The organism is Streptomyces gamaensis (assembly GCF_042656465.1).
GTDB lineage: Bacteria > Actinomycetota > Actinomycetes > Streptomycetales > Streptomycetaceae > Streptomyces > Streptomyces gamaensis.
Genome location: NZ_JBHSPB010000021.1, coordinates 1 through 56,709 on the forward strand (window position 1 = coordinate 1; position 56,709 = coordinate 56,709).

A 56,709-nucleotide genomic window follows, 5' to 3' on the forward strand; every position below is an offset into this window, starting at 1 on the left:
TCTCCAACGGCGCCTCTCGGGCCCGGTGGCACCACCCCCCAGGTCATCGGTTCGACAGGGGGGAACAGCCATGCCGGGCCCGGAGGCCAGCGGCCCTCTTGCAGGACCGCGAAGAACATAACGGGGGGGGCTGGCGCATGGCCGGAAACCGTCTTATCCCGGGTCGCTGTCAGACCTACCTTTGACCGTGTGACCGGATTCGAAATCCAGTCACCGCACACGGGGGTGAGCAAGCGTGCAACAGGCGGAGCGCGGTGAGCGCATCCTGGAGGCGGCCGGGGAGCTGCTGGTCGCCTGGGGGTACCGGCGGGTGACGATCGACGAGATCGCCCGTCGGGCCGAGGTCGGCAAGGGCACCGTCTATCTGCACTGGAAGACCAAGGACTCCCTGCTCCTGGCGGTCGTGCTCAACGCCAAGTGGCACAGCCACCGACGGCAGTTGGAACGCATGCGTGCCGACCCCCTGAACATCCTGCCGAGCAGGATGATGCTCGGCTTCCATCAGGACTTCCTGAGAACTCCCGTACTGCGCGCCCTGCACACCAGCGACAGTGACATCCTCGGCCGGCTCAACGACGCCGCCAAGAAGGAATTCGCGGAGCTGATGGAGCTCGGCGACCAGGTCACGATCCGTACGCTGGAAGTGCTGCGCGAGCACGGGCTGGTGCGCACGGACGACGATGTGCGGCACCAGTACTACGCGTTGATGGCCATCGCCACAGGGTTCTTCATGACCGAGGCGCTGATGTTCGAGCGTGCGCCGGACACTCCGGAAGCGCGTGGCGGCATCCTGGCCGAGACGGTCCGCAGGGCGCTGGAGACATCCGCCGACCACCCGGCGGTGACGGCCGCCGCGCCCGAAGTCATCGCGCTCTTCGAGCAGATCGAGCAGCGCACCGAGCAGGAGTTGCGTCGGCAGCTGCGGGACTGACCACTCCCGTCGGCCAGCGGTTCGCGCCACCCGAACGCGGCCCGCCGCGACTTCTCCACCCTCATATCCGGAGGAGAACCATGACCGAAACAGCCACCTCGCCCCTGAGCGAGTACGTCGGCAAGCACCCCGGCGAGCCGAATGTGATGGACCCCGCCCTGCTCACCGACCCGTTCACCGGATACGGCGCGCTGCGCGAGCAGGGGCCCGTGGTGCGCGGCAGGTTCCTGGACGACACGCCCGTGTGGTTCGTGACCCGCTTCGAGGACGTGCGCCAGGTCCTGCGCGACCAGCGGTTCGCGAACAACCAGTCGTTCGCGCGGGGCAGTTCGGACGGGGAGTCGCCCACGGCCCGCACGATGAAAATGCTGGGGATGCCGGACCATTTGCAGAAGTATCTGGACGGCTCCATTCTCAACATGGACGCCCCCGACCACACCCGGATCCGCCGGCTGGTCTCCCGGGCCTTCACGGCCCGTAAGATCACCAATCTGCGGCCGCGGGTGGAGGAGATAGCCGACGATCTGCTGACCCGGCTCCCCGAGTACGCCGAGGACGGAGCCGTCGACCTCATCAGCCACTTCGCCTATCCGCTCCCCATCACGGTGATCTGTGAACTCGTGGGAATCGCCGAGGAGGACCGGCCGCGGTGGCGGGAATGGGGAGCCGAACTCATCAGGATGGAGCCGAACCGCTTCGGCACGATGTTCGCGGAGATGATCGACCACATTCATGAGCTCATCCGTGAACGGCGCGGTGCGCTCACCGACGATCTGCTCAGCGAACTCATCCGGGCGCAGGACGACGACGGCAGCCGCCTCAGTGATGTCGAGATGGTCACGCTGGTGCTCACCGTCGTCCTGGCCGGGCACGAGACCACCGCCCATCTCATCGCCAACGGCACGGCCGCGCTCCTCACGCACCCCGATCAGCTGCGGCTGCTGAAGTCCGACCCGGCGCTGCTGCCCCGCGCCGTGCACGAGCTGATGCGCTGGTGCGGGCCGGTGCAGATGACGCAACTGCGCTTCGCCACCGAGGACGTGGAGCTGGCCGGTACCCGGATCCGCGAGGGTGACACCGTCATGCTCATCCTGGTGTCGGCGAACCACGACCCCCGCCACTACACCGATCCCGCCCGGCTCGACCTCACCCGCCATCCGGCGGGCCACGCCGAGAACCACGTGGGATTCGGCCACGGCATGCACTACTGTCTGGGCGCCACTCTGGCCCGCCAGGAGGGCGAGGTCGCCTTCGGCAAGCTGCTCGCGCACTACCCCGATGTGTCGCTCGCGGTACGGCCGGAGGAACTGCGGCGGGTGCCGCGGCCGGGCAACTGGCGGCTGGCCTCGCTGCCGCTGCGGCTGCGGTGAGCGGCGGCCCGCGAACGGGGGCGGGCACAGGGGCGGTGGGGCCCGCCGGGGCCCCACCGCCACGGGTGGAGAGGAGTTACAGCCGCTCGATCACGTAGTCCACGCAGGCCGTCAGCGCCTCGACGTCCGACGGCTCGATCGCCGGGAACATCGCGACGCGCAGCTGGTTGCGGCCCAGCTTGCGGTACGGCTCGGTGTCGACGATCCCGTTGGCGCGCAGGGTCGCGGCGACGGCGGCCGCGTCGATCTCCTCGGCGAAGTCGATCGTGCCGATGACGGCGGACCGCTTGGCGGGGTCGGTCACGAACGGCGTCGCGTACTTGGAGGCCTCGGCCCAGCCGTAGAGCGTACGGGCGGAGGTGGCCGTGCGGCGCACCGCGAAGTCCAGGCCGCCCTGGGAGTTGAGCCACTCCAGCTGCTGGTGGAGCAGGAACAGCGTGGCGAGAGCGGGGGTGTTGTAGGTCTGGTTCTTGCGGGAGTTGTCGATCGCCGTCGGCAGGGAGAAGAACTCGGGGACGTGCCGGCCGGAGGCGTGGATCCGGTGGGCGCGCTCCAGGGCGGCGGGGGAGAAGATCCCGATCCACAGTCCGCCGTCGGAGGCGAAGGACTTCTGCGGCGCGAAGTAGTAGACGTCGGTCTCGGCGATGTCGACCGGCAGCCCGCCCGCGCCGGAGGTCGCGTCGACGAGGACGAGCGCGCCCTCGTCGGCCCCGGCGACACGGCGGACCGGCATGGCGACGCCGGTCGAGGTCTCGTTGTGGGTGAAGGCGTGGACGTCGACACCCGCCTCGGCGGCCGGCTCCGGGTGCGTCCCGGGCTCGGAGGAGATGACGCTGGGCTCGGCCAGCCAGGGCGCGAGCTTCGCGGCCTTGGCGAACTTGGAGGAGAACTCGCCGAAGCACAGGTGCTGCGACTTGTTCTCGATCAGACCGTGGGTCGCGACGTCCCAGAACGCGGTGGAGCCGCCGTTGCCGAGCACCACCTCGTACCCCTCGGGCAGGGAGAACAGCTCGTGGATGCCCTCACGCACCCGCCCGACCAGGTTCTTGACCGGGGGCTGGCGGTGGGACGTGCCCATCAGGGAGGTTCCGGTGGCGGCGAGCGCGCTGAGCGCCTCCGTACGCACCTTGGACGGGCCCGCGCCGAAGCGACCGTCGGCGGGCTTGATGTCAGCGGGAATCTGGATATCAGCCACGAGGGGCAGCCTAGACGGTCGGGGTTTCGGCCACCCGGGTCCGTCCACCCGATGAGACCACGCCCGCGCTATGGAACGGCCCGTTCCGGGCAGGGAACGGTCATGGACGATCCCGAAGAGGCCGACGCGCGCCAGGGGTTCGACGCCGACGGGCTTGAGCGCGCCCTGCGCGCCGCCGTCCGCGGCCCCGTCTCCTTCGACGCGCAGAGCCGGGCCCTGGTGACCATGGACGCCTCCAACTACCGGCGGGTACCGCTCGGCGTCGTCGCGCCGCGCGACGCCGACGACGTCGCCGCCGCGCTCGCCGTCTGCCGGGAGCGCGGCGTTCCCGTCGTGCCGCGCGGCGGCGGCACCTCGATCGCCGGGCAGGCGACCGGTACCGGTCTCGTCCTGGACTTCACCCGCCACATGAACGCGATCACCGCGCTGGACCCCGAGGCCCGTACGGCCGTGGTCCAGCCCGGAGTGGTCCTGGACGCGCTGCGGGCGGCGGCGGCCCCGTACGGGCTGACCTTCGGGCCCGACCCGTCGACGCACTCGCGCTGCACCCTCGGCGGGATGATCGGCAACAACGCGTGCGGGGCGCACTCGGTGGCCTGGGGCACCACCGCCGACAATGTCCGCGAGCTCGAAGTCCTCACCTACGGCGGCGAACGGGCCCGTCTCGCGCGCGGCTACGGCGGGCTGCCGCCCCGCCTCGCGGACGAGCTGCGCTCGCTCGTGGACGGTGAACTCGCCCTGCTGCGCACGGGTTTCCCCGAGCTGGCGCGCCGCGGCTCCGGGTACGCGCTGGACGCGCTGCTGCCGGAGCGGCGCGTGGATGTCGCGCGGGCCTTCACGGGGAGCGAGGGCACGATCGGGGTGCTCACCGCGGCGACCGTGCGCCTGGTCGAGGCGCCGGGGGCGCGGGCCCTGGCCGTACTGGGCTACCCCGACGAGAGCGCGGCGGCGGACGCGGCGCAACTCGTCCTGCCGCACGGGCCGTTGACGGTCGAGGGCATGGCCGCCGACGTGGCCGGGCGGGCGGCCGCCGATCTGCCGGACGGCGCGGCCTGGCTGTTCGTCGAGGCCGGCGGGGCCACGCCCGCGGAGGCGGGCGCGCGGGCGGCCGCGCTCGTACGGGCCGCGGGCTCCGGCACGAGCGGCCGTACGGTCGTCACCGACCCGGCAGGGCAGCGTGCCCTGTGGCGGGTGCGCGAGGACGCCGCCGGTACCGCGACCCGGCTGCCGGACGGCACCGAGGCGTGGCCCGGCTGGGAGGACTGCGCGGTGCCGCCCGCCCGGCTCGGCGCGTATCTGCGGGAGTTCCGGGAGCTGTTGGCGCGGTACGGGCTGCGGGGCGCCCCGTACGGGCACTACGGGGAGGGCTGCGTCCACGTCCGTATCGACTTCGACCTGCTGAGCGCGGAAGGGGTGCGCCGCTACCGCGCGTTCTCCGCCGACATGGCGGAACTCGTGCTCGCGCACGGCGGTTCGCTCTCCGGCGAGCACGGCGACGGGCAGGCCCGCGCCGAGCTCCTGCCGCGGATGTACGGGCCGCAGCTGGTGGGCCTCTTCGAGCGCGTCAAGGACCTGTGGGACCCGGACGGGGGCCTCAACCCCGGGATCCTCGTCCGCCCGCACCGCCTCGACGACAACCTGCGCTTCGCGGTGCTGCCGTCCCGCCCGGTCCCGGTGGAGTTCGGCTACCGGCAGGACGGCGGCGACTTCACGGCGGCCGTCCGGCGGTGCGTGGGCGTCGCCAAGTGCCGTGACACTGCTGCCGGTACGGGCGTGATGTGCCCGTCGTTCCGGGTCACCGGGGAGGAGAAGCACTCCACGCGCGGCCGGGCCCGGCTGCTGCACGAAATGCTGGCCGGGGAGCTCGTACGCGACGGCTGGCGCTCGCAGGAGGTACGGGACGCGCTCGATCTGTGCCTGGCGTGCAAGGGGTGCCGCAGCGACTGCCCCGTAGGGGTCGACATGGCCACGTACAAGGCGGAGTTCCTCCACCACTATTACGCGGGGCGCCGCCGCCCGCGCTCCCACGTCACGCTGGGACGGCTCCCGCAGTGGCTGCGGCTCGCCGCTCCGCTGGCTCCCGTACTGAACGCGGCGGCCCGGCTGCCGGCCGTGGCCTCCCTGGCGAAGCGGACGGCCGGGATCACTCCGGAACGGGACCTCCCGCCGCTGGCGGGGCGCACGTTCCGCACGTGGTGGCGGGAACGGGCACGCAAACGGGCGGGGACGGGCGGGCCCTTGCCGCTCGGCGGCACCGGTGCGTTCCCTGCCGTGGGGGCTCGCCCGGATGCCGGTGGGCAGGGTGCGCGATCGTGTGGCGGGGACGGTCCCCGGACCGGCCCCGGCGCGGCGGCGCCCACGGTCGTGACGGCTCGCCCGGACGCCGGTGGGCACGGTCCGCGATTGCGCGGTGGGGACGGTCCCCGGTCTGGCGCGGCGGCGCCTACGGTCGTGACGGCTCGCCCGGACGCCGGTGGGCAGGGTGCGCGATCGCGTGGCGGGGACGGTCCCCGGTCTGGCGCGGCGGCGCCTACGGTCGTGAGGGCTCGCCCGGACGTCGGCGGGCTCGGTGCGCGACCGCGTGGCGAGGACAGCCCCCGGCCCGGCCCGCGGCCCGGCGCGGCGGCGCCCACCGTCGTCCTGTGGCCCGACACGTTCACCGACCACCTCGCGCCGGACGTCGGAATCTCCGCCGTCACCGTCCTCGAAGCGGCCGGGCTGCGCGTGGCCGTGCCGCCCGCGAATGTCTGCTGCGGACTGACGTACATCTCCACCGGCCAACTCGACGCCGCCCGCGCCGTCCTGCGCCGTACGCTCGACGCGATCGCCCCGGCGCTGGCGGCGGGCCTGCCCGTCACCGTCCTCGAACCGGGCTGCGCCGCCACCCTCGTCACGGACCTGCCGGAACTCCTCCCGGACGACCCGAGGGCGGCCCGGCTCGCCGCCGCCGTCCGCACCTTCGCGCGCACGCTGCGGGAGTACGCCCCCTCCTGGCAGCCCCCGCGCCTGGACCGTCCGGTGGCCGGACAGACCCACTGCCACCAGCACGCGGTCCTCGGCGACGCCGCCGAACGCCACGTGCGGGAACAGGCCGGTCTCACGGGCGGACTGAGCGCGGGCTGCTGCGGCCTCGCGGGCGACTTCGGCTTCGAACCGGGGCATTACGGGATCTCGGTGGCCTGCGCGGAGGAACAACTCCTCCCCTCGGTCCGGGCCGCGACGGCCGACACGCTCCTGCTGGCCGACGGCTACTCCTGCCGCACGCAGCTGGAGCAGTTGACGGGGCGCCGGGCCCGGCATCTGGCGCAGGCGCTCGCGCGGGCGCTGCGGGACAGCCCTTCCGGGCAGCCACGGCCCCCTAGGGGGAACTCTTGACCGAATCTGCATGCAAGCACGCTTGCTTGTTTTCCTGGCCGGTGCCACGCTCTGCGGGACCGGGCGCCAGGCTGTGACGTACCGTCATGTCGCCGCGCCCGCAGTCCGTATGAACTCCCGGGAGAGGAGCGTGGCGTGGTCCACCGGTCGGAGCCGGCAGTGGCGGGCGGGGAGCGGGAAGGGGGGTTACGGCAGCCCCGGACGGCGACCTGCCCCAGGGCGCCCGAGAGGCCCGCACCACCCCGCCCCCTGCGGATCGGCAATGCCTCGGGGTTCTACGGGGACCGCTTCGACGCGCTGCGGGAGATGCTCACCGGAGGACCCCTGGACGTCCTGACCGGGGACTACCTCGCCGAGCTGACCATGCTCATCCTCGGGAGGGACCGCAAGGGCGACCCGTCGCTCGGCTACGCCAAGACGTTCCTGTGCCAGCTGGAGGAGGGACTCGGGCTGGCCCTCGACCGGGGGGTCAAGGTCGTCACCAACGCCGGCGGCCTGAACCCCGCGGCGCTCGCCGAGCGGATCGAGCGCCTCGCGGACCGGCTGGGACTGTCCGTCCGCGTCGCCCACGTCACCGGTGACGACCTGCTGCAACAGCACGACACCAAACGGGACTTCGACCCCGGCGTCCTCACCGCCAACGCCTACCTCGGCGGCGCCGGCATCGCCATGTGCCTGCGGGCCGGCGCCGACATCGTCGTCACCGGGCGCGTCACGGACGCGGCCCTGGTCACCGGGCCCGCCGCCGCGCACTTCGGCTGGCTCGCCGACGACCTCGACGCGCTCGCCGGAGCTGTCGTCGCGGGCCATGTACTGGAGTGCGGCACGCAGGCGACCGGCGGCAACTACGCCTTCTTCGACGACCTTTCGCGCACACGCGACCTGCGCCGCCCCGGATTCCCGCTCGCCGAGCTGCACGCCGACGGCTCCGCCGTGATCACCAAACACCCGGGTACCGGCGGCGCCGTGACGGTCGGCACGGTCACGGCACAGCTGCTGTACGAGACGGCGGGCCCCCGCTACGTCGGCCCCGACGTAACCGCGCGGCTCGACACCGTCCGTCTCACGGCGGACGGCCCCGACCGGGTACGGATCACGGGCGTACGCGGCGAGGCCCCGCCCGCGACCCTCAAGGCCGGGCTCACCCGCATCGGCGGCTGGCGCAACGAGGTCACCTTCGTGCTCACCGGCCTCGACATCGAGGCCAAGGCCCGCCTGGTCCGCCACCAGTTGGAGGACGCGCTCTCCCGCCGCCGGCCCGCCGAGGTGCAGTGGACCCTGGCCCGTACGGACCGCGAGGACGCGCCCGTGCAGGAGGAGGCGAGCGCGCTGCTGCGGCTGGTCGTACGGGACCCGGACGAGGCGGCCGTGGGCAGGACCCTCACCTCGGCGGCCGTCGAGCTGGCCCTGGCGAGCTATCCGGGATTCCATCTGACGGCACCCCCGGGCAAGGCCACCCCCTACGGGGTGTTCCAGGCCGTGCCCGTGGACGCGGCGACGGTGCCGCACACGGCCGTACTCCCGGACGGTACGCGCGTACGGGTCCCGCCCGCGAGCGGCGTCCGTCACGAGGAGGAGCCGGAAGCGTCCGCCGCTGCCCCGCTCCCGCCGCCGCTGCCCGAGGGCCCCGTCCGGCGGGTGCCGCTGGGCCGGATCGCGGGGGCCCGCAGCGGCGACAAGGGCGGCGCGGCCAACATAGGCGTGTGGGTGCGCGGCGACCCCGCCTGGCGCTGGCTCGCCCACACGCTGACCGTCGAGTGCTTCCGCGAACTCCTCCCGGAGACCCGCGGGTTCACCGTCCGCCGCCACGTCCTGCCGAACCTGCGCGCCCTGAACTTCACCGTCGACGGCATCCTCGGCGAGGGAGTCGCCTCACAGGCGCGCTTCGACCCGCAGGGCAAGGCCCTCGGCGAGTGGCTGCGCTCCCGCCGCCTGGAGATCCCCGCGGCACTCCTGGAGACCTCCGGGACGTTCCCGGACACCCCTGAGGGGCTCCCGGAGCATCCCGAGGTGCTGCGGTGACCCGGCTGACGCCCGCGCGTCCCGAGGTGCCGCTGTGACCCGGCTGACGTCCGCCCTGGACCCGCACGAGCCCGCGTACGCGGCCCGCCGCGCCACGACGCTCGCCCGCCTCGCGGAGATCGGCGCGGAGCACGCCAAGGCCCTCGCCGGCGGCGGCGAGCGGTACACGGCCCGGCACCGGGCCCGCGGCAAGCTCCTGCCGCGCGAGCGCATCGAGCTGCTCGTGGACCCCGACACCCCGTTCCTGGAGCTGTCCCCGCTGGCCGCGTGGGGCAGTGAGTACCCCGTGGGCGCGTCGATGGTCACCGGCATCGGCGTCGTCGAGGGCGTCGAGTGCGTGATCACCGCGAACGACCCCACCGTACGGGGCGGCGCCAGCAACCCCTGGACGCTGAAGAAGGCACTGCGCGCGAACGAGATCGCCCGCGTCAACCGGCTCCCGTGCATCGGGCTCGTGGAGTCCGGCGGCGCCGATCTGCCCAGCCAGAAAGAGGTGTTCGTGCCGGGCGGCGCCCTCTTCAAGGACCTCACCCGGCTCTCGGCCGCCGGCGTCCCCACGCTCGCCGTCGTCTTCGGCAACTCCACGGCCGGCGGCGCCTACGTCCCCGGCATGTCCGACCACGTCGTGATGGTCAAGGAACGCGCCAAGGTGTTCCTGGGCGGTCCGCCGCTGGTACGGATGGCGACGGGCGAGCAGGCCGACGACGAGTCGCTCGGCGGCGCCGACATGCACGCCCGTACCTCCGGCCTCGCCGACCATCTCGCGGTGGACGAGTACGACGCGCTGCGGCAGGCCCGCCGGATCGTCGCCCGCCTGAACCACCGCAAGGCCTACGCCGATCCGTCCGCCGGACTCCCTCCCGTGTATGACCCGGAGGAACTGCTGGGCCTAGTACCGGAAGACCTCCGGATCCCCTTCGACCCCCGCGAGGTGGTCGCCCGGATGGTGGATGCCTCCGACTTCGACGAGTTCAAGCCGCTCTACGGGGCCGGGCTCGTCACCGGCTGGGCAGAGCTGCACGGCTGGCCGGTGGGGATCCTCGCCAACGCGGCAGGAGTCCTCTTCTCGGAGGAGTCCCAGAAGGCCGCGCAGTTCATCCAGTTGGCGAACCAGCGGGACATCCCGCTGCTGTTCCTGCACAACACGACCGGCTACATGGTCGGCGCACGCTACGAGCAGGGCGGCATCATCAAGCACGGCGCCCAGATGATCAACGCGGTGGCGAACTCGCGGGTCCCGCACCTGTCCGTGCTCCTCGGAGCCTCCTACGGGGCCGGCCACTACGGGATGTGCGGACGCGCCTACGACCCGCGCTTCCTGTTCGCCTGGCCGAGCGCGAAGGCCGCCGTCATGGGGCCGCAGCAGCTCGCCGGAGTGCTGTCGATCGTCGCCCGCGCCTCGGCGGCGGCCAAAGGACAGCCCTACGACGAGGACGCGGACGCCGCGCTGCGGGCCGCCGTCGAGGGACAGATCGAGGCGGAGTCCCTGCCGCTGTTCCTCTCCGGGCGGCTGTACGACGACGGCGTCATCGACCCGCGCGACACCCGCACCGTCCTGGGGATCTGCCTGTCCGCGATCCACACCGCGCCCGTCGAAGGAGTACGGGGCGGCTTCGGCGTCTTCCGGATGTGAGGAACGGATGTGAGGAGTGTGCGGTGCCGCTGATCCGCAACGTGCTGGTCGCCAACCGGGGCGAGGTCGCCTGCCGGGTGTTCCGTACGTGCCGGGAACTGGGCATCGCCACGACGGCCGTGTACGCCGACCCCGACGCCGGAGCACTGCACACCCGCGACGCCGACACGGCCGTACGACTGCCGGGCGCCGCAGCCGCGGACACCTACCTGCGCGGCGACCGCCTCGTCAGAGCCGCCCTGGACGCCGGCGCCGACGCCGTGCACCCCGGCTACGGCTTCCTCGCCGAGAACGCGGACTTCGCACGGGCGGTGACACGGGCGGGCCTGGTGTGGATCGGGCCGCCGCCGGAGGCGATGGAGGCCATGGCCTCCAAGACGCGCGCCAAGCGGATCGCGGCCCAGGCGGGCGTACCGGTACTCCGGGAGATCGATCTCGGCGCGGTCGCCGCCGCCGATCTGCCGCTGCTCCTCAAGGCGGTGGCGGGCGGGGGCGGGCACGGCATGCGCGTAGTCCGCGAACCCGACGACTTGGAGGAGGAGTTGCGCGCCGCGCGGGAGGGGGCCCTGGCCGCGTTCGGCAGTGACGACGTCTTCGCCGAGCCCTGTGTCGACGGTGCCCGCCATGTCGAGGTGCAGCTGCTCGCCGACACGCACGGCACGGTGTGGACACTGGGCACCCGCGACTGCTCGGTGCAGCGCCGCCACCAGAAACTGATCGAGGAAGCGCCCGCCGTCGGCCTCCCCGAGGGACTGGAGGACCAACTCCTCGACGCGGCCGAGGCGGTGGCACGAGAAGTGGGATACGTGGGGGCCGGCACGGTCGAGTTCCTGGTGGCGCGGGACGGGCGCGCGTTCTTCCTGGAGATGAACACCCGTCTCCAGGTGGAGCACCCGGTCACCGAGCGCGTCCACGGCGTGGACCTCGTGGCCCACCAGATCCGCGTCGCCGAAGGACACCCCCTGCCGCCGAATCCGCCACCGCCCGCCGGACACGCGGTCGAGGCCCGGCTCTACGCGGAGGACCCGGCGCGCGACTGGGCCCCCGTGACAGGCACGGTGCACCGGCTGCACGTGGACACGCGCGGACCGGTGCGGCTGGACGCCGGGGTCGGGGACGGCGACACCGTCTCCGTGTACTACGACGCGCTGCTGGCGAAGGTGACCACCTGGGCGCCGACCCGCACGGAGGCCGTCCGCGCACTCGCGTACGCGCTGGAACGAGCGCGGATCCACGGCCCCGCGACCAACCGGGAGATGCTCGTACGGGCCCTGCGGCACCCGGAGTTCACGGCGGGCCCCGTCGACACGGGCTTCTGCGCACGAAACGTCGCCGACCTCACCGGGACCGCCGGCTCCCGGGACCGCCGGCTCGCGGCCCTGGCCGCCGCCCTCGCGGACGCGCACGGCCGCTCCCGCTTCGGCGGCTTCCGCAACCTCCGCTCACAGCCGCAAGTGAAGCGCTACCGCAGTGAGCCGGACGGGGAGGAGATCGAGGTGCGCTACGCGGTGGAACGTGACCGCTCGGTCGCGGACGGGGTGCGCCTGCTGGAGGCTCTGCCGGAGGGCGTAGTCCTCGAAGTGGACGGAATCCGCAAGCAGTTAGCGGTGGCGGCTTACGACGGGGGACGGACGTACGACGGGGGTCGGCTGTCCGAGGGAGGCCGGACGCCCGACAGCGGCCGGACGTACGTCGACGGACGCCCCGGAGCGTGGACGTTCACGGCCCTCCCGCGCCTCCCCGAGCCCGCCGCCCGCACCGAACCCGGCTCCCTGACCGCCCCCCTGCCCGGCACGGTCGCCCGCATCGCGGACGGCGTCGCCGTGGGGGAGCCGGTCACGGCCGGACAGCCGCTGCTGTGGCTGGAGGCCATGAAGATGGAACACCGAGTCGTCGCCCCCGCGAACGGCGTCCTGGCCGCACTGCACGCCGCCCCCGGGCAGCAGGTGGAGGTCGGCACGCTGCTCGCCGTCGTCGAGGAGCCACAGTGACGATCGCATCCGCACCCGTGCTGGAGACCCGCGAACACCGTGCCCTGCGGGCCGCCGTCGCCGCGCTCGGCAAGCGCTACGGACGCCCGTACCTCACCGAGGTCGTCCGCCGGGGCGAACACCCCGAAGAACTGTGGGCCGAGGCCGGACGGCTCGGCTACCTCGGGGCGAACATCCCCGAGGAGTACGGCGGCGGAGGCGGCGGCATCGCCGAACTCTCCATCGTCCTGGAGGAACTGGGCGCGGCGGGAAGCCCGCTGCTCATGCTCGTCGTCTCGCCCGCGATCTGCGCCACGGTCATCACACGCTTCGGTACGGACGCGCAGCGCCGCCACTGGCTGCCCGGGCTCGCCTCCGGCCGACTGCGCATGGCGTTCGCGATCACCGAGCCCGACGCCGGTTCGAACGCGCACCGCATCACGACGACCGCGCGGCGGGACGGCGGCGACTGGATCCTCAACGGCCGCAAGGTCTTCATCTCGGGGGCCGACATCGCCGACGCGGTGCTGGTCGTAGGCCGCACGGAGGACGCCCGTACCGGCAGACTCAAACCGTGCCTGTTCATCGTCGAGCGGGACACCCCGGGCTTCACCAGACAGCACATACCGATGGAACTCGCCGCACCGGAGAAGCAGTTCGAGCTGCTCCTGGAGGACGTACGGCTGCCCGCCGACGCCCTGGTGGGGGATGAGGACGCGGGCCTGCTGCAACTCTTCGCGGGCCTGAACCCGGAACGCATCATGACGGCCGCCTTCGCGATCGGCCTGGCGAGGTACGCCCTCCGTCGCGCGGTGGACTACGCCCGCACCCGCCAGGTCTGGCGCGAGCCCATCGGCGCCCACCAGGCCATCGCCCACCCCCTGGCCGCCTCCCACATCGAGGTCGAACTCGCCCGGCTGATGACGCAGAAGGCCGCCGCGCTCTACGACGCCGGCGACGACACGGCCGCCGGCGAAGCCGCCAACATGGCCAAGTACGCGGCCGCCGAGGCCGCCGTCCGCGCCGTGGACCGGTCCGTCCACACCCTGGGCGGCAACGGCCTCGCCAGCGAGTACGGACTCGCGCCGCTGATCGCCGCGGCGAGGGTCGCGCGCATCGCGCCGGTGAGCCGGGAGATGATTCTGAACTACGTCTCGCATCAGAGCTTGGGGCTCCCCAAGTCGTATTGAGGAGGTCGGTGGTGACGGTGTCGGTCAGGTCGTCATCGGAACGGGGGGTGACCACCCTGGTCCTGGACTCCCCGCACAACCGCAACGCGCTGTCGGGGCAGTTGATGACCGAGCTGGAGAAGGGGCTGGGCGCGGCGGCGGCCGACGCGGACACACGGGCGGTGCTGCTCAGCCATACAGGCAACACGTTCTGCGCGGGCGCGGACCTCAAGGAGGCGGGCGGGGCCGGTGGTGATCCGCGTGCGCTGATACGGCTGATGCGCACGATCGTCGAGCTGCCGAAGCCGGTCGTGGCACGCGTGACCGGGCACGTACGGGCGGGCGGGCTCGGCCTGTTGGGCGCCTGCGATGTGGCGGTGGCCGGGGAGGGGGCGTCGTTCGCCTTCACGGAGGCACGGCTGGGGCTGGCGCCGGCGGTCATCTCCCTGCCGCTGCTGCGCAGGCTGGACGCGCGTTCCGCCTCGCGCTACTTCCTGACCGGGGAACGGTTCGGGGCTGCGGAAGCGGTCCGTATCGGCCTGGTGACGGTCGCGGCAGGCGAAGTGGACTGGGCGCTCGCCCCGATACTCGACGGCTTTCGGAAGGCGTCCCCGCAGGGCCTGACCGAGTCCAAACGGCTCCTGACGGAGGCGGTGTTGCGGGACTTCGACACGGAGGGGAACCGGCTCGCGGAGCTCTCGGGCCGCTTGTTCGCCTCGGAGGAGGCCCGGGAGGGCGTCACGGCGTTCCTGGAGCGACGGGACGCGGCGTGGGTGCGATAGCCGTACCCGGCGTCGCCCCGGGCAGGCCCGTCCGCGCACCCAAACAGGACCGCAGCCGGGCCACGAGACAGCGCCTCCTGGAGGCCGCCGTCGCCTGCCTCGCGGAGTACGGCTGGGCGGGCTCGACAGTCACCGTCGTCGCGGAGCGCGCCGGCGTCTCCCGGGGTGCCGCGCAGCATCATTTCCGCACCCGGGAGGACTTGTTCACGGCTGCCGTGGAGTACGTGACGGAAGCCCGCTCACGAGAACTGCGGGAGGTACTGGAGCGGGAGTACGTACCGGGAACGTGCCGTACGCGCTTGGTGGTCGGAGCGCTGGTGGACTTGCATACGGGCCAGGTGTTCCGCGCGGCCCTCCACCTGTGGGTCGCAGCGGCGAGCGAAGCGACCCTGCGGCCACGGGTGACGGCCCTGGAGGCACGCATCGGGCGCGAGGTGCACCGGATGGCGGTCGAACTGCTGGGGGTCGACGAGTCGCGTCCGGGGGTGCGGGAGACGGTGCAGGGGCTGCTGGACATGGCGCGGGGGCTGGGACTGGCGAACCTGCTGACGGACGACCGGGTGCGCAGGGAAAGGGTGGTGGAGCATTGGGCGGGGGTGCTGGGGGAGGTGCTGGGCTCGGGGGGCTGAGACCGGTGGGGGCTGAGCGGCGTGCCCGCGTGCTCGCACCGGATGTACGCGGAGGCCGCGTGGCGGCTGTGGCCGTCTCCTGGATTCTGGGTGACGAAACGCCTACGTGTGGGCTGCGATTGTGTAGGTGAATCGTTTCCAGTTGGATGGCCGATCGGCCGATGACGTCGCGCCAGGGTCTTGGCCGACGTGGGGGGTGCTGCGCCGTTGTGGCGCGCAACGGTCACGGCAGGTCAGTTGGGCGCCAGGCGTGGCGCTTGCGAGCGGCGGAAGGAGCCGTGGCGCACGGCGGCGATGAAGGTGGCCCAGGCGGGGGCGGGGACGGCGAGGATGGGGCCGTGGGGGTGTTTGCTGTCGCGGATGGGGACGAGGGTGGGGATGTCGAGGAGGGTTTCTACGCAGTCGCCGCCGTCATGGTGGCTGTAGTTGGACTTGCGCCAAGTAAATGTTCGGGGTGGGGTGCTGTGTCCCATGGCATCCTCCATGGGGATCGGTAAGGCAGCGCTTCGGCGTCAGGCCGAAGTGAACGTCTCCCGCCGAATAGCGTCGACGAACGAAGACCAAGCAGAGCTCGGCACCGCGACGTTGGCGTGACATGGGCGCTTGCTGTCACGCACGGCGACGAAGTCTCGGATACCTAGGACGGTTTCTATGCAGTTGCCGCCGTGATCCTGGCTGTAGCTGCTTTTTCTCCATATCGCCGCATTGGAGCTGTGGGTGTTCATCGAGCCGGTACCCTTCCATCGCCTCACGGATCAGAGCGGCGGAGTCGCTGGCCGACAGGGCGTCAGCCCGAAGGACATCGTATCTGCGCGAGTGCCTGGACACGATGGCTGGGGCGTCGTTGAAGTGGCCACGGTCCAGGGATTCCGAGTACACCCACGCATGTCCGTCTGGGAGGGTGATGATGGACATGGACGTCGCCATGCGGATGAGATCGGCTGCATGTACAGGTGCTACCTGGATGCGGATGTTCGGCCGTTCTCCGACCGCGAGGAGATGCGCACATTGGCGGTGCATCACGCCAGGGCTCTTGACCACGTTGCGGATGCAGCTTTCATCCAGCACCGTGATGAGCAAGGGGCCGTCCGCTTGCAGGAAGCGGTGCTGCCTGCTCAGGCGGGCTTGGACTCGCTTGTCCACCAATTCGGGGTCGTGTGATGCAACCGATGAGAAGAGTGCGCGTGCGTATTCTTCGGTCTGCAAGAGCCCCGTCACAACCTGCTCTTGGTACTCCAGCACGGATGCCGCCTCCTTCTCCATGTCGACGCGCCGTTGGAACCAGTCCGGGTGCTCGACCTCCTGGCTCCAGTCGATGTGGCGCCAGAGGTGATGCAGTTCTCCTCCGGTGCCCAGAAGCTCATCGCACCGCTTCACGAACGGCTCTTGGGGCACCCGTGTGCCCGCCTCCACCCTGGCGACCAGGGACCGGTCGCACGGAAGCTTCGCCGCGAGGGCGTCCTGCGTGAACCCCGCAGCCTCGCGGTGGTACCGCAGCAGCTCCCCGAACACGGCGGCGTTGGAGCGGGCCGGACCCTTCTTGGACCTGCGTCGACTCAAGATCGTCCCCTTCGTGCCAGGTTCCTGGTGTCACGCCGAAGTCGTTGTGCCCGGCCGGGCGGCGCGACAACGCTGGTGACAGCAACGGAAGTTGCATCCGTACACCGCTGGCCCATCATGCGCGGGGAGTCATATGCCGCACCGCAGGATCACCCTACATATCCCACAAATCGGTGATGTGGTCAGAGACGCTGGAAAGGATCTCGTCGGCCAGGTAATGGCCCACGAAGACGGCCACTACTTCCTCCGCCCCCTCGGCGGCGGCCGGGAATGGGAGGCGCGCCCCGAAGACCTGGCCCCCCTCACCCCGCAAGAGGCGCTGCGCGCCAAGCTCACGGCGGTCAACGCCCGTAGCACGGGGGCGAATCGGTGACCCGGAACCGAGCGGCAGCGGTACCCGTACCGCACACGTCCGGCCCGTACGCCACCCCTGGCGGCACCCCGTGCCCCGAATGCACCCGGCACGCGGACGCCCGCGCACACGCGTGGGTGCACGGAAACCGCGAGGCGGAGGACAGGGCGCTGGCGGCGATGCGCGAACACGCCCGTACCGCACACCCGGAGGCGAAGCCGTGACCACCGAGACGGCGAGGGAACAGGCGGCCCCGCCCCCGCACTGCAAGGAGTGCCTGCGCCACCAGCTGGCGTACCTCACGGCATGGCGCCTGCGCGAGAACAAGAGGGCCATCAGCCTCTACGAGGAGCTGCGCAACCACCAGCGCCTGGCACACCCCTGGCTTGCGCCGTGGTGACGCGTAGCGAGTCGAAACCCGGGCCGCAGCCCGGCCGTTGCACGGCTTGACCGAGGAAAAGCAGATGGGGCCCGTTCACGCCGCGCGAGGGGCCCGGCGTCAAGAACTCCGGAGTTCGGCAACGAGCCGACGCTCTCCGCCTGATCGGAGAGCAGGCTCCGGTAGGTGACCGAGGTGCTTGGCGAGGCGTTCACGCAGGAGGAGGTATTCCTGTCGGCGACGGGGCAGGGGCCCCGGGGGACGTTTGACGGCACGACCCGCGGTGACTGTCTGTCCGTGCTGGAACTGCTCGCGCGTCAGATCGAGTTCGACTCCGCTGGGCAGCCGATTCCACCAGTGAAAGCCGTGCTGTTCCCCGTCGAGGTGGACCTCGCCGACCATGAGGTCGCCGCCGAAGATGTCGTTGACGATCAAGGCCGTGATGTCGCAGTGACCCCAGGCGGGGTTGCCGGGCTGCCAGTCGGCGCGGGCGAGGTCGTCCGGGGAGCAGGTGTCGGCGGCCCAACTGGCGTGCAGGGCCTTGTCGAGGGCGAGCAGGTTCCAAGGGGTCATGCGGGCAGCATCGCAGCCTGGTCGGACGTACGGTGGCGAGCTGTTCGAGGCGACGGCTTCTCAGGTGCGCCGGGACAGGAAAGCGACCAACGCGATGTAGGTGATGGCGGCGGTGGCCACGAACCAGAAATACGGATCGCCGCTTCTTCCGGATGCCAGTTCACCGATGAAGGCGCTGAGATTCCCCACGGTGAGCACGATGCCCGTGCCGGCCCAGGCCCAGCCTCCGATCCGGGCGAAGCGCTCGTCGGGAGCCTTCTCGGTGAGGCCCTGGTAGGTCTCGCTCCGGCGTCCCAGCAGCGCCAGGGCAAGACTGCAGACCGCCAGGATCCCGAACGCCACCAGGCCGGGAGCGAGATGGCCGCCGACGGTTGCGGCCAGGAGGCAGGCGCCTCCGACTGCGAGGAAGAAGCCGGGCACGGCCCGCCTGGCTGTGTTACTGGTCATCTGCTGGGCTCTCATTGGCATGAAACATCTCCTCAACGCTGACCTCGAAGAATTTGGCCATGGCCATGGCGAGCGGCAGGGAAGGTGTGTACCGCTCGGTCTCGATGGCGTTGATCGTTTGTCGTGAGACCCCGAGGGCTGTGCCCAACTGGCCCTGGGAGAGCCCTCGCGACGACCGCAGTTCCCTGACGCTGTTTCGCACATGTAAAGCGTACTTGTCACTCCTCAGCGCTTGTCAAGCTCGCTTTACAGGAGGGCGGGGCCCGGGCGGCGCCCCGGGCAGGCTCATACCTCCGCCGTGAGCCGTCCGGCTGCGGCAACGAGTGCGCGGGCACCGCGTCCCCCCTGGCGCCGTCGTCGCGCCGCTTGTAGCCGTGACGCAGGCATCGTGTCCTGAGAAAACGCTCCCTCCTCACTCGGAGGAGGGGCGCTAACGTCGTGGGCAGGACACGAGTCCGTGCTCCGACACACGATCCCCTCCATGGGAGCAGCCATGGCCGCAGAAGCAGCAGAGCACTGGGAGAAGGCCACCCCGGACAACTGGATGTACCCACCGCCCGGCGGCTGGACGTACGACCAGGTCAAGGAGCTGGTCCTGCCTTTCGACTGGGACCTGGTGGATGGAGCGATCGTGGCGCGGGGGATGACGAGTCAATGGCATGACGACGTCCGGGACGGTCTCCTCGTCGCGTTGCGCCAGGCCGTGCGGCCTCCCTACAGGGTCAACTCGGAGCGCTGCGTGCTGTTCGGTCCCAAGAATCCGACGAAGCCGGATGTCGTGGTGTTCAACTCCGAGGGATTCGACCGTCACAGCGTCGACTGTCTGCCTGTGCAGCGTGTTGTGCTGGCTGTTGAAGTCGTCTCCGAGGGCTCGCGCAGCGATGACCGTTTCCGTAAACCCGGCATGTACGCCGACGCCGGGATCGAGTGCTTCTGGCGGGTCGAGCTCGGGGAGGAGGACGTTCCCGAGCTGCACGAATACTGGCTGGATCACGAGAAGGGCCGCTACGAGCCCAGGCCCGACAGGCCGGTGCACATCGGCCGCCTCCGCACTCACGTCCCCTTCCCGATCGAGGTGGACCTGCGCGGCCTGGTCGAGTGAAGCGGCCTGGCCGGGCCGCCGGGCGACCACGGCAGGGGTCCTACCCCGTACCCCCCTTGCGCCCCGCCACCGTCTGCGCCATCCCCGGCAGGAAGTCCGTGAACAGCTCGTGCACCTCGTGCACCAGCGGCCGCAGTACCCGGAAGCGCGACAGGGACACTCCTCGCGCCGTCAGCCGGGCGCCCCGGTCCGCGAGGCGGCGGCTGCGTTCGCGGTCGGGGGAGCGGTCGAAGACCCAGTACAGGACGAGGCCCATCTGGGAGAGCCACATCAACTCGGGGAGGACGTCGGCGAGTTCGGCGGGGACCTTCGCCCTGGAGCCGGCCAGGACCTCGCGGTGGACGGCGATGGCGGCCTCGCGGGCGTGGGCGGACTCGGTGGAGAAGGGGCTGAGGGGGCTGTCGGGGTCGGCGGCGTTCTTGAAGAACTGGGCGGCGAACTCGTGGTACGGGGCCGCCACGTCCAGCCACGCGCGCAGGACGCCCGCCAGGCGGGCCTGGAGGTCGTTCTCCTGCTCCAGGACCGAGCGGACCGCCGCCTGGTGCTCGGCGGCGATCCGGTCGTAGAAGCCCTGGATGAGGTGTTCCTTGCTCGCGTAGTAGTAGTACGCGTTGCCGACGGAGACCCCGGCCTCCTTGGCGATGGCCCGCATCGTGGTCTTGTCGTAGCCGCGTTCCTGGAACAGCCGCATCGCGGTCTCCAGGATCAGGGCGCGGGTCAGCTCGCTCTTGGCGGCGGGCCGCGTCTCGTCCGGCAGGGGTTCGTTCTCTACGGGCACGGTCGCCAAGCCTAATCGGGGGTCCGGCAGCCGCTGTCGCAGGCCGGTGGGCCGTACCGGTCACGGGTGCGGTCCGCCTCCGGGCCGGCCGGGGCCGGGCGCCGGTGTGCCGCCCGGTACTTCGCCGCCGCCAGTACCGCCCCGCGTGCGAGCCGCAGCCCGGACGGGGTGCTCAGCCGGTGCGCGAGCGGCCGGTAGCCGTCCAGGGCCCACAGGCAGGCCACCCAGGCGGCGGCCCCCCGGTAGACCTGGCCGCCGTCGCCGACCACGGTGATCTCCTGCTCGGAGGCGGCGTGGTCGAGGTGCGGGAAGCGGCGCCGGGCCTCGGCCGAGCCGACCGGGACCGGGTCGAGCGGCACGAGCTGCCGCTGCCGGGCCAGCCAGTCGCGTACGTGCGCGCACAGCGGGCACCGCGGGTCGTGGAGCACGGTGAGCCGGCGGACCGGGGCGCCCTCCCCTCCTCGGGCGCCCCGGTCGTCACCGGCGGTCGTGGCCGTCATCGCCGGTCAGTGCCCGGCGGCCGGCGTGGTGTACGGGTTCTGCGGGCCCGCGTACCCCTGCGGTGCCACCGGCGGCTGCCCCTCGCGGTCCATCAGCCCGCGGCGGCGGAACTTGTTGAGGGCGTAGACGTTGCCCAGGTGCATCGCCCCGAGGACGAGCAGCACCACCCCGAGCCGCTGCGACAGCGCCTCGAAGACGCCCCTCGCGTCCGCGATCGATCCGTCGTCCTGGAGATACAGCGCGACGAAACCGAGATTGACCAGGTAGAAGCCGACGACCAGCAGGTGGTTGACGGCGTCGGCGAGCTTCTCGTTGCCGTGCAGCACGTCCGCGAGGAAGACCTTGCCGTTGCGGCTGAGCGTCCGTGCGACCCACACCGTGAGGGCCACGCTGACCAGCAGATAGATGACGTATGCGACGACTGTGAGGTCCATGGCCCCGCCCTTTCCGGACGCGTCCGCCCACTGGGCGGACGTGCTGCTGAACGCGGTTCTTGAACGCGTTCAAATCTCGTTGGCTGTGACTGTAGACCTGTTTTTGAACGCGTTCAAGCCGGGCTCGACCCGAGGTCGACGGGGCGTCACCACGGGCACGCAGCGAGGCAGTCGGCCACGAAGTCGGCGAACTGCTGCAGGGGCGCCGTGAGCGCTTCGTCCTCGCGACCAAGTACACGTGCGCCACGGATAGGACGGACGTCAACGCATCGGGACCGGTTCACGCCCGTGGAGGGGACCGTGCGGGCCCTGGACGACCTCGTACGGTCCGGGAAGGTGCTCTACGCCGGGGTGTCCGACTGGCCCGCCTGGGAGATCGCCCAGGCCAACACCCTGGCGGAGCTGCGCGGTTGGACCGCTTTCGCGGGCTCGCAGCTGCGCCACAGCCTGCTGGAGCGCACGCCCGAACGCGAACTGCTGGCGCAGGCCCGCGCGTTCGACATGGCCGTCCTCGCGTGGAGCCCGCTCGCGGCCGGCACCCGGCACAGGTGGCCCTGGCCTGGCTGCTCGGCCGCCCCGGCAACCTGCGGGAACCGGGCGTGATGGAGAACGTCTACGGGCCACTCTGGCCTGAGATCGACGACCGGCGCGAAACCGGAACGTCCTGCCGTGGGGCGGCCGGGACGCGCTGACGGCAGCGGCCGCCCCGAAAGGGCCGTCGGCGCGTCCCGGCGCGGATCCGGTCCCCGCGGCCGGCAGGCCGCCCCGTCAGGCGACCCCGGCCGCCACCGCCGCGAACCCCTCGACGTCACGCGGGTCGCGCGGCCCGGGGCCCACATAGCGCGCGGACGGGCGCACGAGCCGGCCCGTGCGCTTCTGCTCCAGGATGTGCGCGCTCCAGCCCGCCGTACGGGCACACGTGAACATCGACGTGAACATGTGCGCGGGGACCTCCGCGAAGTCCAGCACGATGGCCGCCCAGAACTCCACGTTGGTCGCGAGGACACGGTCCGGGCGGCGGTTGTGCAGCTCCTCCAGCGCGGCCTTCTCCAGGGCCTCGGCGACCTCGAAGCGCGGCGCGCCCAACTCCCGGGCCGTGCGCCGCAGGACGCGCGCCCGCGGGTCCTCCGCGCGGTAGACGCGGTGGCCGAAGCCCATCAGGCGCTCGCCCCGGTCGAGGGTCGACTTGACGTAGGCGGCGGCGTTCCCGGTGCGCTCGATCTCCTCGATCATGCCGAGGACGCGCGAGGGGGCGCCGCCGTGCAGCGGGCCGGACATCGCGCCGACCGCGCCGGACAGCGCGGCGGCGACGTCCGCGCCGGTGGAGGCGATCACGCGGGCGGTGAACGTCGAGGCGTTCATGCCGTGTTCGGCCGCGGAGGTCCAGTACGCGTCGACGGCCTTGACGTGGCGCGGGTCCGGCTCGCCGCGCCAGCGCTTCATGAAGCGCTCGACGACCGTCTCCGCCTTGTCGATCTCGCGCTGCGGCACCATCGGCAGGCCCTGGCCGCGCGCGGACTGCGCGACGTACGACAGGGCCATCACGGCCGCGCGGGCGAGATTGTCGCGGGCGGTGGCCTCGTCGATGTCCAGAAGCGGTTTCAGGCCCCATACGGGCGCCAGCATCGCCAGTGCCGACTGCACGTCGACGCGGATGTCCCCGGAGTGCACGGGAATCGGGAACGGCTCGGCCGGCGGCAGGCCCGGATTGAACGCGCCGTCGACGAGGAGTCCCCAGACATTCCCGAAGGACACATGGCCGACGAGATCCTCGATGTCGACCCCGCGATACCGCAGCGAGCCGCCTTCCTTGTCGGGTTCTGCGATCTCCGTCTCGAACGCGACGACTCCTTCGAGTCCAGGTACGAAGTCGGACATCAGGCGGCTCCTCGTGAAGTGTGCGACATGCGACAGTGCGGCGCCGAGCCGGTTCCGCGGCTGCCTGACGCGGCTCGCGTCCGGATTCGGTCACCCCGGTCATGCCCCGTGCGGCGGTCTTTCACCCGGCCGGAATCCCGGAGTTCACGGCCCTGCGGCCTGTCGGATTCCGGCCGATCACGATAGTCGCTGCGCGATCGCCGCCACAGGCCCCGCCCTGCGATTTACGACGGTTCGCCAGATGTGGGGAAGAGTGAGATCCGGCACATGTGCCGGCCCGGAGGTGATGCCAAGATGACCGGATGACCGACTCCCGCGAGTATCCGCCCGCCGATTCCTCCGCCCCCGCCGAGCATCCCGAATTCGACGACGGGGCACTCGATCTCGCCGCCATGCGCAAGCAGTACGGCAGTGTCGGACTGCTGGAGCGGGACGCGGCGGACGGCCCCGCCGAACAGTTCACGCGCTGGTTCGCGGACGCGTGCGCGAGCGGGCTGCACGAGCCCAACGCGATGGTCGTCTCCACGGCGGACGAGCGGGGCAGGCCCAGTTCCCGCACCGTCCTGCTCAAGAGCCACGACGAGCGCGGCTTCGTCTTCTTCACCAACTACGGCTCGCGCAAGGCCCGCGAACTCGCGCAGAACCCCCACGTCTCCCTGCTCTTCCCCTGGCATCCCATCGCCCGGCAGGTCATCGTCAGCGGCACGGCCGAGAAGGTCGACCCGCGGGAGACGGCGGCGTACTTCCACTCCCGGCCGCGTGGTTCGCAGCTCGGCGCGTGGGCGAGCGCCCAGTCCACCGTGGTCGCCTCCCGCGAGGCGCTCGACGCCGCCTACGAGGAGCTCGCGCGCCGCTACCCGGAGGGCGAGCCCGTGCCCGTACCGGAGGGCTGGGGCGGCTACCGAGTGACCCCGCAGAGCGTGGAGTTCTGGCAGGGACGGGAGAACCGGCTGCACGACCGGCTGCGTTACGTGCGCGAGGGCGGCAAGTGGCGCGTGGAACGGCTGTACCCGTAAGGGGCGTACCGGGGTCGTGCGCGTACGGATACGGGCCCGCGCGGACGTCCCGGGGCGCGGGGGTGCGTACGGGCGCTGATGCCCGCTCCCGTGCACTGTCCCCGAACGCAGGCGGTCCGTGGGCCTGTTGACCACCGCGCCTGGGGGAGCGGTGGTGCCGAGCGGACGACTCGGCGGCCCACGGACCGGGTGACTGCTGGGAATTGGGCCGGCACTCGCCGGCATCGCTGGGTGCGACGACGGGCGCTAGCCCGCGGTCACCTCACGCGTCCGGACTGAAATCATGTCTCGAACCACCTCCCTTCTCGTGTGGGCAGGAGCCTACGAACCGGCGTGCGGGAGTCACAACCGAATTTCCCGTGGGCACGGATTTCGCGGAACGCGGTGTGGTGCCCATCACGGTCGAGTTGAATGACCCACCGTGCAGGACATGCAGCCGCGGCCGGCAGGGGGTACTTCGTGACCGCACCACAACAGTTCGGGCCCGCCCGTCCGCAGACCCGCGACGACGGCGCGCGCGCCGCGCGCTCCGCTCCACTGCCCGCCGACGGCCACGGCTCCCGTGACGACTCCGATCTGCTCGCGGCCCTGCTCGACGGCATGGACGCCGCCCTGTGCGCGTTCGCCGCCGACGGCACGGTGACCCACTGGAACCGCGAGGCCGAGCGGATACTCGGCTGGAGCGCGCAGGAGGCCGTCGGCCGGCAGGGCCTCGCCGGCTGGGCGGCCCGCACGGCGGACGCCGAGGACGTCACCGAGCGGCTGCTGTCCGCGATGAGCGAACCGGGCCGCCAGGTCCACGAGTTCGCGCTGCTGACCAAGGAGGGCGGACGGGTGCTCGTGCGCACCCAGCTGTCGGCGGTGCCCGGTGCGGACGGCAGCCCGGCCGGCGCGTACTGCGCGTTCAGCGAGGTGCACACCCAGATCGACCTGGAGCGCTCGGTCGCGCTCAGCGAGGCCCTGTTCGGGGAGGCCCCCTGGGGCGTGGTCCTCATCGACGCCGACCTGCGCCCCGCGCTCGTCAACGCGCACGCGGCACGGGCCCTGCGCACGGGCCGTACGGCGCTGCTGGGCCGCCCGCTGGGCGAGTTGCTGGAACAGGGCGTCGAGGAGGTCGAGAGCGCCCTGCAGCACGTCCTGGCGGCCGGCGCGCCGCCCGCGCCCACCGAGCTGTGGGTGACCCTGCGGGACCAGGGCAACGCCCCGCCCGAGCGCCGCTGCTGGCGCAGCGGCTTCCTGCGGCTGGCCTCCCCGCTCGCCGAGGAACCGCTGCCGCTGGGCGTCGCCTGGCTCTTCCAGGACGTCACGGCCGCGCGGCGGGCGGAGCAGGAGAGCGCGCGGGCGCGCTTCCGCAGCAGCCAGCTGCACCGCGCGGGGCGGGCCGTCGCCGAGTGCGAGGACCCCATGGAAGCCGTGGCGCTCTACCTGGACTTCGCGCTCGCCGGCTTCGCCGACCACGCGCTCGTCGACCTGCTGCCCGAGCCGCGGCGGGCCGTCGACGGCCCCTTCGCGCTCGTGCGCGCGGCCGCGACCCCCGCCGGGACGTGCGCGGCACCGGCCGGCGGCGGCCTGCCGGTGCCGTACCGGGACGGCCATCCCGCCCTGCTGGCCGTCGAGCGCTGCGGCTCGGTCCGGGCGGCCTCCGACTGCACCGAGGAGTGGGCCGAGCACCGCAAGTGGCCGCGGGAGACGGTCCACGCGCTGGCCACGGCCCTGCGCAGCAGGGGCCGCACCGTGGGCGTGGTGACCTTCCTGCGCGGCCCGGCCCGGCGCCCCTTCGACCGCGCGGACACCGCCTACGCGGAGGACGTCGCCTCCCGGGTGGCGGCGTCGGTGGACCTGGCGGGCGCGACCGGGGGGTGAGCGGGGGGCGGTGCTGGAACAGCAGTGCCGGAAGATCAGTGCTGGAAGATCAGTGCCGGAAGAAGATCCGGTCCCCGTACTCGCTCAGCACCCGCCCGTTCCACTCGTGGCCCCCGTCGACGTTGCCGGAGCGCAGCAGTGGCGGGTCGATGCCGCGGGAGGCCAGTTCGCCCGCGGCGCTCGCGACGATCGCCTGTATGACGGAACTGGCGACGACCGTGGAGGCGGGCCCGAAGGGCGCGGCGATGCCGTCCGCGGTGAGCTCCGCGTCCCCGATGCCGATCTTGGTGTCGACGACCAGGTCGCAGTGGTCCTTCAGGAACGTCCCCGACACATGGCGGGACTTGGTGTGCTCCGCGTAGGCAAGAGAGGTCACACCGATGACCTTCACACCCAGGGCGCGCGCGTTCATGGCCATCTCGACGGGCAGCGAGTTCCGGCCGGACAGCGAGATGACGACCAGGACGTCGCCGCGCCGCACGGGGCTGGTGTCCAGGACCGCTCCGGCCAGTCCGTCGACGCGCTCCAGCGCGCTGCCGAGGGTGGCGGGCATGACGTCCAGGCCCACGACCCCGGGCACCGCCAGCAGATTGATCAGGGCGAGCCCGCCCGCCCGGTAGACGACGTCCTGCGCGGGCAGCGAGGAGTGCCCGGCGCCGAAGACGAACAGCCGTCGGCCGTCCGCCACCGCGTCGGCGAACATCGCGCCCGCCGTGGCGATGTGCCCGGCCTCCTCGTCGCGCACCCGCCGCAGCAGCCCGATCGCGGCGTCGAAGAACTGCCCGGCCAGCTCGTTCTCGCTCATCGCTGCGGGTCTCCTTGGCTTCGGATCCGGTGGCACGGACAGTCTGGCGTACGCTCGTGGCGCGGATCACGTTGCGGTCTGGACCTCAGCCCTGTCAATACGGTGCCGCACTCTCCGCGCCGCCGTCGCGGTCGGCGGCGCCGTTGTCGGGGGTATGCGTCAGAATTGAGGTCAGGGCCACCGCACGACTTATCGAGGGGCACGCATGTCCGGACTGATCGACACCACGGAGATGTATCTCCGCACCATTCTCGAACTCGAAGAGGAGGGTGTCGTCCCCATGCGTGCCCGCATCGCCGAGCGGCTCGACCAGAGCGGCCCGACGGTGAGCCAGACGGTGGCCCGCATGGAGCGCGACGGTCTGCTGTCCGTCGCCGGCGACCGGCACCTGGAGCTGACCGAGGAGGGCCGCCGGCTGGCCACGCGCGTGATGCGCAAGCACCGCCTCGCGGAGTGCCTCCTGGTCGATGTGATCGGCCTGGAGTGGGAGCAGGTCCACGCCGAGGCGTGCCGCTGGGAGCATGTGATGAGCGAGGCCGTCGAGCGGCGCGTGCTGGAGCTGCTGCGGCACCCCACCGAGTCGCCGTACGGCAATCCGATCCCGGGCCTGGAGGAGCTGGGCGAGAAGGCCGAGGCCGATCCGTTCCTGGACGAGAGCACGGTCAGCCTGGTGGAGCTGGAGCCGGGCGGCGACGGCAAGACCGTGGTGGTCCGCCGCATCGGCGAGCCCATCCAGACCGACCCGCAGCTGATGTACACGCTGCGCCGGGCCGGGGTGCAGCCGGGCGCGGTGGTCAGCGTGACGGAGTCGGCGGGCGGGGTGCTCGTCGGCAGCAGCGGCGAGGCCGCGGAGCTGTCCACGGACATTGCGGCGCACGTGTTCGTGGCCAAGCGCTGACGCCCGGCCGCGACGGCCGACGGCTCGATTGAGGGGCGCCCCGAAGGGGCGCCCCTTCGTTGTGCACGCGCCCCCTCGGGTCGGCTGTCCTGGGGCAACTCCCGGGAATCTGGCCGGAGTCGGCGTAATGGGAGCGTACGGCCCCGGGGCGTGCAAGGCTGGCGCTGACGCATATGCGCGCGGCGTGATGCCGCCGGAGGGGGAGGGGCATCGAGGATGCCGAGGGGGCTGTCCGGGGCTGGCCGCGCGGCGGGGCGAGGGCCCCGGCGCCCTTGCGAGCGGCCGGGGCCCTGCCTCCCCATATACCCCCGTGGCGACCCGGAGCCCCGAGCTCTCAGGGTCCGCCCCGCGGACCTTCTTCCCCGAGCGGTCCGCGCCCAGGTCGATTACTCCCCTGGGTGCCGCCGGTCAACCCTTCACAGAGGTCACTCGAACGAGGGGTGTTGCGCCTGAAGGCCAGCTGTTCGAATACGAGTTCTATATGGTGGAGTCGCTCGGGGGAGAACTGGGGGTGTGAGAAGTCATGGTGCGGCGTATCGACGTGATCGGGAGCGCCGGAGTGCGGCTCGCTGCCTGGGAGTTCGCCGACCCGCCGAAGGTCTGCGGCCGGGGCGGCGAGGGCGGCGGCCGGAGCTCCGTGCTGCTGCTCCACGGGCTGATGGGCCGCGCCGCCCACTGGGCGGGCACGTCCCGCTGGCTCGCCGGCCGGCACCGCGCGGTCGCCCTCGACCAGCGCGGCCACGGCCGCAGCGAGCGCCCCGCCGACGGGCCGTACACCCGCGAGGTGTACGTGGCCGATGTGGAGACGGTGATCGAGCGCCTGGGCCTCGCGCCGGTCACCCTCGTCGGGCACGCGATGGGCGCCCTGACCGCCTGGCAACTGGCCGCCCGCCGCCCCGATCTGGTGCGGGCCCTGGTCATCTGCGAGATGCGGGCCTCCGCGCTCGGCGCGGCCTCGCAGCGCGAGTGGGACGCGTGGTGCAAGTCCTGGCCGGTGCCCTTCGCGACGCTGGCGGACGTGCGCAAGTGGTTCGGCGAGGACGACCCGTCCCTGGAGCGGCCCAGGCCGGCCCGGGGCGACTTCTTCGCGGAGGTGATGGCCGAGCGGGCGGACGGCTGGCGCCCGGTCTTCTCGCGCCGCCAGATGCTGCACGCCCGCGAGACGTATGTGCACGAGGCGCACTGGGAGGAGCTCGCCCTCGTCGAGTGCCCCGCGCTCGTCGTGCGCGGCCTCGACGGCTCGCTGGGGCGGGCCGAGGCCCAGGAGATGGTCCGCGTCCTGCCGCAGGGCGTCTACGCCGAGGTGCCCGACGCCGGTCACTATGTGCACTACGACCAGCCCGAGGGCTGGCGCGGGGTCGTCGAGCCCTTCCTGGCCGCGGCCCTGCCCGCCTGAGCCCGGCGGGCGGGCGCCGCGAAAATTCAACGGTCGTTGACATTCTTCGGGGCGCGGGTGTGCACTGGCAGTACGGCAAGCAGCGATACGGCAAGCACCGAACGGCCCGAGGAGCGACCATGTCCTCTCTGTCGACGCCCGTCGCGGGCACCGCCGACGTCCTGATCGTCGGTGCCGGCCCCACCGGACTGCTCCTCGCCGGCGATCTCGCCGCCGCGGGGGTGCGCGTGACCGTGCTGGAGAAGCGCGCCCGGCAGTCGAATCTCACGCGGGCCTTCGCGGTGCACGCGCGCACCCTGGAGCTCCTCGACGCCCGTTCGCTCGCCGAGGAGCTGATCGCCACCGGCCCGTTCGTCTCCTCCCTGCGCGTCGCCGGGCGCGCCCGGCTGGATCTGGGAGCGCTGCCCAGCCGCTTCGCCGGAGTGCTGTTCACCCCGCAGTACGAGACCGAGCGGCTGCTGGAGAGGCGCGCCCGGGAGCACGGCGCCGAGATCCGCCGCGCGACGGAGGTCGTCGGCCTGCGGCAGGACGCGACCGGGGTCGAGGCCGAGGTCCGCACGTCCGGCGCCGCGCCGCGCGACGCCGACGCGGCCGTCTACGACGACCCCTACGGAGGTGCCCACGGCGCGCCCGACCCGGCCGGGGAGGAGACCGCCTCCACCGAACTCCTGCGCGCCGACTGGCTCGTGGGCGCGGACGGCGTGCACAGCACCGTCCGGCGGCTGATCGGCATGCCCTTCCCGGGACGGGCCGTCCTGCGCTCCGTCATGCTCGCCGACGTCCGTCTGAAGACGGAGCCCGAGGAACTCCCGTCGGTCAGGAGCGTGGCCGAGGGCATCGCGTTCATCGTGCCCTTCGGCGACGGCTGGTACCGGGTGATCGCCTGGCGGCGCGGCAGCGATCTGCCCTCCAGCGCGCCCGTCGACCTGGAGGAGCTGCGCGCGGTCGTCAAGGCCGCGTTCGGCACCGACTACGGCCTGCACGACCCGCGTTGGCTCTCCCGCTTCCACAGCGACGAGCGGCAGGTGCCCCGCTACCGCGACGGCCGGATCCTCCTCGCGGGCGACGCCGCGCACGTCCACTCGCCCGCCGGCGGCCTGGGCATGAACGCGGGCCTACAGGACGCCGTCAACCTCGGCTGGAAACTCGCCGCCGTCGTCCAGATGCGCGCGGACGAGACGCTGCTCGACAGCTACCACGCCGAACGGCACCCCGTCGGGCAGCTCGTGCTGCGGCTGAGCGGGGCCATCGTCCGTACCGCGCTGCTCGGTTCGTCCCTGAGCCGGGGCGTGGCGTCCGCGGCAGGCCTGGCCGCCCGCGTCGCCCCGCCGCTGGGACGGCGTGCCGCCCTGCTCGTCTCCGGCCTGTCGGTCGGCTATCCGGCGCCGCCGGGCGCCCACCCGCTCGTCGGCCGGCGCGCCCCCGATCTGCCGCTCGCGGAGACCGCCGGGGGCCCCACGCGTCTGTACGAGGCGCTGCGTGCCGGTACGTACGTCCGGGTCCTGCCGCGTGGCGGGCACGCACCGGAAGAAACGGGCGTCACCACGGTCACCCGCGCCGACGCCCGGACAACTGCCCTGCTCGTACGGCCCGATGGCTATGTCGCGGAGGCCACGGAAGCGCCGACGGCACCAGGAACAACGGGAACACCGGGAACGATGCCGTGATCCGGGCGCGTGGCGCGTGCGACCGGGGCGCGGCGGTGTGCGCGCTGCCGTGCCTCACCTGCGCCGGACCACCGCCGCCTCGCGCCCGCACGCGTAGGCGAGCGCGCTGACCAGCTCCTCCGCGTCGGGCAGCCAGCGGTTGGCGGCCGTCGGGTGGCGCGCCCACTGCACCGAGCCGCGCGAGCCCATCCGGGTCGGCGGCGCCACCACGTAGTCGCCCTCGCCGCGCGGGACGAGATCCAGGGACGAGGGGTGCCAGCCCAGCTTCCGCGCGGCCTCCCCGACCTTCAGGGCCCCGCCGGGCAGCACGAAGAACAGCATCCGCCCGTACGGGGTGCAGGTGATCGGCCCCAGCTGGATGTTCATCCGCTCCATGCGCGCGAGCGCCAGACAGCCCGCCAACTCCGGTACGTCCAGGGCGTCGAACGTACGGCCCGTCGGCAACAGGACCGAGGCCCAGGGCTGCTTGCCCCACAGCCGGCGCGCGGCCACGGCGCTGCCCGTGGCCTGGTGGGCCCAGTCCGGACGGGCCGGGTGCGCGCCCGGGGCCGGGCAGGCCGGCTCGCCGCACGAGCACACCTCGCGGCCGCCGTCCGCGACCAGCCACGTGCCGGGGAAAACATCCCAGTGCCGATCCTCCGCATACCGGACAGCCGCGTCGAGCGGTTGCTCGACGCGCTGTTGGGGAATGTGCGGGGCTCCTACTCCGATGGTCTCTTCCACGCCCCACTCAACTCCCCCTGTCACCAGGGGTTACGGCTCAGGCTCACGCTTGTCGGCGGCGGCCGGAAATGCACACGGGGCGCACGGATGCATGTACGGGGGCGCAGAGGCGGGTTCTCCGCCGAGGGTGGGTAGCCACCAGCCTGGCGGTACGGGCGAGACGGTCCCATGCATCACATGACCGTCAAGTCCGCATTCTCCGGACATCAGGGGGGCAAAGATCACAGGGGAAGGCGCAGCCGGCCGAAACGGCTTCTCCGCATCCCGCGGCGCCGGCCGCGAACGCTTATAGCAGTCCCAGGGGGTAGAGAACATGGCCGCACGGCCACTTGTGGCGCGACAGCCCAACGAACGGCTGCAGGCGCTCATCCAGGAAGCCGCCTGTTCCAACGCCGGTCTCGCCCGGCGCGTCAACATGTGCGGCGCCGAGCACGGTCTCGACCTGCGCTACGACAAGACCTCCGTGGCGCGCTGGCTGCGGGGCCAGCAGCCGCGCGGACGGGCCCCCGCCATCATCGCCGAGGCGCTCGGCCGCAAGCTCGGCCGCACCGTCACCATCGACGAGATCGGCATGGCCAACGGCAAGAACCTCGCCTCCGGCGTGGGCCTGCAGTTCTCCCCGACCGTCCTCGGCGCCATCGAGCAGGTCTGCGAACTGTGGCGCAGCGACGTCGGCCGCCGGGACTTCCTCAGCGGCACCTCCGTCGCCTCCTCCGCGCTCGTCGAACCCAGCCGCGACTGGCTGATCACCGCCGCGGACGCGCAGGTCGCCCGCAACGCCGGTGCCCGCGTCGGCGGCAGCGACGTCGAGGCCGTACGGGCCACCACCGACGCCCTCGTCGAACTCGACCACCGCTACGGCAGCGGACACGTGCGCCCCGTGGTGGTCCACTACCTCAACAGCGTCGTCTCCGGGCTGCTCGCCGGCTCCTACCGCGAGTCCGTGGGGCGCGAACTCTTCGCCGCCGTCGCCAGGTTGACGGAGCTGGCCGGCTACATGGCCGTCGACACCGGCCAGCCCGGGCTCGCCCAGCGCTACTACATCCAGGCGCTGCGGCTCGCCCAGGCCGCCGACGACCGCGGCTACGGCGGCTACGTCCTGGCCGCCGGCATGAGCCATCTCGCCGCTTCCCTGGGCAACCCCAGGGAGATCGCGCAGCTGGCCAAGGCCGCCCAGGAGGGCTCACGGGGCCAGGTCGGGCCCCGGGCCGAGGCCATGTTCTACGCGGCGGAGGCCCGCGGGCACGCCCTGATGGGCGACTCCCGGTCCTGCCACGCCGTCGCGGGCCGGGCCACCGCCGCCCTCGAACGGGCCGAGAACGGCCCGGACTCCGGCGACGACCCCGCCTGGATCCGCCACTTCGACCACGCGTACCTCGCCGACGAACTCGCCCACTGCCACCGCGATCTCGGCCAGGCCGACCAGGCCCGCCGGTGCGCCGAGGACGCCATCGCCGGGCACGCCGAGGGCCGGGTGCGCCGCCGCGCCATCGGGCTGCTGCTGCTGGCCACCGCGCAGGTCCAGCAGCGCGACGTCGACGAGGCGTGCGCCACGGGCACCCGCGCCCTGGAGCTGCTGGGGACCCTGCGCTCCAACCGGGGCGCCGAGTATCTCGACGACTTCCAGCAGCGGCTCGCCCCGTACCGGGAGGAGCCGGTGGTCAGGGAGTTCGGGGCGCGGATGGAGGTGCAGGCGGCGTAGCGGCGGCGGTTCCGGGTGCCCGGTGCGCGAGGGCGCGGCACCCGGAGCCGGGTACGGGCGGCCTGCCGCGGAACCGCGCGGGAGTCCGGGGCGAGCGGGTAGCGTGAGCCGGACGCTTCCGCAATTCCCGTACAGCCTGAGGAGTCCCGGTGACGCAGAGCGGACCCGCGCAGTCGGAGCCCACCGACGGGTGGGGTGCGCCCCCCGGACAGTCGTGGGCGCCCGGCGCGCACCGCGCTCCCCTGCCACCCGAGGCCCCGCCGGGCGCCCCGCGGCCGCCCGCGTACGCGCCGGGCGCGCAGCCGCCCCCGGGCGACTCCGAGGCCACCCAGTACATACCCCCGGTGCTCGGCGGCGGGCCCATACCCGGCGCCTCCGACCCCGCGTCGGAGGCGACCCGCTATCTCCCGCCGGTCGGCGCCGGCCCGGTACCGGGCGCACCGCCGCCCCCGGCTCCGTACGCGCAGGGAGCTCCCGCCGTGCCCGGACAGGCCGGTGAGGCCACGCAGTTGCTGCCGCCGCAGGGCGGCGCGGGCCCGTACGGGCAGGGCGCTCCGTACGGCCAGGGCGCGTCTTCCGCTCCGGGATCCGCCGGTGAGGCCACGCAGTTGCTGCCGCCGCAGGGCAGCGCGGGCCCGTACGGGCAGGGCGCTCCGTACGGCCAGGGCGCGTCTTCCGCTCCGGGACCCGCCGGTGAGGCCACGCAGTTGCTGCCGCCGCAGGGCAGCGCGGCTCCGTACGGGCAGGGCGCTCCGTATGCCCAGGGCACGTCCGCCGCTCCGGGATCCGCCGCGGAGGCCACGCAGTTGCTCCCTCCGCAGGCCTCGTCGGCCCCGTACGCCGCGCCCGCCCCTTCCGACGGCTCGGCGGCGGCCACGCAGTATCTGCCGCCCGTCGGCCCCGGTGCCGGGGCGCCGCAGTACTTCCCGCCCGCGCCGCAGGCCGGTGCGCCGGCGACGCAGTACCTGCCGCCGGTGGACGACGCGCAGCCGTACGGCCGGGAGGCGGAGGCGCGGGCCGGGGAGGCCACGCGGCTGCTGCCCCCGCAGGGGGCGTCCGGGGCGGCGTCCGCCGAGGCCACGCGTCATCTGCCGCCCGTCACCGGCGAGTTCGGGCCCGGTCGGCAGCAGGCGCCCGTACCGCCGCGGGCTCCGGCGGGCGGGCAGGCGCACACCCCGCCCCCGTCCGGCTTCGAAGGGCTGTTCCGCGCGGACAGCGGCACCACGCCGTCGGCCTCCGCGCCTCCGGCCGGCGCCGCACAGGTGCCGCCGCCCCGCGCCCCCGCCCCCGGCGGCGGAAGCACTCCTTCCGGTGAACCTCGCAAGGGGCGCCGCAAGATGCCGACGGCCGCGGTCGTCGGCATCGTCGTGGCGGGCTGCGCCACCGCCGGTCTCGCCGCGGGGGCCCTGCTCAGCGGCGGGGACGACGACTCGGACGGCAAGCAGAACGCCGCCGCGACCTCGTCGACGGCCGCCGGCAGCACCCCGGGCACCTCCGGCGGGGACGGCGACAAGGGGGCGCGGCCGCAGGAGTCCGCGTCGGCGGACCCGGTGGCCGCGCAGGCCAAGGCCCTGGACGCGCTGCTGAACGACAGCAGCGCGAGCCGGGACGCGGTCATCAGGGCGGTCGACGCCACCCGCAACTGCCGGGACCTCGGCAAGGCGGCGAGCGACCTGCGGTCCGCCGCGAAGGAGCGCGACGCCCTCGTCGCCCGGCTGCAGAAGACCCCCGTCGACAAGCTGCCCGGCAGCGGCGAGCTGTCCGCGCAGTTGACGAAGGCGTGGCAGTCCTCGTCCTCGGCGGACTCCCACTACGCCGCGTGGGCCGACCAGGCGGGCGGCGGCCAGGGCTGCGACAAGGGCCACGCGAAGCCCACCGGCGACAGCTCCGCCGCCGACCGGGCCAGCGGTGACGCGACCGCCGCCAAGAAGCAGGCCGCCGACCTGTGGAACCCGATCGCGAAGAAGTACGGGCTGACGCAGCGCTCGTGGGCCCAGCTGTAGGCGGCCGCCCCGGGTCCCGTGGTCCGTCCCTCCCAAGGGGGAACGTACGATCGACCGTTGTGCAAGGTTCGGAGAAGACTTCCCGTCGCGGCCGCCGCTCGACCACCATGGACGGCATGCCGCTCAATGACATGCCATGGTGGCGCTGGCGCGCACACGTGCGTTCCGCGCTGCACATGCTCTCGGACCCGGTCTTCCAGCAGGAGGCCTGGGCCGCGGGCAGCACGGGGTTCGGGGACGTGACCGACGCCGTCTACCGGCTCGTCGAGGACACCTGGCTGGACAACTGGTCGGCCGAGAAGTACATAGGGACGATCTTCCGGGACACCGCCGAGGCGGCCCTCGTCGACGCGGCCGTGCTGCGGGTCCTGCGGATCATGCACCAGGTGGGCGCGGACGCCCCGGTCTCGGCCTACATGGAGCACCCCGGCTGGCCGGAGGCGGTCCACGCGGCCCGTGAGGCCCACGTCAGGCTCGCGGCCGGCGACGGGGACGACCCGGATGCCCGGCCCCGGTCCCTGGAGGCGCTGGAGCGGCTGACCCGCGTGCGCTGAGGGGCGGGCGGGGGCCCGGGGGAAGCGACGGTTCCGCGGGGGGCGGCGGGGTGTGCGACGCTAGTGCGCTATGAACGCCTCGCAGTCCCCCGTCACCGAAGGGGCCTCCGCGCTGCCCGAGCAGTCCGACCGGCCCGAACAGTACGTCCTCACCCTCTCCTGCCCCGACCAGCGGGGCATCGTGCACGCGGTCTCCAGCTACCTGTTCATGACCGGGTGCAACATCGAGGACAGCCAGCAGTTCGGTGACCACGACACCGGCCTGTTCTTCATGCGCGTCCACTTCAGCGCCGACGCCCCGGTGACCGTGGAGAAGCTGCGGGCGTCCTTCGCGGCCGTCGGGGACTCCTTCCGGATGGACTGGCAGATCCACCGGGCCGACGAGAAGATGCGCGTCGTGCTCATGGTGTCCAGGTTCGGGCACTGCCTCAACGACCTGCTCTTCCGCGCCCGCATCGGCGCCCTGCCGATCGAGATCGCGGCCGTGGTCTCCAACCACACCGACTTCGCGGAGCTCGTCGGCTCGTACGGCATCCCCTTCCACCACATCCCGGTGACGAGGGAGACCAAGGCGCAGGCCGAGGCGCAGGTGCTGGAGCTGGTGCGCTCGCAGGGCGTGGAACTGGTCGTCCTCGCCCGCTACATGCAGGTGCTGTCCGACGACCTGTGCAAGCAGCTCGCGGGGCGCGTCATCAACATCCACCACTCCTTCCTGCCGAGCTTCAAGGGCGCCAAGCCGTACCACCAGGCGCACGCGCGCGGCGTGAAGCTGATCGGTGCCACGGCGCACTACGTGACCGCCGACCTCGACGAGGGCCCGATCATCGAGCAGGAGGTCGAGCGGGTCGGCCACGGGGTCACCCCTGAGCAACTCGTGGCGATCGGCCGCGACGTGGAGTGCCAGGCGCTCGCCCGCGCGGTGAAGTGGCACAGCGAGCACCGGGTGCTGCTCAACGGGCGCCGCACGGTGGTCTTCTCCTAGCGCACGCCCCCTGGGGCTCCCTGGCGCGCGGCGACCGGGGAGTCACCGGGGAGTCCGTGCGGGCCGGGCACCGCGCGCGGCTCACAGCTGGGACAGCGAGGCGGTCGCCAGCAGCACGTCGCGGATCGCCTCGCGGTCGCCCTCCTCTCCTGCCGCCGCTTCCTCCGGCAGCACGCGGCCCGCTGCCAGCCGGCAGAACTCCAGGGCGTCCAGCGCGAGATGGGCCACCTCGCCGTCGTCCGAGGCGGCCGCGGCGGGGGAGTCCAGCGGTATGTGCCAGCGACCGCCGCCGCTGCCCTCGATCTCCAGCCGCAGCGAACGCCCCGGGGCGCCCGCCGGGAGCAGGAAGCGCGGCGGCGGGGCCAGCCCCGCGCGCCGGCGGGCGGCGAGCGCGGCGGGCAGCAGCCGGGCCGCCAGGGCGATCATGCCGTGCAGATGGCGGGAGGACGGCGGCTGGTAGGGGTAGTCGACGGCTTCGGCGATGTCCCCGGCGTGCACCCAGCACTCGAAGGCGCGCTCCACGAACGCGTCGCGCAGCGGCAGCGAGAACGGGCCGTACTCCACGGTCAGTTCGGCGGCGTCGCCGTCGGCGAAGGAGGCCGCCCGGATCAGCGAGTGCCCCTGCCGGCGCCAGGCCGCGCGCACCGCGCCGGGCGGCGTCGAGCTGTCGGCGCTCCCGCTGTCCGGGCAGCGCGCGGCCCACAGCGCCTCGGTGCGCTCCGCTGCCGTGCGGGCGGCGGACGTGCGGCCTCCGGTGTCCGCGCGCAGCGGGTCGGGCAGCCCCATCGCGTCGGCCACCAGGCCGTCCACCGCCGTGAGATGGCTTATCACCGCGGCCACTGTGGCGTCGCGGCCCACGGTCCGGGTGCCGTCGAACCACTGCAGGTGCACCGGGGCGCGCCACTCCGCCTCGCCGATGTCCCGCAGCAGGGCGTCGAGGCGTGCGGTCTCCGCCTCGTACGCGGCGGCCCACGCCGGGACCGGGATGCGGGCGGGCCGCCGCTTCAGCGCGGTGGAGAGCGCCCGGGAGCGCAGCCGCGGATCGAGGTCGAGGCTGTCCTCGGGGTGCAGCAGCGCGACGGCTGCCCGCAGTCGGACGGCCTCCTCCGCGCAGTCGGCGCAGTCGGTCAGGTGCTCCTCCACGGCGGCCGTCTCCTCGGCGGAGCAGGCGGCCAGGGCCCACGCCCCGAGCAGGGACTTCAGCGTCCGGTGCGCGGCGTCCCCGGGGCCGCTCCCGGGGAGTGCGCCCTCCGGCCCGGGCGTCGCGCTCATCGGGCACCCCCGGTCACCGGCGGGGACGCCGCGCGCGGGCCCTGGTGGGCCGTGGCGAGCAGTTGCAGGCCGAGCCGCAGGCGTCTGCGTGCCTCGTCCTCGGTGACGCCGAGGACGGCGGCGCTGGCCCGGTAGTCCAGGCGCCGTAAGTAGGCGAGGTCGACGGCGGCGCGCAAGGGGGCCGGCATGGAGCTGACGATGTAGTCGGCGCGGGCCGCCGCGGAGGCCGCGCGCACCTTCTCCTCGATCTCCTGCGGGCTGCTGCCGTCGGCGGCGCCGGTGCGCCGCAGCCGCTCCACTGCCTGACGGTGCGTCAAATCAGCGAGCCAGGAGCGTAAGGGGCCCTCCTTTGGGTCGTACGCACCGGGGTTCTCCCAGACGTGGGCGAAGACCTCGCACGTGAGGCGGTCGGCGTCGGACTCGTCGCCGAGCACGCGCAGGGCGAGGGCGTGGACGAGGGAGGCGAAGCGGTCGTAGAGCTCGCCGAGGGCGGCCGCCTCGCCGTGCGCGAGCCGCTGCCGGATCCTGCGGTCCCACCGTGCCGGTGCCGTGTCGGTCGTCATGCCGCCCCTCCAGTCGCCGTCCTGCGTCCCCGCCGGGCCCGTCCCCGCCGGCCCCTTCCGCCCGCGCCCGCCGATCGCGCGCGCCGTGTGCCGCCCCTGTGCGCCGGGCCCGCTGTGCCCGGGGTCACATACTCCCCGAATGTAGAGGCAGGCTCTGACATCGCCCCCGCCTTGCCGCAAAGACCGGACCGAGGGTGGCTGCGGATGGTATTGCCGCCGTCACTTTGCGTGCAGCATATTGAGCGGTATAGATCGTACGTGCGCGAATGTGCCGATGTGTTATGCGGGTGTGACCGGATCTTGGGGGGTTCCCGCTTCGGGCTGGGCATACGCTCGTTGGAGGGCCGGTTGCCGCCGCCGATGTTCACCGCGGCACGAAGGACGCCCGGGCCGGGGGCCGGGGAGCCGCGACCGGAGAAAGGGCCTGAAACCGGACAACGACCGACCGAGCGAAGGGGCTTCGAGCGCGTGACGCTGAAGGTGAAGGACGCCGAGCGCGGGGACTGGGCGGTCCTCCGGGTCTCCGGCGAGATGGACCTGGTGACCTCGCCCGTGGTCCGGCAGCGCGTGCACGACGCGGTCGCCGACGGCCGGCGCAGTCTGGTGCTCGACCTCGCCGACGTGCGGTTCTGCGACTCCAGCGGGGTCGGCGTGCTGATCGCCGCCCGCCGGCTGATGCGCTCCTGCCAGGGGCGCCTGCGGCTCATCCTGCCCGCGCAGGGCGCGGTCGACGGCTCGCACGTCAACCGGGTCCTCGCGGCGCTCGGGGTGCGCCGGCTCTTCGACATCTACCCCGACCTGGCCGCCGCGACGCACGAGAACGCCGCCCCGGTCGCCGGCACCGACCCGATATCCGCCGCGTAGCGCGCACGGCATCGGCGCGCACGGCGCGCCGGGAGGGCGGGCGCACGGGCCGTACGCCGTGCGCCCGCCGCTACGCCTCGCGCGGGAAGACGGCCCGTACGACGAAGCCGCCCTCGTCCGTCGCGTGCGCCTCCAGCGTCCCGCCCAGACTCTGGGCCCGCTCCCGCAGGCCCACCAGGCCGTGGCCGCCGCCGGGCAGCCCGGGCGGCTGCGCGCCCGCGTCCGGCGGCCCGTTGCGGACCTCGACGACGAGCGCCCGCCCCGCGCGCCGGCGCGGCTCGCTCACCCGCACCCGGACCGAGGCCCCCGGCGCGTGCTTGCGCGCGTTCGTCAGCGCCTCCTGCACCGTACGGAACGCGGCGCGCTCCACGGCCTCCGAGCGCTGCGCCCCCGGCTCGCAGTCGTTCTCGTACGTCACGCCGAGCGCGCTGACCTCGATCAGCCGCGGCAGGTCCGCCAGGCTCGGCTGGGGCGTGAGCTCCTCGGTGTCCCCGCCGGCCGCCCGCAGGATGCCGACCATGTGCCGCAGCTCCTCCAGGGTGCGCACCGACAGGTCACGGATCCTCCCGGCGCCCTCGCGCGCCTGCTCGTCGGCCGTGCTGATCTGCACGGCCCCGGCCTGCAGGCTGATCAGGGAGACCTGGTGGGCGACGACGTCGTGCATCTCCCGGGCCAGCCGGGCGCGTTCGGTGGCCAGGACCTGGTCGGCGAGCAGCCGGTCCTCGCGGGCACGGCTGCGCGTCAGCTCGTCGAGCCGGGCGGCCAGTTCGCGGCGGGTGCGCGTGAGCAGACCGAGCGCCAGCGGCGCGGCGCCGGTGACGAGCGAGTCGACCACCGCGAGCGCCGTCTCGCGAGAGGTGGTGTACGGGTACTCGGCAGGGGGGAACGGCACGAAGTGCGCGGCCGCGAGCAGCAGCCCCGTCACGGCCAGCAGCCGCCGGTCGGCGCGCAGCGTGGCCACGGTGTACAGGGCGATCATCGGCGCGAACCAGATGTAGCCGATGTAGATGCCCGGCAGCGTGGCCAGGAACATCAGGACGGGCAGCCGCCGGCGCCACACCAGCGCGACCGCCGCGCCCAGGGAGACGGCCAGCGCCGTCCCCGGCCGCAGGCCGTTGACGAGCAGCGCCTCCGCGGTGGCGATCAGCGGGGGCAGGACGGCGGGCAGCGCGGCCCGCAGCCGGGGAGGCAGCGCGGCCGTCGCCCCCGGACCGGGGGCGCGCCGCGCCGCCCGCTCGTCCGCGGTGCTCACAGCTCGTCGCCCCCCGCCCCGGCCGGCCCGCCCGGCGCGGGCACGTCCGGGGTGACGAGGCCGGCCCGGTCGGCGACGATCGCGGCCTGGACGCGGTTGAGGCCGCCGAGCTTGCCGAGGACGGCCCGGACGTGGTCTTTGACCGTGCTCGGCGCGAGCCCCATGCGCGCGGCGATCTGCGGATTGGCCAGCCCGGCGCCGAGGTGGGCGAGGACCTCGCGCTCGCGCGGCGTGAGCCCGGCCACCGCCGTGGCCGCCGTCGTCTCCGCCTCGGCGGCCAGATAGCCGCCGATGACGGCGCGCGTCACGCCCGGGTCCAGGACGCTGCTGCCGGCCGCGAGGGTCCGTACGGCCTGCACGAGCTGCTCCGGGGCGGTGTCCTTGAGCAGGAAGCCGGTGGCGCCGGTGCGCAGCGCGGCCGCCAGGTACTCGTTGGCGTCGAAGGTGGTGAGCATCGCGACGGCGGGCGGCCGGGGGAACGCGCGCAGGGCCCGCAGCACGGTCAGCCCGTCGACGTCGGGCATGCGGATGTCGAGCAGGACGACGTCGGGGGCGCTCGCGCGCACGGTGTCCACGGCCTCGCCGCCGCCGCAGTCAGCCACCACCTCGATGTCCGGGGCCGTGCCCAGGATCATCCGCAGCCCGGACCGGACGAGCTGTTCGTCGTCCACCACCGCAACACGGATCACCGTCCGCTCCCGCCTTCCCTCTCGTGCCCGTCGGGTGCCGGCGCCGTCGTCCGGCGCCGCCCCGGCTCCTCCAGATTGCCGTACGGGTCCGACAAAAGCGGAACGCGGGGATCCGTCCGTAGGCGGGGGTGCGTCCCCGCCGCCCGGCGGGGGCGGGACCGTCATGATCCCCCGGGGAGGGGGCTCGTGCCGGACGCGGGGGCGCGGACGGCTACGGCGCGGGGGCGGTGGGCGCGGGCCCCAGGGTGGTCGTCCCCGGGGCGGCGCGGTGGCCCAGGCCCGTGCGGTAGGCGTCCAGGGCGGCCTCCACGCGGCCCGTACGGCGCAGCAGATCGCCCAGGAGGCGGCACAGGTCGGCGAGGTCGCCGGCGGCGCCCGTGCGCTCCAGGAGCGACAGGGCCGCGCAGTAGTGCTCCTCGGCGGACTCGGTGTCCGCGCGCTCCTCCGCGATCAGACCCAGCAGCCGGTGCGCGCCGCCCGCGTGGACCGCGCCGCGCTCGGCCCCGAGCGCCGAGGAGGACAGCAGCGGCCGCAACAGCGCCTCCGCCTCCCCCGTCCTGCCGCGCCGCCGCAGGACGTCCGCCAGTTCCACTTCGACCTGGACGGTGAACAGGGCGGCGCGTTTGGCCGTCAGGATGCCGCGCGCCGTGCGCAGTTCCCCCTCCGCGGGGTCCAGTTCGCCGTTCTGCGCGAGGACATAGCCGCGCATCCAGTGGCAGTGCGCGAGGTCGGTGCGCAAGTGCAGCTGCGCGCAGAGCTCCTGCGCCTTGGCGAGCGAGGCGTCGGCCTCGGCCGTGCGGCCCTCCGCGATGAGGGTGCGCGCGACGCCGCGGTACATCCCGGCGACGAGCGCCGGATCGTTCACCTGCGGAGCGAGCGCCAGCGCGAGCTGTGCGGCGTGCGCGGCGCGCACGTGCGCTCCCATGTCCATGTACGGGGCGATGGACGCGGTGTGCAGCAGCAGCAACGCGTCGGGAGCGTGCAGTCCGGAGGCGTTCAGTTCGCGGACGGTGCGCTCCAGCAGGTGGGCGCAGTAGCGCAGTTCGCCCGCCAGCAGGTGCGCGGTGGCCCGCCCGCGCAGCGCGGGAACGCGGCGCGGCAGCGGCTCGGCGGCGAGCAGGTGCTCGACGGCCGCGAAGAGGTCGCGGGCCCGGGCCGGCTCGCCGCTCTCCAGGGCGCAGTCGCCCAGCCCGAGGAGCGCGTCGGCCCGCTCGGCCGCGAGCCCGAGTGCCGCGGCCTCGTCGCGCACGGCGGCGAAGACGGCGGCGGCGTCCAGCGCGACCCCGGCGGCCAGGACATGCCGGGCCTCGGCCAGACGTGCCCGCAGCCGGGCCGCCTCCGGCCCGTGCCGGCTGCTCACCGCGTCACCCTGCCGCGCGCCACGGATCCGGTCACCGGCTGCCGCCCCCGGGCGGCCGGCGCGGCGGGCGCACGCCCGGGGGCCGTGAGCGCGGGAGGACGGCGGGTACGGGCACGCGCGCGTGCGTCTTCGCGCGGGGCCGGCCCGCCGCCCGTACCGCCGACGGGCCACGGCTGTCCGGCGTCTTCCGGGAACGGGCCGCGACGGTCCGCCCCCGTGCGCGATGCCCGCTGTGCACGATCCTCCACGAGACCAGTTATGCCCACGACGGGCGGGTGACGCACCGGGTCCTCGGTGTGTCCGGGCCGAATTCCCGCAGTTCGACCGGCACTTCGAACCAGATGCCCGCTTTCCGTCCACCGGTGCGGGGCCGTACGCGCGCGGACGCCGCCCGGCAGTGGGGCCTCAACGCACCAGTTCGCGCTCCAGCGGCGTGCGGAAGCGCGGTGTGACGCGCACGTCGCCCATCCATGAGGACAGCCGGGCGATCTCCGCGGCGATCGCGGCGCACGCCTCCTTGCCGGTGTCCGCGAGCGGCCGCCAGACGATCTCGCCGTTCGCGCGCTGCGCCCAGCCGCCCACGATCCGCCCGTTCCACCACACGGTGGGGCCGATGTTGCCCGCGCGGTCGAAGAGCGCGGGCACGTCGTCCGGGCCGAGGTACCACTCGCGCAGCCGCCAGCCCATGGCCGTCGGGTCGAGCCCCGGCAGCAGCGCGGCCCACGGCTCCGGCTCCTCGGTGTCCTCCAGGTCCTCCGGCAGTACGTGGCCGGTTCCGGCGCTCAACTCCACTTCCCGCGCCCCGACATCGGCGAGGGCCTTGCGGGTGTCGCCGAGCGTCCAGCCCGTCCACCACTTCAGGTCCGCCTCCGTGGCCGGCCCGAAGGAGGCCAGCCAGCGCCGGGCCACCTCCGCCTTGGCCTCGCGCACCGGGACCTCCGTGAGCGGGTGGACGAGCGCCCACGGGTACAGGCTGCTCGTCCACGAACCGCGCGGCCGGGCACGCCGTACGTGACCGTCGGAGGACAGCAGCCGCAGCAGCCGGCTGCCGACGCTCTGCCGTGCCTCGTACGGCTTGCCCGGCGCGATGGTGACCGTCTCGCGCAGCGCGGGCACGTCCTTGGCCAGTTCGGCCGTCGTCGCCTCGCCGCGTGCAGCCAGTGAGGACAGCACCTCCTTCTCGGTCACCGCGAGCCGGCGCTCGTCCCAGGCGCCCTCGCTCGCCCGCAGGAAGCGCAGGAACGCCGCCCGCTCGCGGGCCGCGATCGCGCGGGCGGTGGAGGAGTAGACGTACGGGGCGAGGCTGTCGGTCACGGCGAAGAGCGTGTGCCGCATCGACAGCAGCTTCACCAGCGTCACGTCCTCGTACAGCCCGCGCTCGACCTCCGCCGCCGAGGGCTCGGCGAGCCGCGCGCACGCGGAGAGGTAGACGGTGGCCGCGTCGGTGGCGTGCAGTCCGACCAGGGCGTCGGCGACGTCCTCGACGCGGTCCGCCCGGTGCGCGGGGGCCAGGAGGTGGCGCCGCGCGAGGCGGGCACGGCGCTGCTCGTCGGTGATCCGGGGGCGGGGGCTGCTGTGACCGCTGGTGCTGCGGCCGGTGGCGCGGCTGCTCATGCTGCGAAGAGTAGGCGCGATACAGGTCAGGACCGGTCCTTCATCGGCTGTCGACGGGCACGTGTCCGGGCGGACGCCGGACATGCCCGCGAAAACGCCGACACCCGGATGCGACAAGTCGGCATCCGGGTGCGGGGGTTGCTGTGCGCTCGGCAGGATTCGAACCTGCAACCTCTTGATCCGTAGTCAAGTGCTCTATCCGTTAAGCTACGAGCGCTCGGCGGTCCGGCGGTCATTTCTGCGCGCCGGTCTGCGTTGCGGGAACAACTCTACATGACGCGAGCAGGCGCTCCGACCGGTCACGTACTGTGATACGGAAGGTGCGATCCGTATCCGCATCCGCATCCGTATCCGCATCCGTATCCGCATCCGTATGCTCCATGGTCCGTCTGCCCGGACCTGGCTTGATCGCCGCACTTGACAAGCTTTGCCCGACGGTCAGCCGGTGGCGGGCGTTCCGCGGTTAGCGTCACGGCCATGGAGACCAAGCAGACCCCCGTCGTCGACGTCGCCGGCCTCGCCGGCAAGCTGCCCGCCGTCTGGCGCACCCACGTGCTCGGCGAGGTGGGCGGCGCCCGTATCAAGGTGCTGCGCATGGACGAGACGCCGCACGAGGGAGAGGCGCACGAGCGCACGGAAGCACTGTTCGTCCTCGAAGGACGGATGGAACTCACCTATGACGGAACCGACGTGACGGTGCGCGCCGGCGAGATCTGCGTGGTGCCGGCGGGTACGTACCACACCGTGCGGGCAGGCAGCAGCGGCGTGCTCGTCATCATCGACGCCATAGCGGGCGCGTAACGCCCCCGGCTCCCCGACTCCCCAACTCCCCGGCTTTTGTACGGGGCTTGCCGTGTGACCGGAACCCGCCGTCGCGGGCACGGTGGAGCAGGGGAGAGGAGGGGCAAGAATGGCGTATGGAGACCTTCGCCGCACACGATGGTCTGATCGCCGGCCGCTACCGCCTCGACCGGAGGATCGGCCGCGGCGGCATGGGCACCGTGTGGCGCGCCACGGACGAGCTGCTCTCGCGTGAAGTGGCCGTCAAGGAACTGCACATGGGCGAGGGCACGCTGCCCGGGCTCTGCGCCGCCGACACCCGCTCCGAACGGGCGCGGATGCTGCGCGAGGCGCGCGCCGCCGCGCTGATCAAGCATCCGAACGTGGTCGTCCTGCACGACATCGTGGAGCAGGACGGCCGGCCCTGGATCGTCATGGAGCTCGTCGACGGCCGCGCCCTGTCGGTGGTGCTGGCGGCCGACGGGCCGCTCGCGGCGCCGGAGGCCGCCCGGATCGCGCTGGCGCTGCTCAGCGCGCTGCGCGCGGCGCACGCGCGCGGTGTGCTGCACCGCGACATCAAGCCGCCCAACGTGCTGCTGGAGTCGGCCACCGGCCGGGTGGTCCTGACGGACTTCGGCATCGCCCAGGTCACGGGCGCCACGACGATCACGGAGACGGGCGCGTTCGTCGGCTCGCCGGAGTACACGGCGCCCGAGCGGATCTCCGGAGGACGCACCGGGCCCGCCTGCGACCTGTGGTCGCTCGGAGTGCTGCTGTGCGCGGCGCTCAGCGGGCACACGCCGTTCCGGCGGGACTCGCTGGGCGGCACGCTCAACGCCGTCGTCCAGGAGGAACTGCGGCTGCCCGCCGAAGCGCAGCCCCTGCTGCCGGTCGTCCGGGGGCTGCTGGAGCGCGACCCCGCCCACCGGATGGGGGCGGACGAGGCGGAGCGGCTGCTGCGTACATATCTGGCCACCGGGCGCGTGCCCGACCGCGCACGCGCCGGGCGCACGCGCCGATGGCCGGCGCTGCGCGGTGCCGGGCGCGGGCCGGGCCCCTCCGTGCTGCCCGGCGGCCCCGGCCGGCCCCGTACGGCCCTGACGGCGGCCGTCGCCGTCGTGACGCTGGCGGGCATGGGCGCGGGACTCGCCGCGCTGCTGTCGGGCGGGGGCGGCTGGACCGAGGGCAGATCCGGCGCGGCCTCCCGGCCGCTGGAACCGCCCGGGCCCGAACCGCCGGCCTCCGCCGCCGTCGACGCGCCCCCCGGCTACCACCCGGTCCAGGACCCGGTGGGATTCGCGCTCGCCGTGCCCGACGGCTACACCCGCTCCTTCGAGCCGCCCCGCGTCTACTACTCCTCCCCGGACCGCGGGATCCGGCTGGGCGTGCTCGTCCAGGACCCCGTCAAGGACGGCCCCTACGGCGCCCTGCGCGGTGCCGCCTCCCAGGCCCCCGGGACCTATCCCGGCTACCGCGCGGCCGGTCTCGCCCGTACCGCGCACCGGCAATTCCCGGCGGCCTCCTGGGAGTTCACCTGGAACGGCCCCGACGGGGCGGCGGTGCGCAGCTACGACGTCGCCTGGGACGAGGCGGGCAGGATGTACGACGTGTCGGTGTCGGGCCCGGCGGGCCGCGCCCAGGAGATCCGCCGCCACTTGGACACCGCGCTGGACGGCTTCGCGCGCATCAAGCCGGTGTCGAGTCCGTGAACGTTCACTTGAACGCGCCCATGGCCAGCCGGTGTTCACGGCCGACGCGTGGGAGCGCGGCGGACGGGGATCCCAACGCCCGGAGTGCAAGGGGGCGTTCGGGCTGCCGGGCGTCGTGCCGGCCGCGCGCCCGTGCGCGATTGTGCGCGGCCGGTGAAAAACGACTACCCGCCAGTACCCAAAGCGTCCCTCTCCGCCTACGCTCGCCCTCATGACGGACTCGCGGCACAGCGCACCCCTTCCGGCCCCGTCCACGACCGCGTCCGCGCCACCGCCCGGCGGCGGCAATCCGGTCGCCCCGCCCAGCGCCCGTTCCGCCGCCGACGTGGTCACGCCCGCCCTCGTCGCCCGCCTCACGCGCCCCGTCGTCGGCTCCGGCACGACCGTCTCCCACACGCCCTTCACCGGCGAAGTCCTCGCGGAACTGCCCGAGTCGACACCCGAGGACGTCGCCACCGCCTTCGCCGCTGCCCGCGAGGCACAGCGCCGCTGGGCGGCCGTACCGGCGCGACGGCGCTGTGCCGTGCTCCTGCGCTTCCATGACCTGCTGCTGCGCCGCCAGTCCGAGGTACTGGACCTGATCCAGCTGGAGACCGGCAAGGCCCGGCTGCACGCGCACGAGGAGGTGCAGGCCGTCGCCGTCGCCGCCCGCCACTACGGGCTCAAGGGCCCCGCGTATCTGCGCCCCAGGAGCCGCACGGGTGTCGTACCCGGTCTGACCAAGGTCGCCGAACTGCGTCAACCGCGCGGAGTCGTCGGGCAGATAGCCCCGTGGAACTACCCGCTGGAGCTGTCCGTCGGCGACGCCCTGCCGGCCTTCGCCGCGGGCAACGCGGTCGTGATGAAACCCGACACGGAGACCGCGCTGACCGCCCTGTGGGCACGCGAGCTGCTGATGGAGGCGGGGCTTCCGGAAGGCGTCTGGCAGGTCGTGGTCGGCGAGGGGCCCGTCGTCGGCCCGGCCGTCGTCGCCGGCGCCGACTACGTCTCGTTCACCGGCTCCACCCGCACCGGCCGCGAGGTCGCCCGGTCGGCGGCGGGCCGGCTCGTCGGCTGCTCCCTCGAACTCGGCGGCAAGAACGCCATGGTGGTCCTGCGCGACGCCGACGTGGAGAAGGCGGCGGCCGGAGCGGTGCGCGGCTGCTTCTCCTCCGCCGGACAGCTGTGCGTCTCCATCGAGCGGCTGTACGTGCACGCGTCGCTCGCCGACGACTTCGTCGCCCGCTTCGCCGCCCGGACCAGGGCCCTGCGCCTGGGCACGGGGCTCGCCTACGGCGCGGACATGGGATCACTGGCCGGACCACGGCAGTTGGAGACCGTCACCCGGCACGTCGAGGAGGCCGTCGCCAAGGGCGCCACCGTCCTGGCCGGCGGCAGGGCCCGGCCCGACATCGGACCGTACTTCTACGAGCCGACCGTCCTGGAGGGCGTCCAGGCACCCATGGCGGTGTGCGCGGAGGAGACCTTCGGCCCCGTGGTGTCCGTCTACCGCTTCCACGACGAGGACGAGGCCGTCTCCCTCGCCAACGCCACGCCCTACGGGCTCAACGCCAGCGTGTGGACCGGGGACGGCCGCCGGGGCCGGGCGTTCGCCGCCCGGCTGCGCACCGGCACGGTCAACGTCAACGAGTCCTACGCGGCCGCCTACGGCAGCGCCGCCTCGCCCATGGGCGGCATGCGCGACTCCGGCCTGGGCCGCCGGCACGGCTCCGAGGGCATCCTCAGGTACACCGAGGCACAGACCGTCGCACAGCAGCGGCTCGTACCGCTCGCCCCGGCCTTCGGCCTGGACGACGAGGCGTACGCGCGCCTGATGACGGGCGGCCTGCGCGCGCTGAAGGCACTGCGGCTGCGCTGACAGCACTTCCCTGTAAGGCCGTTCCAAAGAGGTTGTGACAAGTGCTGTGACAAATAAGGCCGTCGCGAGGAGGCATCGGTGGCACAGTCCGCGCAGGGACCGGCCGAGCAGAAGGCGTGCGGGGACCGGCCGTACGACTACGACGTCGTCGTGGTCGGCTCCGGATTCGGCGGCGCAGTCGCCGCCCTCCGGCTGACCGAGAAGGGCTACCGCGTCGGCGTGCTGGAGGCGGGCCGGCGCTTCACCCGCGACACCCTGCCCAGGAACTCCTGGGACCTGCGCAACTACCTGTGGGCCCCCGCCCTCGGCCTCTACGGCATCCAGCGCATCCACCTGCTGGGCCACGTCATGGTCCTCGCGGGCGCCGGCGTCGGCGGCGGATCGCTGAACTACGCCAACACCCTGTACGTACCGCCGAAGCAGTTCTTCGACGACCCGCAGTGGTGCCGGATCACCGACTGGCAGCAGGAGCTGGCGCCGTACTACGACCAGGCGCGCCGCATGCTCGGCGTGCGCCTCAATCCGACGACGACCCCCTCGGACGTGCATCTGAAGGCGGCGGCGGAACGGATGGGCTTCGCGGACACCTTCCACCCGGCGCCGGTCGGCGTCTTCTTCGGCGACGGCGAGGACGCCGACGGCAGCGTACGGGCGCGGCCCGGCCAGGAAGTGCCCGACCCCTACTTCGGTGGCGCGGGGCCCGCCCGCAGCGCCTGCACCGAGTGCGGCGAGTGCATGACCGGCTGCCGCCACGGCGCGAAGAACACTCTCAACGAGAACTATCTCCACCTCGCCGAACGCGCCGGTGCTGTCATCCACTCCATGACGACCGTCGTCGCCGTCACCGAGCACCGGGACGGCGGCCACCGCGTGCTCACCGTCCCCACCGACCGGCGGCACCGGGCGCGTCCGCGCGTCCTGCGCGCCGAACACGTCGTGCTCGCCGCGGGCACGTACGGCACCCAGACCCTGCTGCACACCATGAAGGACAAAGGGCTGCTGCCCCGCATACCCGAGGGCCTGGGCCGGCTGACCCGGACCAACTCCGAGGCCCTGGTCGGGGCCCAGACCGACGACCGCCGCTACCGCAAGGCCCACGGCGCGCCCCGCGTCGACTTCACGCGCGGCGTCGCCATCACCTCCTCGGTCCACCCCGACGCCGACACCCACATCGAGCCCGTGCGCTACGGCAGGGGCTCCAACGCGATGGGCGCACTGTCGATCCTTCAGGTGCCCCTCGCCGACCGCACGCCCCGCGCGCTCGCGTTCGCGGGCCACTGCGCGCGCCACCCGGTACAACTGCTGCGGTCGCTGTCGAACCGGCGCTGGTCCGAGCGCACGATCATCGGGCTCGTCATGCAGTCACTGGACAACTCCCTGACCACGTACCGCAAGAAGCGCGGCATAGGCAGGGGTCTGCTCACCGCCCGGCAGGGCCACGGCGCCCCCAATCCCACCCAGATCCCCGAGGCCACCGAGGCCGCCACCCACCTGGCACGCGAGATCAACGGTTTCCCCGGCAGCAACGTCGGCGAGCTCATGGGCACTCCGCTCACCGCGCACTTCCTGGGCGGCTGCCCCATCGGCGCCGACGCCGGACAGGGCGTCGTCGACCCCTACCACCGGCTGTACGGGCACCCGGGCATCTCGGTCGTCGATGGAGCGGCCGTCTCCGCGAACCTCGGGGTGAACCCGTCGCTGACGATCACGGCACAGGCGGAGCGGGCGATGGCCCTGTGGTCCAACAAGGGCGAGCCCGACCCGCGCCCCCCACAGGGCAGCCCGTACGTGCGTGTTCCCCCCGTGTCGCCCCGCCAACCCGCCGTGCCGGAGGGGGCGTTCGGGTCGCTGCGCCTCCCGCTGCTGCCGGTACCGCCGGTACCGCCGCGCGAGGCCGGCTAGGTAAGGGGCGTCCCACCAGGGTGTGCGCCCCTTACCGGGTGACGGCGTGGCGCTGCCTTACGCGGACGCGTCCCCCTTGCGCCGCCGCACGGCGAACACGGTGCCCGCACCGGCGACGACAGCAGCGGCACCGACGGCCCCGAGCGCGGGGAGCGCGGAGGACGAACCGGTGCTCGCGAGCTCACCGCTGACGGGCGTCGTGGACAGGGAGCCGTTCGCTGCGGGGGCGTTGGACGACCCGGACCCGGCTCCTGCGGGGGAGGGGGAGGCGGATGCGGATGCGGAGCCGGTGGGGGTGGACTTGCTGTCGGGGGTCTTGGCGTCCGCGGTGTTCGTGGGCGTGGGCGTCGCTGCCGGGGACTGGGTGGGCTCGGTCTTGGTGTCCGAGGGGCGGGCCGGGTTGACCTTGTTCGGGTCGGTGCCGACGGGCAGGATGTCGACGAACTGGCCCTCGCCGCCCTCCGTGGCGCCGCACGCCCCGTTCGCGGCCTCCCAAGTGGCGTACTGCATCAGGTGAGCGACTCCGGTGGGTATCTTGGCGTCGGCCCGGACCTGGAGCTCGATCTCGCGCTGTGCGTTCGGTGCGATGCCCACCACCTTGGTGAACTTCCCGAAGCCCGGGGAAACGTCCTTCCAGTCCTCCGTCTCGGCGCCGCGCCACTGCAGCGAGAGTTGCCTGTCCGTCCGGGCGGACGGGTTGCCGGCCACATGGGATTCGAGGTTCAGGTGCAGGGACACCGACAGGGGCTCACTGGACTTGTTCTCCACTCGGAAGGAGAACCTCTGCTCCGTACCGGCGATCACGTCGCGCAGGCCATGGACTCTGGCCACAGCCCGCTTGTCCGTGTCCGACCACTTCGGGCAACTGGTCGGCGCTGTCGAGGAGTCCGAGCTCCCGGAGGTGTTCGTCCCCTGCGAGGAGCCCGACTTGTCCGCCTCCTTGGCGTCCTTCTGCTCCTTCCCCTGCTCCTTCCCCTGACCATCCCCCTCGGACTTTCCGGATGAATGGGTCGTGGACCCCGAAGCCTCCTCCGTCCGGGAGCCCGGAGCATCCGGTGAGGACGACTGCGACTCCCCGCTCGCGGCGGGTTCGGAGGGGGTGAGGGAACCGGTGCCCACCGCCGGAACAGCCGCACTCGGCGGCTTCGGCTCCTCCGCCGAAGCGGAAGGAGCCGACAGCAGGGCAACAGGGCCGACGGCAGCCGTGACAGCGGCGGCGGCCAGGGCGCGGCGAAGCTTCATGAGACCTCTCGGATCGGTGCGGTCGAGCGGAAAGGTCCTGGCGGTGGGGCGCGCAGGCGGCGGTGGGGCGCACGGGGTGGACGTGTACACGTACAAGACCGGCGATCCGCCGGAAAGGTTGCCGGAACTGCCGTACGGGCGCCCGTGATTGATCTCACAGCCGTGCTGGCGCGCGGGTGCAGCACGAAGGGCCCCGAGCCGTACCCGCGGGGGCGTGCGGGCGGCCTCGGGGCCCTCGACCGCCGGCACCGGGACAGGGATCGGCCGGTGCCGTGGAGGCGGCGCCGGGGGGAGCGCCGCGGACATGAGGAGAGAGGGGGGGGCGGACAGGGGAGAGGAGCTCAGGGGAGGGAAATCCGGGGAAGCGTAGGGGAGATACGGGACTGGTGCGGGGAAGCAGTGCTGTGCAAAAGGGGCGTTGCGGGCGGAGCCGGGGTGGTGCGGGGCGCCGCGCGAGGCCCACTGGTCGAACCAATGGCGGCGCCGGAGCGGAGACTTGGCGTTCCCTTTGCATCGTGGGGGATGCGGCACGCTCCGCGCAACCGTCCGGACCGGATACGGTCGGCTCCAGGCGTCCCCGGAACCGACCGTCCGTGAAGGGCGGCCGGGCTGCTGTCCCCTGCTGACCGGCCACCGCGCCACCGGAACGCGGTCCCACGACGCGCGGACCCGCGCGTCTCGCACTCCGGTGGATCCGCCCTGTCCTGCCGGGCCCGTGACAAGGGCGGAGACCACGCGTGGATTTCAGGTGGGCCGCTCCTGGCTGGCGCGGGCAACGAGTCCAACGAAGCCGGTCGAGGCGCGGTCACGCACCGTACGAGTGACGCGCCGTGACGCGCGGTGGACCGCGCGGGGGCGCCGCAGGGGTCGAACTGCCGGGCGGGGGAGGTCAGATGCGGCCCCGGCACAGCTCCAGCAGCGTCATGGCGAGCGCGGTGCCGGACCGGCCCAGCTGCTCGCTGTAGTGGTTGAGGATCTCCATCTCGCGGGAGAAGCTGACCCGGCGCCCGCCGGAGGCCATCCGCTCGCGCTGGATCACCGCGGAGACGGCCATCCGCTCCTGCACGAGCCCGATGATCCGGCCGTCGAGCTCGTCGATCCGGCCGCGCGCGTCGATGATCACCTCGGCGGCCTCGTCGGTGCGGGCGCCGGTCTCCGCGACGGGGATGGTGCCCGTGGCGGTGGTGGCGGTGCTCGTGGCGCTGTCGGTGCGGGTGCTCATGATCTTTCCTCCGAGGGGCTGTGGCCCCCGGGGTGACGGACCCGGAGAACGACGACAGGCGCCCCGGGCCTTGTCGGCCCGGGGCGCCTGGGAAGTCGCTTGTTCCGTGTGGTTACGGGTGCAAGCAGCACGACCATGGCAGCCGGACGGGCCGGTTGCCATAGGTAAAGACGTAGGTCAGCTGCTTGCGCATGGCGCCCAGTATGCCCCCGGGGCGGGGCCCGGGCCAACGCGGGGCCGCGGCGGATTCGGATGGTGAGACAAAAGCAACCCCCCACGCCCCGGTAGAATCGACAAACACAGACCCCTCTCGCACTCGACCGCCGGAAGGCCGCCCGTGTCAGCAGCACCCCCCGCCGCCGTCCACGACAACACCGCGGAACCGGTGCTCGTTGTCGATTTCGGCGCGCAGTATGCCCAGCTCATCGCCCGCCGCGTCCGCGAGGCGCGCGTGTACAGCGAGATCGTCCCGTCCACCATGCCGGTGGCCGAGATACTCGCCAAGAACCCGAAGGCGATCATCCTGTCCGGCGGCCCGTCCTCGGTCTACGAGGAGGGCGCGCCGCGCCTGGACCGTGCCCTGTTCGAGGCCGGTGTCCCGGTCTTCGGCATGTGCTACGGCTTCCAGCTGATGGCCACGGCCCTCGGCGGCACCGTCGACAACACCGGTGCGCGCGAGTACGGCCGTACGCCGCTGACCGTGAGCAAGCCGGGCTCGACCCTCTTCGAGGGCACCCCCGTCGAGCAGTCGGTGTGGATGTCGCACGGCGACGCCTGCTCCGCCGCGCCCGAGGGCTTCACGGTCACCGCGTCCACCGACCTCGTGCCCGTCGCCGCCTTCGAGAACGACGAGAAGAAGCTCTACGGCGTGCAGTACCACCCCGAGGTGATGCACTCCACGTACGGCCAGCAGGTCCTGGAGCACTTCCTCTACCGGGGCGCCGGCATCGAGCCGACCTGGACCACCGGCAACGTCATCGAGGAGCAGGTCACCGCCATCCGCGAGCAGGTCGGCACCAAGCGCGCGATCTGCGGCCTGTCCGGGGGCGTGGACTCCGCCGTCGCCGCGGCCCTCGTCCACAAGGCCGTCGGTGACCAGCTCACCTGCGTCTACGTCGACCACGGCCTGATGCGCAAGGGCGAGACCGAGCAGGTCGAGAAGGACTTCGTGGCCGCCACCGGCGTCCAGCTCAAGGTCGTCGACGCGCAGGAGCGTTTCCTCAAGGCCCTCGCCGGGGTCTCCGACCCGGAGGCCAAGCGCAAGATCATCGGCCGGGAGTTCATCCGCGTCTTCGAGCAGGCGCAGGCCGAGATCGTCGCCGAGGCGGGCGACGCGGGCGAGGAAGTGAGGTTCCTGGTCCAGGGCACGCTCTACCCGGACGTCGTCGAGTCCGGTGGCGGCACCGGCACCGCCAACATCAAGTCCCACCACAATGTGGGCGGACTGCCCGAGGACCTGGAGTTCGAGCTCGTCGAGCCGCTGCGCCAGCTGTTCAAGGACGAGGTCCGCATGGTCGGCCAGGAGCTGGGCCTGCCCGAGGAGATCGTCCAGCGCCAGCCCTTCCCCGGCCCGGGCCTGGGCATCCGCATCGTCGGCGAGGTCACCGAGGAGCGCCTGGACCTGCTGCGCGAGGCCGACGCCATCGCCCGCGAGGAGCTGACCGCCGCCGGCCTCGACGCCGAGATCTGGCAGTGCCCGGTCGTCCTGCTCGCGGACGTCCGCAGCGTCGGCGTCCAGGGCGACGGCCGCACCTACGGCCACCCGATCGTGCTGCGCCCGGTCTCCTCCGAGGACGCCATGACCGCCGACTGGTCGCGCCTGCCGTACGACGTGCTCTCCCGTATCTCGACCCGCATCACGAACGAGGTCGACGAGGTCAACCGCGTCGTCCTGGACATCACGAGCAAGCCGCCGGGGACGATCGAGTGGGAGTAGCCCCACCGGCCCTCTCGTAGGGTCAACGCCAATGCCGTCGCTCATTCGTTTGAGCGGCGGTATTGGCGTTTGTGGTGGGTACGCTGGCCGTACAAGCGAGACTCCAGGGCATGGGAGCACTGATGAGCGCTGCACCCGAGTACGAGCTGGACGAGCAGGAGACGCAGAAGCAGTACAACTACCCGGTGCCGCCGCCGGGGGGTTGGAAAGCGGAGCATCTCGACCGGCTTCCGAACTTGCCGAGGCGCACTGAGCTGATCGACGGGAGTCTCGTCTTCATGAGCCCGCAGACCAAGTTCCACATGCGAACCATCAGTCTGCTGGAGGTCTGCCTGAGAAGTCAGGCACCGGACGAGCTGGATGTCTACCGGGAGTTCACTGTCAGGCTGGACGAGGAGAACCGGCCGGAGCCGGACGTTCTGGTGGCTCTGACAGAGGCCGACACCGGCCCCAAGGGAACGTGGCTCAAGGCCGAGGACGTCGTCCTGGCCATCGAAGTCGTCTCGGACGACTCGGTCACACGCGACCGTGAGGTCAAGCCCCGCAAGTACGCGAACGCGGACATCCCGCACTTCTGGCGGGTGGAGGAGAGCGAGGGCCTTCCGGTCGTCTACGTCTACGAGTTGGACCCGGCCACCTCGTCCTACGCCATCAGCGGCATCCACCACGACAAGCTGGAACTGAAGGTCCCCTTCGACATCTCCATCGATCTCACCGCGATCAACAAGCGACGACCGGCAGCCGATTCCTGACCCGGGAGTGCGAGGGGGCCGGTGCCCGCCCGGCCCTGGCCCCTCGCGGTACCGAGCGGTAGCTTCCGTTGCACAGTCGACGGAGCACCGGAGGAGAGCCGCCATGCCGCACCCCGACCCCCAGGAGTCCGCCCCGCCCACCGCATCGGCCACACCGGCCGCCCCGGAGCCCGTCCCCACCGACCGGCTCCACTTCGCCATGCCCCCCACGCACGAGTCCGTCGAGGACGAACGCCGCTACCGCAAACAGCGCCTCGCCGCCGCGCTCCGGCTCTTCGGACGGTTCGGATTCGAGGAGGGCGTCGCGGGCCATATCACCGCGAGGGACCCGGAGTTCACCGATCACTTCTGGGTCAACCCCTTCGGGATGTCCTTCAAGCACATCACCGTCGGCGACTTGATCCTGGTGAACCACAACGGGCAGGTCGTCGAGGGCAGTTACCACGTCAATCAGGCCGCGTTCGCCATCCACTCGCAGATCCACCGGGCCCGGCCGGACGTCGTGGCCGCCGCGCACAGCCACTCCACCTACGGGCGGGCCCTGTCGTCCCTCGGGGAACTGCTGGAGCCGATCACCCAGGACGTCTGCGCGTTCTACGAGGACCACGCGCTCTTCGACGACTACACCGGCGTCGTCGTGGACGAGGAGGAAGGGCGGCGCATAGCCGCCGCGCTCGGCCCGCACAAAGCCGTCATCCTGCGCAACCACGGGCTGCTGACCGTCGGGGACTCGGTGGACGCGGCCGCGTGGTGGTTCATCACCATGGAACGCTCGTGCCAGGTGCAGCTGGCGGCCAAGGCGGCCGGCAAGCCCGTGCACATCGACTCCGCGAACGCGAAGCACACGCGCGAGCAGCTCGGCAACGACCTGGTGGCGTGGATCAACTACCAGCCGCTGTACCAGCAGATCACCCGCAGCGAGCCGGAACTGCTCGACTGAGGTCCCCGCGCCGTCCCGGGCCCTTCGGCCCGCCCCACCCCCGCCCATCGGCGGGGGTCGCTCGT

Annotated in this window: 51 protein-coding genes, 1 tRNA gene and 1 pseudogene; 31 read left to right on the forward strand and 22 right to left on the reverse strand. The window is 72.9% G+C overall.

Translation table 11 applies throughout. From position 1 onward, the window contains the following. The first annotated feature begins 235 nt into the window (after positions 1-235). On the forward strand, positions 236-931 hold the full coding sequence (locus ACFP1Z_RS27015) for a TetR/AcrR family transcriptional regulator (RefSeq protein ID WP_390320243.1): 696 nt from the start codon (positions 236-238) through the stop codon (positions 929-931). Positions 932-1,011: 80 nt separating this feature from the next. Beyond that, the gene (locus ACFP1Z_RS27020) at positions 1,012-2,301 is read left to right on the forward strand and encodes a cytochrome P450 family protein (RefSeq protein ID WP_390320244.1); all 1,290 of its coding nucleotides are present in this window, start codon (positions 1,012-1,014) and stop codon (positions 2,299-2,301) included. A gap of 76 nt (positions 2,302-2,377) precedes the next feature. On the opposite strand, the gene serC is transcribed toward ACFP1Z_RS27020, so the two are convergent. Next, positions 2,378-3,496 carry a phosphoserine transaminase gene (gene serC, locus ACFP1Z_RS27025; RefSeq protein WP_390320245.1) on the reverse strand — a complete coding sequence of 373 codons (1,119 nt, stop codon included), beginning with the start codon at positions 3,494-3,496 and terminating at the stop codon, positions 2,378-2,380. A gap of 102 nt (positions 3,497-3,598) precedes the next feature. Between serC and ACFP1Z_RS27030 the strand changes: the two genes are divergently transcribed. The 7 genes from ACFP1Z_RS27030 to ACFP1Z_RS27060 all read left to right on the forward strand — a co-directional run bounded on the left by ACFP1Z_RS27030 (position 3,599) and on the right by ACFP1Z_RS27060 (position 15,076). After that, a complete protein-coding gene (locus tag ACFP1Z_RS27030) occupies positions 3,599-6,871 on the forward strand; it encodes an FAD-linked oxidase C-terminal domain-containing protein (protein WP_390320246.1) in 3,273 nt (1,090 codons plus the stop codon). Between the two features lie 306 nt (positions 6,872-7,177). Next, positions 7,178-8,893, forward strand: coding sequence for an acyclic terpene utilization AtuA family protein (locus ACFP1Z_RS27035; protein ID WP_390320348.1), 1,716 nt, complete (start codon positions 7,178-7,180; stop codon positions 8,891-8,893). 34 nt (positions 8,894-8,927) lie between these two features. Further along, positions 8,928-10,526: an acyl-CoA carboxylase subunit beta gene (locus ACFP1Z_RS27040; protein WP_390320247.1), complete on the forward strand. Its 1,599-nt coding sequence runs from the start codon at positions 8,928-8,930 to the stop codon at positions 10,524-10,526. Positions 10,527-10,555: 29 nt separating this feature from the next. Then, positions 10,556-12,517, forward strand: coding sequence for an ATP-binding protein (locus ACFP1Z_RS27045; protein ID WP_390320349.1), 1,962 nt, complete (start codon positions 10,556-10,558; stop codon positions 12,515-12,517). Positions 12,518-12,519: 2 nt separating this feature from the next. Further along, entirely contained in the window at positions 12,520-13,686 is a 1,167-nt protein-coding gene (locus ACFP1Z_RS27050; protein WP_390320350.1) for an acyl-CoA dehydrogenase family protein, read from the forward strand. Beyond that, positions 13,683-14,447, forward strand: a complete 765-nt coding sequence (locus tag ACFP1Z_RS27055; protein ID WP_390320248.1) for an enoyl-CoA hydratase family protein — start codon at positions 13,683-13,685, stop codon at positions 14,445-14,447. The genes ACFP1Z_RS27050 and ACFP1Z_RS27055 overlap by 4 nt, the downstream gene beginning before the upstream one ends. Beyond that, positions 14,435-15,076, forward strand: coding sequence for a TetR/AcrR family transcriptional regulator (locus ACFP1Z_RS27060; protein ID WP_390320249.1), 642 nt, complete (start codon positions 14,435-14,437; stop codon positions 15,074-15,076). Before ACFP1Z_RS27055 ends, ACFP1Z_RS27060 begins: the two co-directional genes overlap by 13 nt. Before the next feature lie 233 nt (positions 15,077-15,309). Here the strand turns inward: ACFP1Z_RS27060 and ACFP1Z_RS27065 are convergent, their stop codons facing one another. The 3 genes from ACFP1Z_RS27065 to ACFP1Z_RS27075 are packed head-to-tail and all read right to left on the reverse strand — an operon-like array spanning position 15,310 to position 16,636. Further along, complete coding sequence (locus ACFP1Z_RS27065; RefSeq protein WP_390320250.1) at positions 15,310-15,549, reverse strand: DUF397 domain-containing protein; 240 nt, start codon at positions 15,547-15,549, stop codon at positions 15,310-15,312. Between the two features lie 39 nt (positions 15,550-15,588). Then, positions 15,589-15,774, reverse strand: a complete 186-nt coding sequence (locus ACFP1Z_RS27070; protein ID WP_390320351.1) for a DUF397 domain-containing protein — start codon at positions 15,772-15,774, stop codon at positions 15,589-15,591. Then, entirely contained in the window at positions 15,686-16,636 is a 951-nt protein-coding gene (locus tag ACFP1Z_RS27075) for a helix-turn-helix domain-containing protein (protein ID WP_390320251.1), read from the reverse strand. The genes ACFP1Z_RS27070 and ACFP1Z_RS27075 overlap by 89 nt, the downstream gene beginning before the upstream one ends. Before the next feature lie 217 nt (positions 16,637-16,853). Here ACFP1Z_RS27075 and ACFP1Z_RS27080 point away from each other — a divergent pair, with 217 nt between their 5' ends. Next, positions 16,854-17,009 (forward strand): hypothetical protein, encoded by a 156-nt coding sequence (locus tag ACFP1Z_RS27080; RefSeq protein WP_390320252.1) that lies wholly within the window; start codon positions 16,854-16,856, stop codon positions 17,007-17,009. 199 nt (positions 17,010-17,208) lie between these two features. Continuing rightward, a complete protein-coding gene (locus tag ACFP1Z_RS27085; protein ID WP_390320253.1) occupies positions 17,209-17,388 on the forward strand; it encodes a hypothetical protein in 180 nt (59 codons plus the stop codon). 99 nt (positions 17,389-17,487) lie between these two features. Here ACFP1Z_RS27085 and ACFP1Z_RS27090 read toward each other — a convergent pair whose 3' ends face one another. The 3 genes from ACFP1Z_RS27090 to ACFP1Z_RS27100 are packed head-to-tail and all read right to left on the reverse strand — an operon-like array spanning position 17,488 to position 18,589. Further along, positions 17,488-17,940 (reverse strand): YunG family protein, encoded by a 453-nt coding sequence (locus tag ACFP1Z_RS27090; RefSeq protein ID WP_390320254.1) that lies wholly within the window; start codon positions 17,938-17,940, stop codon positions 17,488-17,490. Between the two features lie 60 nt (positions 17,941-18,000). Continuing rightward, positions 18,001-18,387 (reverse strand): hypothetical protein, encoded by a 387-nt coding sequence (locus tag ACFP1Z_RS27095; protein WP_390320255.1) that lies wholly within the window; start codon positions 18,385-18,387, stop codon positions 18,001-18,003. After that, positions 18,377-18,589 (reverse strand): helix-turn-helix transcriptional regulator, encoded by a 213-nt coding sequence (locus tag ACFP1Z_RS27100; RefSeq protein ID WP_390320256.1) that lies wholly within the window; start codon positions 18,587-18,589, stop codon positions 18,377-18,379. The genes ACFP1Z_RS27095 and ACFP1Z_RS27100 overlap by 11 nt, the downstream gene beginning before the upstream one ends. 291 nt (positions 18,590-18,880) lie before the next feature. On the opposite strand from ACFP1Z_RS27100, the gene ACFP1Z_RS27105 reads away from it, so the two are divergent. Further along, positions 18,881-19,489 carry a Uma2 family endonuclease gene (locus ACFP1Z_RS27105; RefSeq protein WP_390320257.1) on the forward strand — a complete coding sequence of 203 codons (609 nt, stop codon included), beginning with the start codon at positions 18,881-18,883 and terminating at the stop codon, positions 19,487-19,489. A gap of 40 nt (positions 19,490-19,529) precedes the next feature. Here ACFP1Z_RS27105 and ACFP1Z_RS27110 read toward each other — a convergent pair whose 3' ends face one another. The 3 genes from ACFP1Z_RS27110 to ACFP1Z_RS27120 are packed head-to-tail and all read right to left on the reverse strand — an operon-like array spanning position 19,530 to position 21,202. Beyond that, a complete protein-coding gene (locus ACFP1Z_RS27110) occupies positions 19,530-20,267 on the reverse strand; it encodes a TetR/AcrR family transcriptional regulator (RefSeq protein ID WP_390320258.1) in 738 nt (245 codons plus the stop codon). An 11-nt stretch (positions 20,268-20,278) separates the two neighbouring features. Then, positions 20,279-20,767, reverse strand: a complete 489-nt coding sequence (locus ACFP1Z_RS27115; RefSeq protein ID WP_390320259.1) for a thiol-disulfide oxidoreductase DCC family protein — start codon at positions 20,765-20,767, stop codon at positions 20,279-20,281. 6 nt (positions 20,768-20,773) lie between these two features. Next, positions 20,774-21,202 (reverse strand): hypothetical protein, encoded by a 429-nt coding sequence (locus tag ACFP1Z_RS27120; protein WP_390320260.1) that lies wholly within the window; start codon positions 21,200-21,202, stop codon positions 20,774-20,776. A 182-nt stretch (positions 21,203-21,384) separates the two neighbouring features. On the opposite strand from ACFP1Z_RS27120, the pseudogene ACFP1Z_RS27125 reads away from it, so the two are divergent. Further along, positions 21,385-21,894 (forward strand): annotated as a pseudogene (locus ACFP1Z_RS27125) (aldo/keto reductase); the annotation flags it as partial. A 76-nt stretch (positions 21,895-21,970) separates the two neighbouring features. On the opposite strand, the gene ACFP1Z_RS27130 reads toward ACFP1Z_RS27125, so the two are convergent. Beyond that, complete coding sequence (locus ACFP1Z_RS27130; RefSeq protein ID WP_390320261.1) at positions 21,971-23,080, reverse strand: citrate synthase 2; 1,110 nt, start codon at positions 23,078-23,080, stop codon at positions 21,971-21,973. Between the two features lie 392 nt (positions 23,081-23,472). On the opposite strand from ACFP1Z_RS27130, the gene pdxH reads away from it, so the two are divergent. Then, positions 23,473-24,096 (forward strand): pyridoxamine 5'-phosphate oxidase, encoded by a 624-nt coding sequence (gene pdxH / locus ACFP1Z_RS27135; RefSeq protein WP_390320352.1) that lies wholly within the window; start codon positions 23,473-23,475, stop codon positions 24,094-24,096. A 459-nt stretch (positions 24,097-24,555) separates the two neighbouring features. Continuing rightward, entirely contained in the window at positions 24,556-25,959 is a 1,404-nt protein-coding gene (locus ACFP1Z_RS27140; RefSeq protein ID WP_390320263.1) for a PAS domain-containing protein, read from the forward strand. 49 nt (positions 25,960-26,008) lie between these two features. Here the strand turns inward: ACFP1Z_RS27140 and ACFP1Z_RS27145 are convergent, their stop codons facing one another. After that, the gene (locus tag ACFP1Z_RS27145) at positions 26,009-26,764 is read right to left on the reverse strand and encodes an SIS domain-containing protein (protein ID WP_390320264.1); all 756 of its coding nucleotides are present in this window, start codon (positions 26,762-26,764) and stop codon (positions 26,009-26,011) included. A 205-nt stretch (positions 26,765-26,969) separates the two neighbouring features. Between ACFP1Z_RS27145 and ACFP1Z_RS27150 the strand changes: the two genes are divergently transcribed. The 3 genes from ACFP1Z_RS27150 to ACFP1Z_RS27160 all read left to right on the forward strand — a co-directional run bounded on the left by ACFP1Z_RS27150 (position 26,970) and on the right by ACFP1Z_RS27160 (position 30,725). Further along, positions 26,970-27,662 carry a metal-dependent transcriptional regulator gene (locus tag ACFP1Z_RS27150; protein ID WP_390320265.1) on the forward strand — a complete coding sequence of 231 codons (693 nt, stop codon included), beginning with the start codon at positions 26,970-26,972 and terminating at the stop codon, positions 27,660-27,662. Between the two features lie 523 nt (positions 27,663-28,185). After that, a complete protein-coding gene (locus tag ACFP1Z_RS27155) occupies positions 28,186-29,058 on the forward strand; it encodes an alpha/beta fold hydrolase (protein WP_390320266.1) in 873 nt (290 codons plus the stop codon). Positions 29,059-29,177: 119 nt separating this feature from the next. Further along, positions 29,178-30,725 (forward strand): FAD-dependent monooxygenase, encoded by a 1,548-nt coding sequence (locus tag ACFP1Z_RS27160; RefSeq protein WP_390320268.1) that lies wholly within the window; start codon positions 29,178-29,180, stop codon positions 30,723-30,725. 54 nt (positions 30,726-30,779) lie between these two features. Here ACFP1Z_RS27160 and ACFP1Z_RS27165 read toward each other — a convergent pair whose 3' ends face one another. Beyond that, complete coding sequence (locus ACFP1Z_RS27165) at positions 30,780-31,448, reverse strand: bifunctional DNA primase/polymerase (RefSeq protein ID WP_390320269.1); 669 nt, start codon at positions 31,446-31,448, stop codon at positions 30,780-30,782. Positions 31,449-31,761: 313 nt separating this feature from the next. Here ACFP1Z_RS27165 and ACFP1Z_RS27170 point away from each other — a divergent pair, with 313 nt between their 5' ends. The 4 genes from ACFP1Z_RS27170 (at position 31,762) to purU (ending at position 36,689) form a co-directional block, all read left to right on the forward strand. Beyond that, positions 31,762-33,150 carry a transcriptional regulator gene (locus ACFP1Z_RS27170; protein WP_390320270.1) on the forward strand — a complete coding sequence of 463 codons (1,389 nt, stop codon included), beginning with the start codon at positions 31,762-31,764 and terminating at the stop codon, positions 33,148-33,150. A 149-nt stretch (positions 33,151-33,299) separates the two neighbouring features. Further along, complete coding sequence (locus tag ACFP1Z_RS27175) at positions 33,300-35,153, forward strand: hypothetical protein (RefSeq protein ID WP_390320271.1); 1,854 nt, start codon at positions 33,300-33,302, stop codon at positions 35,151-35,153. A 107-nt stretch (positions 35,154-35,260) separates the two neighbouring features. Beyond that, entirely contained in the window at positions 35,261-35,707 is a 447-nt protein-coding gene (locus tag ACFP1Z_RS27180) for an SCO4402 family protein (protein WP_390320353.1), read from the forward strand. A gap of 70 nt (positions 35,708-35,777) precedes the next feature. Further along, the gene (gene purU / locus ACFP1Z_RS27185; RefSeq protein WP_390320272.1) at positions 35,778-36,689 is read left to right on the forward strand and encodes a formyltetrahydrofolate deformylase; all 912 of its coding nucleotides are present in this window, start codon (positions 35,778-35,780) and stop codon (positions 36,687-36,689) included. Between the two features lie 81 nt (positions 36,690-36,770). On the opposite strand, the gene ACFP1Z_RS27190 is transcribed toward purU, so the two are convergent. After that, on the reverse strand, positions 36,771-37,961 hold the full coding sequence (locus ACFP1Z_RS27190) for a maleylpyruvate isomerase N-terminal domain-containing protein (protein ID WP_390320273.1): 1,191 nt from the start codon (positions 37,959-37,961) through the stop codon (positions 36,771-36,773). After that, complete coding sequence (locus tag ACFP1Z_RS27195) at positions 37,958-38,524, reverse strand: sigma-70 family RNA polymerase sigma factor (RefSeq protein ID WP_390320274.1); 567 nt, start codon at positions 38,522-38,524, stop codon at positions 37,958-37,960. Before ACFP1Z_RS27195 ends, ACFP1Z_RS27190 begins: the two co-directional genes overlap by 4 nt. A gap of 468 nt (positions 38,525-38,992) precedes the next feature. Here ACFP1Z_RS27195 and ACFP1Z_RS27200 point away from each other — a divergent pair, with 468 nt between their 5' ends. Continuing rightward, the gene (locus ACFP1Z_RS27200; RefSeq protein ID WP_390320276.1) at positions 38,993-39,388 is read left to right on the forward strand and encodes an STAS domain-containing protein; all 396 of its coding nucleotides are present in this window, start codon (positions 38,993-38,995) and stop codon (positions 39,386-39,388) included. Between the two features lie 70 nt (positions 39,389-39,458). Here ACFP1Z_RS27200 and ACFP1Z_RS27205 read toward each other — a convergent pair whose 3' ends face one another. From ACFP1Z_RS27205 to ACFP1Z_RS27225, 5 genes are all read right to left on the reverse strand, one after another. Next, positions 39,459-40,640, reverse strand: coding sequence for a sensor histidine kinase (locus tag ACFP1Z_RS27205; RefSeq protein ID WP_390320277.1), 1,182 nt, complete (start codon positions 40,638-40,640; stop codon positions 39,459-39,461). Then, complete coding sequence (locus tag ACFP1Z_RS27210) at positions 40,637-41,329, reverse strand: response regulator (RefSeq protein ID WP_390320278.1); 693 nt, start codon at positions 41,327-41,329, stop codon at positions 40,637-40,639. The genes ACFP1Z_RS27205 and ACFP1Z_RS27210 overlap by 4 nt, the downstream gene beginning before the upstream one ends. A gap of 211 nt (positions 41,330-41,540) precedes the next feature. Next, positions 41,541-42,716 carry a tetratricopeptide repeat protein gene (locus ACFP1Z_RS27215; RefSeq protein ID WP_390320354.1) on the reverse strand — a complete coding sequence of 392 codons (1,176 nt, stop codon included), beginning with the start codon at positions 42,714-42,716 and terminating at the stop codon, positions 41,541-41,543. Positions 42,717-43,094: 378 nt separating this feature from the next. Further along, entirely contained in the window at positions 43,095-44,303 is a 1,209-nt protein-coding gene (locus ACFP1Z_RS27220) for a winged helix DNA-binding domain-containing protein (RefSeq protein ID WP_390320279.1), read from the reverse strand. A 144-nt stretch (positions 44,304-44,447) separates the two neighbouring features. Beyond that, a tRNA-Arg gene (locus ACFP1Z_RS27225) sits at positions 44,448-44,520 on the reverse strand. A gap of 260 nt (positions 44,521-44,780) precedes the next feature. Here ACFP1Z_RS27225 and ACFP1Z_RS27230 point away from each other — a divergent pair. The 4 genes from ACFP1Z_RS27230 (at position 44,781) to ACFP1Z_RS27245 (ending at position 50,552) form a co-directional block, all read left to right on the forward strand. After that, entirely contained in the window at positions 44,781-45,104 is a 324-nt protein-coding gene (locus ACFP1Z_RS27230) for a cupin domain-containing protein (protein ID WP_390320280.1), read from the forward strand. Between the two features lie 116 nt (positions 45,105-45,220). Beyond that, positions 45,221-46,792, forward strand: coding sequence for a serine/threonine-protein kinase (locus ACFP1Z_RS27235; RefSeq protein ID WP_390320281.1), 1,572 nt, complete (start codon positions 45,221-45,223; stop codon positions 46,790-46,792). 211 nt (positions 46,793-47,003) lie between these two features. After that, a complete protein-coding gene (locus tag ACFP1Z_RS27240; RefSeq protein ID WP_390320282.1) occupies positions 47,004-48,650 on the forward strand; it encodes a succinic semialdehyde dehydrogenase in 1,647 nt (548 codons plus the stop codon). Between the two features lie 78 nt (positions 48,651-48,728). Continuing rightward, positions 48,729-50,552 carry a GMC family oxidoreductase N-terminal domain-containing protein gene (locus ACFP1Z_RS27245; protein WP_390320283.1) on the forward strand — a complete coding sequence of 608 codons (1,824 nt, stop codon included), beginning with the start codon at positions 48,729-48,731 and terminating at the stop codon, positions 50,550-50,552. Positions 50,553-50,609: 57 nt separating this feature from the next. On the opposite strand, the gene ACFP1Z_RS27250 is transcribed toward ACFP1Z_RS27245, so the two are convergent. Then, entirely contained in the window at positions 50,610-51,383 is a 774-nt protein-coding gene (locus ACFP1Z_RS27250) for an LAETG motif-containing sortase-dependent surface protein (protein ID WP_390320284.1), read from the reverse strand. A 13-nt stretch (positions 51,384-51,396) separates the two neighbouring features. Between ACFP1Z_RS27250 and ACFP1Z_RS27255 the strand changes: the two genes are divergently transcribed. Beyond that, positions 51,397-51,531, forward strand: coding sequence for a hypothetical protein (locus ACFP1Z_RS27255; RefSeq protein WP_390320285.1), 135 nt, complete (start codon positions 51,397-51,399; stop codon positions 51,529-51,531). A gap of 1,152 nt (positions 51,532-52,683) precedes the next feature. Here the strand turns inward: ACFP1Z_RS27255 and ACFP1Z_RS27260 are convergent. After that, complete coding sequence (locus ACFP1Z_RS27260; RefSeq protein ID WP_390320286.1) at positions 52,684-53,016, reverse strand: chorismate mutase; 333 nt, start codon at positions 53,014-53,016, stop codon at positions 52,684-52,686. A 337-nt stretch (positions 53,017-53,353) separates the two neighbouring features. On the opposite strand from ACFP1Z_RS27260, the gene guaA reads away from it, so the two are divergent. From guaA to ACFP1Z_RS27275, 3 genes are all read left to right on the forward strand, one after another. After that, positions 53,354-54,952: a glutamine-hydrolyzing GMP synthase gene (gene guaA, locus ACFP1Z_RS27265; RefSeq protein WP_390320287.1), complete on the forward strand. Its 1,599-nt coding sequence runs from the start codon at positions 53,354-53,356 to the stop codon at positions 54,950-54,952. Positions 54,953-55,074: 122 nt separating this feature from the next. Further along, a complete protein-coding gene (locus ACFP1Z_RS27270; protein ID WP_390320288.1) occupies positions 55,075-55,704 on the forward strand; it encodes a Uma2 family endonuclease in 630 nt (209 codons plus the stop codon). 103 nt (positions 55,705-55,807) lie between these two features. Further along, positions 55,808-56,644, forward strand: coding sequence for a class II aldolase/adducin family protein (locus tag ACFP1Z_RS27275; RefSeq protein ID WP_390320289.1), 837 nt, complete (start codon positions 55,808-55,810; stop codon positions 56,642-56,644). Positions 56,645-56,709: the final 65 nt, after the last annotated feature.

Bases quoted from the DNA above. Each gene is read 5' to 3' on its own strand.
- ACFP1Z_RS27235 (WP_390320281.1), top strand. From the start codon at position 45,221: ATGGAGACCTTCGCCGCACACGATGGTCTGATCGCCGGCCGCTACCGC.
- ACFP1Z_RS27230 (WP_390320280.1), top strand. From the start codon at position 44,781: ATGGAGACCAAGCAGACCCCCGTCGTCGACGTCGCCGGCCTCGCCGGC.
- ACFP1Z_RS27240 (WP_390320282.1), top strand. From the start codon at position 47,004: ATGACGGACTCGCGGCACAGCGCACCCCTTCCGGCCCCGTCCACGACC.
- ACFP1Z_RS27120 (WP_390320260.1), bottom strand. From the start codon at position 21,202: ATGGACCTCACAGTCGTCGCATACGTCATCTATCTGCTGGTCAGCGTG.
- pdxH (WP_390320352.1), top strand. From the start codon at position 23,473: ATGCGCAAGCAGTACGGCAGTGTCGGACTGCTGGAGCGGGACGCGGCG.
- ACFP1Z_RS27220 (WP_390320279.1), bottom strand. From the start codon at position 44,303: ATGAGCAGCCGCGCCACCGGCCGCAGCACCAGCGGTCACAGCAGCCCC.
- ACFP1Z_RS27020 (WP_390320244.1), top strand. From the start codon at position 1,012: ATGACCGAAACAGCCACCTCGCCCCTGAGCGAGTACGTCGGCAAGCAC.
- ACFP1Z_RS27145 (WP_390320264.1), bottom strand. From the start codon at position 26,764: ATGAGCGAGAACGAGCTGGCCGGGCAGTTCTTCGACGCCGCGATCGGG.
- ACFP1Z_RS27180 (WP_390320353.1), top strand. From the start codon at position 35,261: ATGGACGGCATGCCGCTCAATGACATGCCATGGTGGCGCTGGCGCGCA.
- ACFP1Z_RS27190 (WP_390320273.1), bottom strand. From the start codon at position 37,961: ATGAGCGCGACGCCCGGGCCGGAGGGCGCACTCCCCGGGAGCGGCCCC.
- purU (WP_390320272.1), top strand. From the start codon at position 35,778: ATGAACGCCTCGCAGTCCCCCGTCACCGAAGGGGCCTCCGCGCTGCCC.
- ACFP1Z_RS27065 (WP_390320250.1), bottom strand. From the start codon at position 15,549: ATGGGACACAGCACCCCACCCCGAACATTTACTTGGCGCAAGTCCAAC.
- ACFP1Z_RS27275 (WP_390320289.1), top strand. From the start codon at position 55,808: ATGCCGCACCCCGACCCCCAGGAGTCCGCCCCGCCCACCGCATCGGCC.
- ACFP1Z_RS27160 (WP_390320268.1), top strand. From the start codon at position 29,178: ATGTCCTCTCTGTCGACGCCCGTCGCGGGCACCGCCGACGTCCTGATC.
- ACFP1Z_RS27130 (WP_390320261.1), bottom strand. From the start codon at position 23,080: ATGTCCGACTTCGTACCTGGACTCGAAGGAGTCGTCGCGTTCGAGACG.
- ACFP1Z_RS27090 (WP_390320254.1), bottom strand. From the start codon at position 17,940: ATGACCCCTTGGAACCTGCTCGCCCTCGACAAGGCCCTGCACGCCAGT.
- ACFP1Z_RS27195 (WP_390320274.1), bottom strand. From the start codon at position 38,524: ATGACGACCGACACGGCACCGGCACGGTGGGACCGCAGGATCCGGCAG.
- ACFP1Z_RS27270 (WP_390320288.1), top strand. From the start codon at position 55,075: ATGAGCGCTGCACCCGAGTACGAGCTGGACGAGCAGGAGACGCAGAAG.
- ACFP1Z_RS27155 (WP_390320266.1), top strand. From the start codon at position 28,186: ATGGTGCGGCGTATCGACGTGATCGGGAGCGCCGGAGTGCGGCTCGCT.
- ACFP1Z_RS27105 (WP_390320257.1), top strand. From the start codon at position 18,881: ATGGCCGCAGAAGCAGCAGAGCACTGGGAGAAGGCCACCCCGGACAAC.
- ACFP1Z_RS27170 (WP_390320270.1), top strand. From the start codon at position 31,762: ATGGCCGCACGGCCACTTGTGGCGCGACAGCCCAACGAACGGCTGCAG.
- ACFP1Z_RS27080 (WP_390320252.1), top strand. From the start codon at position 16,854: ATGGCCCACGAAGACGGCCACTACTTCCTCCGCCCCCTCGGCGGCGGC.
- ACFP1Z_RS27030 (WP_390320246.1), top strand. From the start codon at position 3,599: ATGGACGATCCCGAAGAGGCCGACGCGCGCCAGGGGTTCGACGCCGAC.
- ACFP1Z_RS27115 (WP_390320259.1), bottom strand. From the start codon at position 20,767: ATGACGGCCACGACCGCCGGTGACGACCGGGGCGCCCGAGGAGGGGAG.
- ACFP1Z_RS27095 (WP_390320255.1), bottom strand. From the start codon at position 18,387: ATGACCAGTAACACAGCCAGGCGGGCCGTGCCCGGCTTCTTCCTCGCA.
- ACFP1Z_RS27035 (WP_390320348.1), top strand. From the start codon at position 7,178: ATGCTCACCGGAGGACCCCTGGACGTCCTGACCGGGGACTACCTCGCC.
- ACFP1Z_RS27150 (WP_390320265.1), top strand. From the start codon at position 26,970: ATGTCCGGACTGATCGACACCACGGAGATGTATCTCCGCACCATTCTC.
- ACFP1Z_RS27260 (WP_390320286.1), bottom strand. From the start codon at position 53,016: ATGAGCACCCGCACCGACAGCGCCACGAGCACCGCCACCACCGCCACG.